This window comes from Arthrobacter sp. 9E16, assembly GCF_002929435.1.
In the GTDB taxonomy this organism is placed as follows: Bacteria; Actinomycetota; Actinomycetes; order Actinomycetales; family Micrococcaceae; genus Arthrobacter_B; species Arthrobacter_B sunyaminii.
Genome location: NZ_PJIU01000003.1, coordinates 341,168 through 397,400, shown reverse-complemented (window position 1 = coordinate 397,400; position 56,233 = coordinate 341,168). Strand labels below are relative to the sequence as shown.

The window sequence follows — 56,233 nt, the reverse complement described above, 5'->3', positions numbered from 1 at the left end:
CCATGACCAACCGGATCATGCTGGTGAACCTTGTCACCAACGGCTGGACGTCTTTTGCCCTGATGGTGGTCCTGGGCCTGCTGGCCGTGGGCTGGGCCCTGCTGTTCCTGAACACGCTGCGCATCATCCGCCCGCCCCTGCTGGAGAGGCGGATGCGTCCCGTGATTGCCGGGCTGCTGGCCCTCCTGGTGGTCGGCACCAGCGGCGGGCTGGCTTACAGTGCCTACATGCTCAACGTCGGCCGCCACGCTGTGGGCAGCATCTTCGCCTCCGGCCCGTCGCTGGATCCGGTGGACGGCCGCTACAACTTCATGCTGATGGGCGGCGACGCCGGTGAGGACCGGACAGGCCTGCGCCCGGACAGCATGTCCGTGATCAGCGTGGATGCCAAGACCGGCAAGTCCATCACTTTCAGTCTTCCCCGCAACTTCCAGAACGCGCCGTTCCCGGCTGATTCGCCGCTGGCCGAGGTGTATCCGGACGGCTACAACTGCGGTGACGAGTGCATCCTCAACAGCCTCTACCAGACGGTCATGGAAAACTATCCGGACCTCTATCCGGGCTCTGCCGACCCGGGTGCCGAAGCCATGATGGATGCAGCTTCCGGCATCCTGGACCTGGAGGTCCAGGCCTACGTCATCGTGGATATGGAAGGCTTCTCCAAGCTCATTGACGCCATGGGCGGCATCACCATCGACGTCGGAGGCTGGGTTCCGATCACCGCCGGGGAAATCCCCGGCACCAACCGGCACTATCCCCCCGACGGCTGGATTGCTCCGGGCACGCAGAAAATGGACGGCTACACGGCGCTTTGGTACGCCCGATCGCGGGAATTTGTCACCGACTACCACCGGATTGCCCGGCAGCAGTGCGTACAGCAGGCCATGGTGGCCCAACTGGACCCCGCCACGCTTCTGACCCGCTTCCAGGCCATCGCCTCCGCCGGAGAGCAGATCGTCAAGACGGACCTTCCGCAGGATCAGCTCGGCAGTTTCCTTGACCTGGCCCTCAAGGCCAAGGGCCAGCCGATGGAGCGTCTCACCATCGGCCCGCCCGACTTCGGCACCGCTGCGGACAATTTTGTCACCTACCCGGACTTTGACCAGATCCATGCCCGTGTGGCCGGGATGATCTCCGGCCAGGCTGCGGAACCGGAACCGGCTGCACCCGCCGAGGCTCCTGCGGAGGAAGCACCTGCTGAGGAAGCACCCGCCGATGACAGCGGTGCCCCCGCACCGGAGGCCGGCACGGACACCGGCGCCGATATTGGCACGGAAACCGGTGAGCTGGCGGATCCGGGGGCCGGTGCAGCCGAGCAGCCCGAAATCACCCAGGAGTATCTGCAGTACCTGGCTGAAATCCAGGATGATGCCACTCTGGGAACCCTGCTCAGCAACAATGGGAACTGCAGCCCGGGATAGCACTGCCACACCTGATGACCGCCGAAAAGAGAGCCATGTATCTGCTGAACAACACCCTCCGGCCCTACGCCTGGGGATCGGTAACCGCCATGGCGGAACTTTTTGGCCGGGAGCCCTCCGGTGATCCGGAAGCTGAGCTGTGGATCGGCGCCCACCCGGGTGCGCCGTCGGCCCTGGTGCCGCCGGTGCCGGACGCGCAGACCCTGGACGAGCTGATCGCGGCGGATCCGCAGCAGATGCTCGGCCGGGAGACGGCGGCCGCCTTCGGCGGAGTCCTGCCCTTCCTTGCCAAGGTCCTGGCCGCGGGATCCCCGCTGTCCCTGCAGGTCCACCCCACCCGGGAGCAGGCGCAGGCCGGTTTTGCCGCCGAGGAGGCCGCGGGTCTGGACCGCGGTGCCTCGGACCGCAACTATAAGGACGAGAACCACAAGCCGGAAATGATCTTCGCGCTGACGCCGTTCGAAGCACTCTGCGGCTTCCGCGAACCGGATGAGGCGGCGGAGATCTTCCGGACCGTGGTCCGCGCAGTTTCCACGCAGAACAGCGGGGTTCCGGAGTTGCTGACCTGGGCGGTAAATGAGCTCTCCAGCGGCCATCCCGCACCGGACCGTCTGCAGCGTGTCTTCCGTGCCCTGATCGACGGCGGCGAAGAGGTGCGCGAAGCTGTCCGTTTGGCCGCCGCCGCCCTCGATGCCGCCGGCACCGGTGACAGTTCAGCCGCCTCCGCCGCCCCCGCCGACGGAGAGCCCGCGCCGTACGCGAAGGAACTGGCCACAGCCGTGGAGCTGAACGCCTACTACCCCGGCGACCCCGGGGTGCTGCTGTCCCTGCTGCTGAACCGCGCGTCCCTGCAGCCCGGCGAGGCGGTCTATCTGCCAGCGGGCAACGTCCACGCCTACCTCAGCGGCCTGGGCATTGAGGTGATGGCATCCTCGGACAATGTGCTGCGCGGCGGACTGACCCCCAAGCACGTGGACGTCCCGGAACTGCTCAAAACGGTGGATTTCCGGCCTCTGGGCATCCCCGCGCTGAAACCGGTGTTCACCCAGATGGGACAGGAGCTCTACCGTCCCCCGTTCGCGGAGTTCATGCTGCAGCGGATCGAACTGGAACAACGGGCACAGGACACCGGCGAGGGCTATTCCTCCGCTGCGTCCATGTCCGGATCCGATGTGTCGGTGCTGCAAAACGGGCCAACCGTGGTGATCGTGGTGCGGGGCACCGTGGTCCTGGATTCCCCCAAGGGCGACCTCGTGCTGGAGACCGGCCAAAGCGCGTTCATCCCGGCCGCCGAAGCGCCGGTCATCGCCAAGCTGTCAGCACATTCGGCCCAGCATGACGACGGCGCCCTCGCTTTCGCCGTGACTGTGGGCTCCACGGACGCGGACCTGCCCGACCCCGCGGCCCCGCGCCTGGACATCTAGCTCGGCTCCGTCCCGCGCAAAGAGCACCTGCTGGACACCCGACGGGCGAGGAAACCCTACCGGCGGATCTTCGCCTTGGCTGCTCCGGCCAGTCCGCGCAGCTTCCGCAGGCCGTTCTTGGCCAGCGGCAGGGCCGTGGTGAAGACCGGGTACAGCGGAGAGAGCGGCTTGTCCCAGGTCCCGGCCAGCTGGTTCTCGTGCTTGGCCCAGCCCATCTTGAACTTGGACACGCCGTCATTGAGCAGTCCGTTGAAGTCGTAGCGGGTGATTCCGCGTTCCTTCATCTCCTGAATGGCGTGCCACTTCAGCGCATAGTTGGCGCGCAGGTGCTCGCCCTGTTCGGTCATGCCGCCGTAGAGCTCAAAGGAGGTGTATGCGCTGGTGGACAGCCACAGGAAGGCGACGACGTCGTTCCCGCTGAACGCCGCGTACACGGGCGAGTCCTCGCCCAGGTTGTCGAAGATGTCCAGGTAGTAGCCGTCTTCGTGGATGCCGAACCCGGCGCGCTCGGCGGTCTGCTTGTACACCGCCAGGCACTGGGGAATCTCGTCCCGCGTCACGCGGCGGTACTCCAGCGCCTCGCGGCCGGACTTGCGGATGTACTGGCGGTGTTTCTTGGACATGTCCGCGAGCAGTTCGTCCTCGGTCCGGGAAAGATCCAGGATCAGGGTGCGGCCAATCAGGATGGTATTGGGGGAAGCCTTGAACCCGGCGCCGGGCAGACCGGCGGCGATCTCGCCGTCGGCGTCCCAATCCGGTTCAATGCTCAGGGCCACGGGGCCATGGGCCCCCTTGACGTAATCGCTAACGGCCCCAAGGATTTCCAGCTCACGTCCGGGAACAGACTGCGGGCCGCGCGGGATGTAGGCGAGTGCCTTGAACGGGAACGGCAGCCGGCGCAGCAGCACCTGCGCGGCGCCCACCACCTTGCCGCCGTCGTCCTCGATCAGCAGCCGGTCCACGCTCCAGTTGTGTTCAGCCTTGGTCTTGCCCCAGCCCCACAACTGCTGCGGATGTCCGTTGAAGCTGTTGACGGCTTCGTTCCAGCGGGCGGAATCGGAACAGGGTGTAACGCGCAGTGTCATGCTTTCCAGCCTACCGGGGGTTGCCGAAGCTCCCGGCGCGCCTCCCCTGTGGTCCCGGCCACTTGTTACGCTCGACTATGACTACTTCAACCCCAGGCACCCGTTCCCCGGCCTCGCGAGGAAATGATCTTGCCCGGCAGCTAACGGTCACGGTCTGCTACGTCATCTGCATAGTCGGTTCCGTCATCGGGGTGGGCGTGTTTGGCGGCACGCCCATCGCCGAGGCGGCCGGCGGCGCACTGAACGCTGACGCCACCTATCTGGCCCCTGCCAGCGGTGCCTTCTCCATCTGGTCCGTGATTTACACCGGCCTGGGCTTGTACACCATCTGGCAGTGGCTGCCGTCCCAGCGGTCCTCCGAACGCCAGCGGTCCCTGGGCTGGCTGGTCGCCGCTTCGCTGGTCCTGAACGCCGCGTGGATCCTGACGGTCCAGGCCGGCTGGGTGGCCGTGAGCGTGCTGGTCATCGTGGCCCTGCTCGCGGTCCTCGCGGTCTGCTTCGCCCGCTACTCCCGGACGCCGGCGGCCAACTGGATTGAGGCCATTGCCGTGGACGGAACCCTGGGCCTGTATCTGGGCTGGGTGGCGGTGGCCACCTGCGCCAACACTGCCGCAGCCCTAACCGACGCCGGTTTCGACGGCTTTGATCTCGCCCCGGAAGTCTGGTCCGTCGGTATCTTGGCCGTCGTCGCGGCCATTGGCGTGGCCCTGGCAGCCTTCGGCCGCGGACGGCTGGCCCCTGCAGCCGCGCTGTCCTGGGGCCTGTCATGGATTGCCGTGTCCCGCCTCAACGGCGAACTGCTCTCCACCGGAACAGCCATTGCCGCGATTGCCGCGGCCGCCGTCGTCGCCCTTGCCGCTATTGTGTACCGGGTCATTGGCCGCAACCGGATTCCCGCCGCCGCGGCGGCATCCGGCGCATACCGGTAACCAGCCGCCGGGCAGCAAAAAGCCCCGGAATAGGTTCCGGGGCTTCGTCTCGCTGGTGGGCTGCTGCCTACTTCAGGCGGGCGTAGGACTCCCACTTGTGTGACTGGTGCTCGCCGTCCACCACACGGATGGTTCCGGACTTGGAACGCATCACGATGGACTGCGTAAGCACACGGTCCTTGCTGTAGCGCACGCCGCGGACCAGATCGCCGTCGGTGATGCCGGTGGCCGCGAAGTAGCAGTTGTCGCTGGTGACCAGGTCATTGGTGGTCATGACGCGGTCCAGGTCGTGGCCGGCGTCGATCGCCTTCTGCTTCTCCTCATCCGAGGTGGGCCACAGCCGGCCCTGGATGACGCCGCCGAGGGTCTTGATGGCGCAGGCCGTGATGATGCCTTCGGGGGTGCCGCCGATACCCATCAGGGCGTCGACGTCGGTGCCCTCGCGGGCCGCTGCGATGCCGCCGGCAACGTCGCCGTCCATCAGCATCCGGGTGCGGGCACCGGCGTCGCGGATTTCCTGCACCAGGGGCTTGTGGCGGTCCCGGTCCAGGATCATCACGTTCAACTGGTTGATCTTCTTGCCCTTGGCCTTGGCGATCAGGTGCAGGTTCTGCTTGACCGGCAGGCGCAGGTCCACCATGTCGGCGGCTTCGGGGCCGGTGATCAGTTTTTCCATGTAGAACACGGCGGAGGGGTCAAACATGGTGCCGCGCTCGGCCACGGCCAGTACGGCCACGGCGTTGTTGAGGCCCAGTGCCGTCAGGCGGGTGCCGTCGATCGGGTCCACTGCGACGTCGCAGAGGGCGCCGGTGCCGTCACCGACGTGCTCGCCGTTGTACAGCATGGGGGCTTCGTCTTTTTCGCCTTCACCAATGACCACGACGCCGTTGAAGTGCACCGTGGAGATCAGGGAACGCATGGCGTCGACGGCGGCGCCGTCGGCCGCGTTCTTGTCGCCGAAGCCCACCCAGTGGCCGCCGGCAATGGCGGCCGCCTCGGTGACCCGGACCAGTTCCAGGGCCAGGTTCCGGTCCGGCTCGTCGTCGCCTACTGCCAGGGCGGGGGAAAGTGTGGAGTACTGAGCGCCTTTGGACACGTCTAACCTCATCTTCGAAATTTCGATGCGAACCGCTTGGCGATTAACCAAAAACGGATGATCCTTGCTCCGATCATAGTCGGTGTGGCCTGCACCACCGCCAACCGCGCCACATTTGGCCTGTTGCGTTGACCGGCCCGACTAGGAGTTGCAGGCCCGGATAAGCGATCATGGAAAGGTGAGTGAGCAGCAGCAGGACCAAGAGACGCCCGTAACCCCGGTACTGACCCAGAAGCAGGCCAAGCGTGCCAATGCCACGGTGATCGGCATGTTGATCGCGACCGGCATTACGGTGCTGCTGGTCCTGATTCCGGTGCTGCTGAACCCCGCCCCCAAGATGCAGGTCCGCAGTGTCGACGTAAAGGCAACCGCGTCGCAGGCGGCCGGAGATGCCGGGTACGCCCCCCTTGCGCCGGATCTGCCCGAGGGCTGGAGCGCCAATTACGCCCGCTGGGAAGCGACCGGCAGCGCCGGCGTTCCCGTTTGGGAAGTGGGTTACGTCACCCCGGGCATGGAATTTATCCGCCTTTCCGAGACCGGTGCCGGCAACCCCACCTGGATTGCCCAGACCTCCGGCGATGCGAAGGTTGCCGGAGAGCGCACTGCCGGCGGACAGACCTGGGAGCTGCGGGACTCAGCGGACGGCAAGGCCAGCATGGTGCTGGAGCTGAACGGCTTGACCGTGGTCCTCACGGGCGAAGCAGATCTTGCCGAGTTTGATGTCCTCGCAGAAGCGGTAGTCAGCGACCTTAGTAATGATTAACTGCCCGGTGCGGTGCCGGGGTTACGCTAAGACCTGTGAATGAACCCAGCGCATCAGCAATAACCCCGGCCCAGGCATGGCAGACGCTGCATGAAGGCAATGCCCGCTTCGTCGCCGGACAGTCCTCGCATCCCAACCAAGACGCCAGCAGGCGCAGCTCCCTCGTCCACGAGCAGAACCCTTTTGCCGTCATCTTCGGCTGTTCCGATTCCCGGCTCGCGGCTGAAATCATCTTCGATCTCGGTCTCGGCGACGCCTTTGTGATCCGCACGGCCGGCCAGGTGATCGACGACGCCGTCCTCGGCTCCCTGGAGTACAGCGTCGCCAAGCTCGGCGTGCCGCTCATTGTGGTGCTGGGCCATGACAGCTGCGGGGCGGTGACCGAGGCCAAGCGCACGGTGGACACGGGCGAGATGCCCGGCGGGCACCTGCGCAACCTCGTGGAACGGATCACACCCTCCGTCCTCGCTGCCCAGCGCAACGGACTCACCGAGGTCAACGACATGGTGGTGGAGCACACCAAGCAGACCGCCGCACGCCTGGTCGAAAGTTCCTCCATCATTTCCGCAGCCGTCGAGGAAGGCCGCACCGCAGTCATCGGTGTCTCCTACCGGCTGGCCGAAGGCGCAGCAGACCTGGTCTCCGGGTACGGCGCCCTCACCCACCCCGCCGTCGTGCGTTCCCCCGCTTCCTGACCCGAGCAACCCCCGACCGTGGCGCCGGGGACGGAACGAGAGCGGCGTCACCGGACGACCGCGCGTTTCTGCCCCGGTGCCCTCGGATACTAGGCTTGGGACCATGACTTCTGACACTCCTGAATACCGCATCGAACATGACACCATGGGCGAGGTCCGGGTCCCGGTCAACGCCCTGTACCGCGCACAGACCCAGCGCGCCGTCGAGAACTTCCCCATCTCGGGCAAGCCGCTGGACGACGCACACATCGAGGCACTGGCCCGCATCAAGAAGGCGGCCGCCATCGCCAACGCCGAACTGGGAGTGCTCGACGACGAGCGCGCCAAGGCAATTGCTGCTGCTGCCGATGAGGTTGCCGCAGGCCGGCACTATGCCCAGTTCCCGATCGACGTGTTCCAGACCGGTTCCGGCACGTCCTCGAACATGAACACCAACGAGGTCCTCGCCGAACTCGCCAGCCGCGCGCTCAAGGCCGCCGGCAGCGAGACCACGGTTCACCCGAACGACCACGTCAACGCCTCGCAGTCCTCCAACGACGTCTTCCCTACCTCCGTACACGTGGCCGCCACCTCGGCCCTGATCAACAACCTGATCCCGGCCCTGGAACACCTGGCCGCTTCCCTGGAGCGCAAGGCTGAGGAGTTCAAGGACGTCGTCAAGTCCGGCCGCACCCACCTCATGGACGCCACCCCGGTGACCCTGGGCCAGGAATTCGGCGGTTACGCTGCTCAGGTCCGCTACGGCATCGAGCGCGTTCAGGCCTCCCTCCCCCGCGTTGCCGAAGTTCCGCTGGGCGGCACCGCCGTCGGCACCGGCATCAACACCCCGGCCGGTTTCCCGCAGCGCGTGATCGAACTGCTGGCCGCCGACACCGGCCTGCCGCTGACCGAAGCCCGGGACCACTTTGAGTCCCAGGCCAACCGCGACGCCCTCGTTGAGGTCTCCGGCATGCTGCGCACCATCGCAGTGTCCTTCTCCAAGATCGCCAACGACCTGCGCTGGATGGGCTCCGGCCCCAACACCGGCCTGGGCGAAATCGCCATTCCCGACCTGCAGCCGGGCTCCTCGATCATGCCGGGCAAGGTCAACCCCGTCATTTCCGAGGCCGTCATGCAGGTGGCCGCACAGGTTGTGGGCAACGACGCCGCCATCGCCTGGGCAGGCACCTTCGGCTACTTCGAGCTCAACGTCGGCATCCCCGTCATCGCCTCGAACCTGCTGGAATCCATCCGCCTGCTGGCCAACTCCTCTGTCATCATGGCGGACAAGATGATCGACGGCATCGAAGCCAACGTGGAGCGCGCCCGCTACCTGGCCGAGGCGTCCCCGTCCATCGTGACGCCGCTGAACAAGTACATCGGCTACGAGAACGCTGCCAAGATCGCCAAGTTCGCGGTCAAGGAAGGCAAGACCATCCGCCAGTCCGTCGTCGAACTCGGTTTCGTCGAGCGCGGCGAGGTCACCGAGGAACAGCTTGACGCCGCCCTTGACGTCCTCTCCATGACGAAGCCGCCGCAGGCTTAGTCCCGCAGCTTTCCCCAGTAACACCGCGGGTCCGCCGCCCTAAGGCGGCAACCGCGGGGCAGCAGGGCATCCGGCCGAGGGGCCGGGTGCCCTGCTGCATGATGTGACACAGAACCAACGGAATTGCACTCTGGTTCACACGGTGCAAAACTTTACTTTGTGACCGATAGTGCATTAACAGACGGCGTCGGCCTGCGTGAGCGCAAGCGCACCGCCACCAAGCTCGCCATCATTACCGCTGCCCGCATACTGACCGCCGAACGCGGCTTTTCGGGTTACACCGTGGAGGAACTCTGCGAGAAGGTCGGCATCTCCCGGCGGACGTTCTTCAACTACTTTCCCGCCAAGGAAGACGCCGTCCTCGGTTCACCGGCGGATGAAATCCCCGCTGATCTTGCCGAGGAATTCATTGCGCGCGGCGCCTCGTCGGGCCGGGACACCATCTCGCCCTCCCTCCTGTCCGACTTCGTGGATTTTGCCGCTGCGATGATGGACCGGATGGTCATGTCCCGTGACCAAATGGTGCAGTTAAAACTGGCCGTCGCCGCCGAGCCCCGCCTCCTGGAAAAGGTACTTCACGGGTCACAGGAAGCCGAGGAGGCGTTCGCCGCCCTCCTGTCGGCGCGGGAAGGGCTTCCACCCGCCGACCCGAGGATCCAGGCCGCCCTGGCACTGTTCACCGCACTGGCCCAACGTGCCGGGCCTGCGTTCTTCGACCCGGGAAACACCCGCCCCTACCGCGAAATACTCTCCGAAGCCGTCAACGCCATGCACGAAGTGATTTCCGCCGTTTCTCCCCTGCCCCACCCCTCATCCAAGGACCTTTCATGACCGCGACCGACACGCAGAGCTCCGCGCCGCTGCTGTTGACCCAGAAACGCATCTGGATCATTTTCTCCGCGCTGATCGCAGGCATGCTGCTTTCCAGCCTCGACCAGACCATCGTCTCCACCGCCATGCCCACCATCGTGGGCGAACTGGGCGGCGTCGAGCACCAGACCTGGATCACCACCGCTTATCTGCTGGCCACCACCATCGTGATGCCGATCTACGGCAAATTCGGCGACGTGCTGGGCCGGCGCAATCTATTCCTCTTCGCGATTGCCCTGTTTACGCTGGCGTCCGTCGGCTGCGCCTTTGCCACTGACTTCTGGGGCTTCGTCATCTTCCGCGCCATCCAGGGCCTGGGCGGCGGCGGTCTGATGATTCTGTCCCAGGCCATCATCGCGGACATTGTGCCGGCCAACGAGCGCGGCAAGTACCTCGGCCCGCTCGGCGGCATCTTTGGCCTCTCCGCCGTCGCCGGCCCCCTCCTCGGCGGGTTCTTCGTGGACCACATGACCTGGCAGTGGGCGTTCTACATCAACATTCCGATTGGCATCATTGCTTTCCTGGTCGCGTTCTTCACCCTGACCCTGCCGACCAAGAAGGCGACCAAGCGCATTGACATCGGCGGCGTGGTGCTCCTATCGATCGCCACGACCTGCCTGATCTTCTTCACCGATTTCGGCGGCCGCGCCGACCACGGCTGGACGGACCCGCTGACCCAGTCCTTCGGCGCCGGCACGCTGGTTGCCGCCGTCCTGTTCGTGATGGTCGAAAACCGGGTGGCGGACCCGATCATTCCGATGAGCCTGTTCAAGAACCCGATCTTCATCAACAGCACCGCCATCGGTTTCACCCTCGGTATGGGCATGTTCGCAGCACTGGCGTTCGTGCCGACCTTCCTGCAGATGTCCACCGGCACCTCGGCAGCCGTGTCCGGCCTCCTGATGCTGCCGATGATGGTGGGCATGATGGGCACCTCGATCTACTCGGGGCTGGCCATCACCAAAACCGGCAAGTACAAGAAATACCCGATCATGGGCGCCTCCCTGGTGATTGTCGCAATGCTGTGGATGACCACGCTGTCCGCCGACACCCCGGTCTGGATGATCTGCGCCCAGCTGTTCGTGTTCGGCGCCGGCCTCGGGTACATCATGCAGGTGGTGGTGCTCGTGGTGCAGAACTCCGTGCCCGTGGATCAAATCGGTACGGCCACTTCCAGCAACAACTACTTCAGGGAGGTCGGCGCCTCCCTGGGCGTGGCCATTTTCGGTGCCATGTTCACCTCGCGCCTGTCCGAGAACCTGATGGAGGTGTTCACCAAGGCAGGGTTCGATCCCTCCGCTGCGGGCGAGGCCACCGCCACCCTGCAGCCGGCCGTGATGAACGACCTGCCTGAACCGGTCCGGGACGGGATCGTCACCGCCTACGCCGATTCCCTGGCCCCGGTGTTCTGGTACCTCATTCCGTTCCTGGTGATCGCCCTGGTCCTGGCACTGTTCCTGAAGCAGATTCCGCTCTCCGACGTGGCCGGCATGGTGGCCCGCGGTGAAGCCGTGGGCGGTGCCGACGCAGACCGCCTCGAAGCCGAGCGTCTGGCCGCCCTGCAGGGCGGAAAGCCCGGAACCGGGAAGGCATCCGCTGCTACGGACACAGGTTCGGGGTTCCCGTCCGATTCCGGCGCCGGTTCCAGTTCCGGCTCCACCCCAGGCTCCGGTCGCCCTGACGCGGACTAGCGCCGCCTCCGGGCGTTTCGGGGCCGCAGTCCGCCCCGGACAAAAGCGACCGGTTTGGGCGAAAGTAACCGGTTTGGGAATGTGCTGCCGCGGCGCACCGGCAGCACATTCCCAAAACGGTCGCGGAATCCCAGAGTGGGTATGAAAATCCCGGCACCGACGGCGTCTAAGCGCCCGTTTAGTCCCTTTGAAGCGGCGCTCAGCGCTCAAACGCGGGGACGCCGTCGGCCTCCAACGCCAGGTCCAGCAGCATCAGGTGCCGCTCACTGAGCTCGGGCAGGTTATCCAGGTCAAACCAGCCGACGTCGGTGGATTCGTCGTCGTTCACTCTCGCCTGGCCGCTCACATAGCGGCAGCGGAACCCCACGTTCAGGAAGGTGCACTGATCTCCGTTGGGAAACGTGATGGGTCCGTGGGAGCCAACGTGGATCATGTGCTCGATTTCCGCTGTGACGCCTGTTTCCTCGTGGACTTCCCGCAGGGTGCCGGCCGCAGGTTCCTCCCCCGGCTCCAGCATTCCGGTGACCAGGGTCCAGCGGCCGTTGTCGGTCCGGCGGACCAGCAGCACCTGGCGGTCCTCATTCAGGACAACACCGGTGATCCCGGGCAGCCACAGGAGTTCGTGGCCGATTTTTTCGCGCAGGGACAGGACAAAATCTGGCGTAGGCATTGTTCTACTGTAGGCCAGGCAGTGCCATGGCGAGCGCGGCGCCGGCCAGCATGAACGGCCCGAAAGCGATGGAGGTTTTCGCCGTTCCCCGCTTGGACAGGATCAGCCACATCCCCCACAGCCCGCCCAGGAGGAAGGCGGCGAAGGTGCCCGCCAGCACGTGCCCCCAGCTGAAAAAGCCCAGCCAGAGCCCCAGGACACCGGCCAGCTTCACATCCCCGAAGCCCAGCCCGGAGGGACTGGCGAACCGCAGCAGGAAGTAGGCGCTCCACAGCACGGCGCCGGCAAGCACCATCCCGGGGATGCGGGATGCTTCGCCGGCGGCCAGGGCAGCTGCACCCAGCAGGACCGCTGACACGGGATAGGCCGGCAGCACGATCCGGTTGGGCAGCCGGTGGGTGGCTGCATCAACCGCGGCAAGCCGCACCGCCAGCACCACAAAGTACACGGCCGCTGCGCACAGCACCCAGAAGGCAGCTCCACCCATGGACCGGTATTCCCCCATAATCCCCACCATGGGCTCACGGTACGCCATAGCAGCGCCAACCCGGCCGGGACCTGCGGGGCTTGTGGAAAACCGAACGCCGCTCCGCGGGGCCGAGCCGGAATACACTGGCGGAATGAGCATTGGCTGGCGCAACGCCAAACGTGGAACCGCCCATCCCGCCGCTGCTCCGGCGCCCCAGGACCCGCCGGCGGCCGAGGATACCGCTGACGGCACGGCGCAGACCCTGGAACGGGCATCCAACAGCGAAGGCCTCAACGTGCTCGCCCGGGCCGGCTTTGCCGTGATGGCACTGCTCCACATCCTGATCGGATTCATTGCTCTGCGCCTCGTGCTGGGCGGCTACGGCGATGCTGACACCGGCGGTGCCCTGAGCCCGCTGGCTGCTTCAGCTGCCGGGCCGTTCCTGATGTGGGGAGGCTGCACGGCGTGCGCCTCCCTCGCCCTGTGGCAGCTGGGTGAGGCAACGGTGAGGGTCCGCCGCAAATCCGTGGGCCAGCGATGGTCCAAAGCGGTCTCTTCGGGGTCGCTGGTCCTCATCTACGGCAGTGTGGCCCTGACGTTCGCCTCCTTTGCCCGCGGCCGCGGCAGGGACTCGGGCGATTCGGTGGCATCGTTCAGCACCGTCGTCCTGGCCTCCCCTGCCGGCATGCCGGCGCTGGTAGCCGTCGGCCTGCTGATCCTGGGCATCGGAGTCTATTTCATCTACAAGGGCGCCCGGCGCAAGTTCCGCGCCGAACTGCGGCACTTCGCAGGCACCAGGCGCGGGCAGGTCATCGATCTGCTGGGGCTGACCGGGCACATCGCCAAAGGCATCTCCCTGATCCTTGCCGGCGGGCTGTTCATCCTGGCGGCAATCCACAACAGCCCCGGAGAATCCACTGGCCTGGACGGCAGCCTCAAACGCCTCCTGGAGACGCCTGCGGGCCCGCCCGTTGTTGCAGTCATAGCTGTGGGTCTGATCTTCTACGGAATCTTCGCGGTGGTCAGGTCCCGCTACGGCCGGATGTAGCGGGACCTGGCCAGAGATTTCAGCCGATTTGCCCCTCCTCCAGCAGTTCCGTCACCAGCGCGGCAATCGGCGAGCGCTCGGAGCGCGTCAGAGTGATGTGCCCAAACAGCGGATGGCCCTTCAGCGTCTCAACGACGGCGGCCACCCCGTCGTGGCGCCCCACCCGCAGGTTGTCGCGCTGCGCGACGTCGTGGGTGAGGACCACGCGGGAGTTCTGGCCGATCCGGGACAGCACGGTCAGGAGCACATTCTTTTCCAGTGACTGTGCCTCATCCACGATGACAAAGGAATCGTGGAGGGACCGGCCCCGGATATGGGTCAGTGGAAGGACCTCCAGCATGTCCCGGTCCAGGACCTCCTCCAGCACCTCCTTGGACACCAGCGCCTCGAGTGTGTCGAACACAGCCTGTCCCCACGGCCCCATTTTGTCGGCCTCCGTGCCGGGCAGGTAGCCCAGCTCCTGCCCGCCGACGGCGTACAGCGGGCGGAAGACCACCACCTTGCGGTGTTCCCGGCGCTCCAGCACGGCTTCCAGCCCGGCGCACAGGGCGAGGGCGGACTTGCCGGTGCCTGCGCGGCCGCCGAGGGACACAATTCCCACCTCCGAGTCCATCAGCAGGTCGATCGCCAGCCGCTGCTCCGCCGAACGGCCGTGCAGGCCAAACACATCGCGGTCCCCGCGGACCAGCCGCACCTGCTTGTCAGCGCCCACCCGTCCCAGTGCGGAGCCCCGGCCGGAGAGCAGGACCACCCCGGTGTTCACCGGCAGTTCGGCCGCTGCCGGAATGAACACGGGGCGGTGTTCATACAGGCCGTCCACGTCGGCTTCGGCCACATCCAGTTCAACGACGCCGGTCCAGCCCGTGTCACGGACAAGCTCGCTGCGGTACTCGTCGGTTTTCAGTCCCACGGCGGAGGCCTTGACCCGCATGGGCAGGTCCTTGGAGACGACTGTGATGTTGCGTCCCTCGTCGGCCAGGTTCCGGGCCACGGCGAGGATGCGGCTGTCATTGTCGGTTCCGCGGATGCCTGCCGGAAGGACGTCCACCGACACATGGTTCAGTTCCACGCGCAGGGTGCCCCCGGAATCGCCCAGCGGGATGGGCTCGCTCAGCCCGCCGTGCTCAATCCGCAGGTCATCCAGCAGGCGCAGGGCAGCCCGGGCAAAATAGCCCAGTTCGGGATCATGGCGCTTTTTCTCCAATTCAGTAATGACGACCAGCGGAACAATCACTTCATGTTCGGCGAAACGCAGGATGGCCCTGGGGTCCGAGAGCAGGACCGAGGTGTCCAGCACATAGCCGGCCTGGTCGACGTCGGGAGCGGTTCGCGGGGAAGAAGAAAGGGCCACGGAGACTCCAGTCAGGGGCAGCGCCCCGGATAGCTGGGCGGGGAGGTCCGCAGACCGGGAAAGGCCGGGCGGCGGCCTTTCTGCAACACTCTGTTGAGCATCCGGCCTCCGGTTCCATCAGCGGGTCGCTGATCAATAGCACCAAGGTACGCCGCTTAGGTCCCGGGCCGCAGCAGGACACGGCCCGGTTTTTATCTGCCTGCCGGAGTTAATCTGCTGTTCACACGGCGGCGGTCCGGCGGGTCCGCAACCGGGAAAGGGTCCTTAGGAACCGAAGCGGCGCTGCCGGTTGGCGTAGTCACGCAGGGCCCGGAGGAAGTCCACCCGGCGGAAGTCCGGCCAGAGTGCTTCGCAAAAATAGAACTCGCTGTACGCGCTTTGCCACATCAGGAACCCGGAGAGCCGCTGTTCGCCCGAGGTGCGGATGACCAGTTCCGGGTCCGGCTGGCCGCGTGTGTAGAGATACTCCGAAATCTGCGTATCGCACAGTTCCCCGGTGATCTCCTCGATCGACTTACCGTGGGCGGCGGCGTCATGCAGCAGTTCTTTGACCGCGTCCACAATCTCCCGGCGGCCGCCGTAGCCAATGGCGACGTTGACGTGCAGCCCGTCGGCGCCGCTGGTGCTGGCGCCCAGTGCGTTGAGCTTTTCGGCGAGGTTGGCGGGCAGGATGTCCAGGGCTCCGACGGCGTTGACCCGCAGGTCGCCCTTCTCCCCCAGCCGGTCCAGGGTGTTGCCAATGATGTCCAGGAGCGGATCGAGTTCATCCGGGTTCCGGTTCAGGTTATCGGTGGAGAGCATATACAGCGTCACCCGGCGCACACCGAGTTCCTGACACCAGCCCAGGAACTCCAGGATCTTGTCCGCGCCGGCCTGATGGCCGTCCGCCGTGGGGGCACCTGCCAGTTTCGCCCAGCGCCGGTTGCCGTCCACCATGACGCCAATATGCTCGGGAATGCGGTCCGGGCTGAGGCTTCGGCGCAGCTTGCGTTCATAGAAGGCATACACAACGCCCGGGAACCTCATGCGGAGCTGCACCTGCCTGTCCTGTCCTGCGGGAAGAAAAACGTCTCCGCGGATGTGGGAGGCGCACTAAAAAGTGTATTCCTAAAAAACCGCGAACAGTTTCGGCGGCTCGTCCGGACCGGCGGATTCCCCGCTCCCCACCGGTCCGGCGAGCGGCCCGCGCTCCTCCCGGGAGGTGCCCGATGAACCTCCCGCCGACCCGTAACCTACCGGATCGTAGGCTAGGATTTTCTCCATGACATCTTCATCGTCGTCCGCTCCGCCGGAGCACAATCCCAGCTCGCGAAAGGCTCCCGGTCCGGTTGAATCCGCCGTGGAACGAGCCGCGGACATCTTGGAGATCAAACCAAAGCTCCGGGGCTGGCTTCATGCCGGAGCCACACCATTTGTCCTGGCCGCCGGCATCATCCTGATCTGCCTGGCACCCACCACCGGAACCCGGATCGCCTCCGCGGTGTACGCGCTGACCGGGGTGCTGCTGTTTGGCGTTTCCGCCGTGTACCACCGCGGCAACTGGTCGCCCAGGGTCAAAATCATTCTCAAGCGGCTGGACCACACCAACATCATGCTGGTCATCGCGGGGTCCTACACGCCCCTTGCCTGGTCCCTGCTGCCGCCGGAAAAGGCCAAGGTCCTGCTGTGGTTCATCTGGTGCGGAGCGTTGGCGGGGGTATTGTTCCGGCTGCTCTGGCTGCACGCGCCGCGCTGGGTTTACACCCCGGCCTACATTGTCCTGGGTCTGGCGGCACTGATCTACATTCCGGATTTCTTCAGGATCAATCCCGCAGCGGCCGTGCTCGTGCTGGTGGGCGGGGCCATGTACATTGCCGGCGCCGTCATTTACGCCCTGAAGAAACCCAACCCCTCACTGGACTGGTTCGGTTTCCACGAAATTTTCCATGCCTTCACACTGGTGGGGTTCGCGTGCCACTACGCCGCCATTCTGATGGCAGTGCTCTCAGTCGGCGCTTCGGGCTGATCCGCCTTAGTCCCCGGTTATTCCCCCGTGATCAGTGCCTGCAGTTCGGCGGCTGAGCTGACCGGCCGGCGGCAGACCATCCCCCGGCACAGGTAAGCCACCGCAGGCGCGCCGCCCGGGTCCCGTTCCTCAAGCAGCGGCACCCGGGTTTCAAACACAGCACCCGCAGACCCGGGCGCCGCAATCCGTGAGGCGATTACCAGACCCGGCCCGCCGGCGTCGCGCGCTGCCCGCAGCAGTTCCGCAACGGCTGCAGCATCCGTACCGGCGACCGCCAGTTCCCGGGGCCCGTCCAGCAGGAACTGCAGCACCGACATGGCCCAGCCGGCAGCCTGCGGCGCCTGGGCACCCACCACTTCAACGTGCTTCAGGAGCGACTGCGCGAGCGCCCGGTGACGCAGCGATCCCGAGTACGCGGAGTACGTGAGCAGGACGCCCGCGAAGAGCGCAGCACCGCTGGGCGTGGGCCCGTCCAGTGGATCGGCGGCGGCCTGCGTTCCCTGGGCATTGACCAGCTCGTTGGGCCGGACGGCGGTGTCCTGCAGCCCGCCCGCCGTGAGGAAACGGTTTTCCGCGGCCAGCACCAGGGACTCCGCCTCGGTGTACCAGTGCTCATCGCCGGTGGCGGCGTAGAGCGTGAACAACCCCTCGGCCACTCCGGCGTAGTCCTCCAGCAGCCCCTCAATGCCCTGTGCGCGCCCGTCGTGGGAGACCCTCCGCAGGGTGGGGCCGGTTCGGTGCACGCGCAGCAGGTAGGACGCGGCGTCCCCGGCAGCACGGAGGATACGCCCGGCTTCCCCGGCCTCCCCTGCATCAGAAAGGACGACGGCGGCGGAGGCCAGCGCTGCAACGGCCAGCCCGTTCCACCCGGCCACCACTTTGTCATCGCGTTCCGGCTGCGGGCGGAGGTTCCGGGCGGCCGCCAGGGACGGCCGGTGCCGAAGCCACAGCTCCTCTTCGGCAGCGCTCAGCACCCGGCCGAAATGCAGAGTGCTGCCGGTGCCGCCATGGGCTGCCATGTTCCCGGATTCCAGGTCCAGCAGGCCCAACACGGCGTCCGCATGCTCCGGATCCAGGAGCTCCCTCATCTGCTCCGGCGTCCATACGTAGGTGCCGCCCTCTACCCGGTGTCCCTGGATAAGGGTGTCCGCGTCCAGGGAGGAAGCAAAGCCGCCTTCCTCCACACGCAGCCGGCGGATCATCCAGTCAGCAGTTTCGCGTGTCACGCGCAGTGCCAGCCGGCGGTCCCCTTCACCGAGGGCTGTCCGGGCCCACTGCGCATACAGCGAAAGCAGCTGCACATTGTCGTAGAGCATTTTTTCGAAGTGCGGCACCGCCCAGCGGCGATCCACCGTGTAGCGGGCGAATCCGCCCTCCAGCTGGTCATACAGTGCGCTCCGGGCCATCGCTCCCAGAGTCCGGTCCGCGAGTGCACCGGCTTCGGCTGCCGTGGAGCCTCCGGCGGCGGCGTGAGCCAGCAGGAAGCGCAAAACGGTGGAGGGCGGAAATTTGGGTGCTCCGCCAAAGCCGCCGGACTGCCGGTCCTCAAGACCTGCCAGCGTCTCTACGGCGGCGGACAGAACGTGCTGCGCCGCCGTCGCGTCCGCTGCAGCGTCTCCTGGGTCCAGATCCGCGTCCAGGCCGGTATCCAGGACCGGGCCGAGCAGCCGCCGGTTCCCCTGCTGGGCCGAGGCCAGGTGTGCCGCCAGCTGGGCAGCGCTTTCCCGGACCTCGCCGGGACGGTCCTTCCACGCGGAGGCTACGGCTTCCAGGACGTCCCGGAAGGACGGCATTCCCTGGACGGGCCGGGGCGGGAAGTAGGTTCCGGCATAAAAGGTCCGGCCGTCGGGAAGGGTGAAGACGCTCATGGGCCATCCGCCCTGGCCGGTCATGGCCTGGGTGGCTGCCATGTACACGGCGTCCACATCGGGGCGCTCCTCGCGGTCCACCTTGATGGAAACGAAGTTCTCATTCAGGTAGGCGGCGGTAACGGGATCCTCGAAGGATTCATGTGCCATCACATGGCACCAGTGGCAGGCGGCGTACCCCACCGAGATGAAGACAGGGACATTCCGACGCCGTGCCTCGGAAAAAGCCTCATCCCCGAACGGCCACCAATCCACGGGGTTGCCGGCATGCTGGCGCAAATAGGCCGAAGCCTCTCCCTGCAGTCTGCCGGCCATGGTTTGCTCCTAGCCGCGCTTGTAGTAACCCGGGGTGGTGTCTGACCCGTCGGCTGCGGTGGTTGAAGCGGACACTCCGCCGGATTCGGCGGCCTTGCCGGCCTCGGCAGCCTTCACATCTTCGGTGCTGGGAATGAAAACGTCGGTGCCAACACCGGTAAGGGCCTGCTCGCGGTAGCGGACCCGGCGGATGCGCTTCACCATGTCACGGATGAGGAACACCACTGCCAGCACCAGGAAGAGGGTCGCCAGGAAGCCGAGCAGGCCCGGGGTAACATCGGCAATGCTCAGTCCGGTTTTCAGCTCGCCGTCCTCGGGGCCGGGGGGAACGGTCAGGGGCAGGCTGTACAGGAAGTTCACGGTGATTCTCTCTCTTGGCAGCGGACGGCTGTGCGCCGTCCCTGCCCTCTATCGTAGGCCAGCGAACAGATCCGTTTCAGGAAGCTTGGTGTCCACCCTGGACATGATCAGCGAATAATCTTCCCAGGGCCAGATCTTGCGCTGGGTTTCGGCGTCAACGGCGAAAAAGAATCCGTTGGGGTCCACCTGGGTGCGGTGGCTCTTGAGTGCCCGGTCCCGGGTTTCAAAATAATCTCCGCAGGGGATCTGCGTGGTGGTCGGGTGGGTTGGAGCCGGCAGCCGGTGGCCCTCGGCGTCGGCTTCCTGCCAGGCGGCAATGCGCTCGGCGTAGGGAGAGTCCACGCCTGCTTCCACGAGGGCATTATGCAGAGCGGTGAAACGCTCCGGATTGAAGGCGCGGTCATAGTACAGCTTCAGCGGCTCCCAGGGCTCGCCCGTGCCCGGGTACCGGTTCGGATCCCCGGCAGCGTTGAACGCCTCCACAGCCACCTTGTGCGCCATGATGTGGTCCGGGTGCGGGTAGCCGCCGTTCTCGTCGTAGCTGATGATGACGTGCGGGCGGAACTCCCGCACCAGCTTGACCAGGGGTGCCGCGGCCCGCTCGAGCGGCTCCAGCGCGAAGCATCCAAAGGGCAGGTCAGGCAGCGGATCCCCTTCCGGAAGGCCGGAGTCCATGAATCCCAGCCAGCGGTGCTGCACGTTCAGCTCACGCTGTGCATTGGCCATTTCGGTTCGGCGAAGACCGGCAAGGTCCCGCTTCGCGGCAGCGTTGTCCTCGAGTGCGGGATTCAGCACACTGCCGCGCTCACCGCCGGTGCAGGTGGCGACCATAACGTCCACGCCCCGGGCGGCGTAGAAAGCCATCATGGCCGCGCCTTTGCTGGCTTCGTCGTCGGGATGAGCATGCACAGCCAGCAGCCGCAGCGGTTCCTGGCGGCTGGAATTATCAAGCGGGGCGGTCGGCACGAAGCAGCTCCTGAGAAGGTTGGCGAAAATCGGACGGGCAAACTCGGATAAAATGAAGCAGTGAGCACTGAGGAAGGTCCTGTTAAGCAGCCCGCCCCCGAGCAGACCCCGGATGATTTTCCGTCCGCATCAAGATTAGCCAATCGTTACGGCGCACCCAAGCCGGGCTGGTCCCGGCGGGCCAAGACCATTGCCGGCAGCGCTGCCGTCCTGCTGGCCTGCGGAGCGGCCGCTCTCATGGCGATGCCGTCCCCGCGCGGCGAAGTGAGTTTCAAGGATGTGGGTTTCAGCATTGCCGATGCCACACATGCCAGCGTGGACTTCCAAGTCACCAAAGACCCTGAAGACAGCGCGTCCTGCGCCGTTCAGGTCCTCAGCTCGAGCTACGCCGTGGTGGGGTGGAAGCAGGTCACCATCGGCCCGTCTGAGGAAGCAACCACCGGGCACCGGCTGGACATCCGTACCGATTCCCTGGGCGTTACCGGCGGAGTGAACGCCTGCTGGCTCCTTGACGACTAGCACTGAAAACACGCTCTGGGCTTAACTTCACGGGCGCATTCTTCCGGTTTAGCTGCGCCGCGTTTCCCGCGGCCGGGGTGCAGGATTGGCCCGTTCCGTCAAATCCGGCGGGTTCTTGGGTAATTCGCTTTGGCTGACTAGTATGGAGCCTACGTTATGCCCCGCCAGGTGATCATCCCAGTGAACGGTCACCGCCCGGCGGGGTCTTTGCTTGTCAGGCCGTTCCGGCCCCGAAGCAATTTCAGCCTGCCGAACCAGATTCAGTGGTTTGGTCGTCACTTAAAAGGAGAGACCCGTGTCTACCAACAGCGCACCTGCCGCTTGGCTCACTCAGGAGTCTTATGACCGCCTGAAGGCGGAGCTGGATCACCTGTCCGGCCCCGGCCGCACGGAAATCGTTGCCCGCATTGAGCAGGCACGTTCCGAGGGCGATTTGAAGGAAAACGGCGGGTACCACGCAGCTAAGGAAGAGCAGGGCAAGGCTGAGGCCCGCATCCGCCAGCTGACGCAGCTCCTGGAAACCGCCCACGTGGGCGAAGCTCCGGCAGATGACGGCGTCGTTGAACCCGGCATGCTGGTGGAAGCCAAGGTTGCCGGCGACGTGGAGACCTTCCTGCTGGGAAGCCGTGAAATCGCCGGCGACTCGGACATCGACGTGTACAGCGAAAAGTCTCCTCTGGGCGCCGCAATCCAGGGCATGAAGGCAGGAGACAGCGTCACTTACAAGGCACCGAACGGCAAGGAGATCTCGGTGGAGATCATCTCGGCCAAGCCTTACGCCGGCTAGTTTTCCGCACTGCCTGATTTTGTGCGCTAGAGCGGGTCTTCCCAACGGGAGGGCCCGCTTTTGCTTGTGCGCCTGTTCTGCCGGTTGCGGCTCAGCAGCACCGCCGCCAGCACACCGCCGGCGGCACCGAAGAGGTGCGCCTGCCAGGACACGCCGATGTTCACCGGCAGCACGCCCCACAGCAGTGACCCGTAGATGAGGAAAAGCACTCCGGCCAGAAGCAGCTGCAGGATGTCCCGGTTGTAGATTCCGCGGACCATCAGGTACGCAAACAATCCGAAGACAACCCCTGATATCCCCACGGTCAGCCCGCCGCCGAAGAGCCAGACACCCAGCCCGGACGCCAGCCAGGACGAAGCGATCACCACGGCATACCGCCGCACCCCTTCCAGCAATGTCAGGAAGGAAAAGACCACCAGCGGCAGGGTGTTTCCGAGCAGGTGGTTGATGCCGGCGTGCAGCAGCGGGCCAAACAGGATCCCGTCCAGCCCTTCGAGCCGCCGGGGCAGAACTCCGAACTCCCGCAGGGATGACGGGCCTATGAGCAGGGCAACGAAATAGCACGCCCAAATGAGTGCGGCCAGGCCGAGGGATATGTACAGGGCCGTCCTGGCCCGCTTGGCGAGCATCGCCTACCCGTGCAGCACTATGGGTTGGAAGCCGGAGGCGCGGAGGTTGTTCAACACCAGTTCGCAGTGCTCGTGCCCCTTGGTTTCCATGTTGATGGTGATGGCCACATCCCCCATGCTGATGGAGCCGCCCACCCGGGTGTGGTCGACGCCGGTGACGTTGGCATCGGATTCGGCAATGATCCGGGAAATGGTGGCCAGCGAACCGGGACGGTCATCGAGCAGGATCCGCACCACCAGGTACCGGCCTGCGGCGGCCAGACCGCGCTGGATCACTTTGAGCATCAGCATCGGGTCAATGTTGCCGCCGGAGAGAATCACTGCGGTGTTCCCCGGGTTTTCAATCTTGCCGTCCATGAGCGCAGCCACGCCCACAGCTCCGGCCGGTTCCACCACCATCTTGGCGCGTTCCAGCAGGAAGATCAGTGCCCGTGCCAGCGAGTCCTCGCTGACGGTCACCACATCATCCACCAGTTCCCTGATGATGGAGAAGGGCAGCTGGCCCGGGCGCCCGACGGCGATGCCGTCGGCGATCGTGGACACCTTGGTCAGCGGGACGAGGGCATCGGCGGCAAGTGAGGGCGGATAAGCAGCAGCGTTCTCGGCCTGGACACCGATGATGCGCACCTCCCGGCCCAGTTCCTTTGCCCTCGCCTTGATGGCCACCGCGACGCCCGCCAGCAGCCCGCCGCCGCCCACACCCATCAAGACGGTGTCCAGGTCAGGGATCTGGTCGAGCAGCTCCAGACCGATGGTCCCCTGCCCGGCCACTACGTCCACGTTGTCGAACGGGTGCACAAACACGGCACCGGTCTCGTCCGAATACCGCTTGGCTTCCGCCAGCGCTTCATCCACGTTGTGGCCGTGCAGCACTACCTCGGCGCCGTGGCTCTGCGTGGCTGCCAGCTTCGGCAGTGCCACGCCCAGCGGCATGAAGATCCGGGCTTTGATGCCCAGCCGCGCAGCCGCAACCGCCACGCCCTGCGCGTGGTTGCCGGCGGAGGCCGCCACCACGCCCCGGTCCCGGTCGGACGGTGAAAGCTTGGCCATCCGGACATAGGCGCCGCGGACCTTGAAGGACCCGGCCCGCTGCAGGTTTTCACACTTGAAGTAGACATTGGAACCGGTTTGGCGGCCCAGTGCCCGGGAAACCTCAATGGGGGTACGGGCAACCACACCGTCCAGCAGTTTCGCGGCTGCCTCGATGTCGTCCAGTGTCACGGGCAGGTCGGACAGATCGGTCACGGTTGTTTCTCTTCTTCTGCGTTGTCATCCAACGCCTCAATGGATTCATTTGTCCTCGGCACCGGTCCGCCCGCAGCCCCAAAGACGGGGTCTGCGTCCAGCGCCGGGTCCTGTTCCCATCCCCGGGAGGCGATGTAACGCACCACGGTATTCAGGATGGCCAGCAGCGGTACGGAGAACAGGGCTCCGGGGATTCCGGCGGCCAGGGTGCCGCCGGTGACGGCAAGGATTACGGCCAGGGGATGCAGGGCGACGGCGCGGCCCATGATCAGCGGTTGCAGGATGTGGGACTCGAGCTGCTGGACGAGCAGCACAATGCCCAGCATGATCAGCGCATTGACCCAGCCGTTGGCGACGAGGGCAAGCAGCACAGCTACGAATCCGGTGACGAAGGCGCCCAGCAGCGGCACGAAGGAGCCCAGGAACACCAGGACCGAAAGCGGCAGCGCCAGCGGCACTCCGATGATGGCGGCGCCGGCTCCAATTCCGACGGCGTCGATGAATGCTACGAGCAGCTGCACCCGGACGTAGTTGACCATGGATTCCCAGCCGTGGAGTCCGGCTCCGTAACCAGCCGGGCGGGCGCGCCGCGGCAGGAGCCCTGTCACGAAGCGCCAGATGCGCCGGCCGTCCAGCAGGAAGAAAACCAGGGCGAAAAGTGTCAGCAGCACGCCCGCGGCGAAGTGCCCGGCTCCGGTGCCCACCGACAACGCCCCGGAAACGATGTTTGCAGAGTTCGACTGGATCGCGTTGGTGGCTCCGCCCAGCAGGGAATCCATCTGGGTTGTGGTGATCTTCAGCGGCCCGTCTGCAAGCCATTCCTGAACCTGGTCCACACCGGCAAGGGTCTCATCCCAGAGGTCACGGAACCCCAGCGCCAACTGCCGGCCCACCAGAGTCAGGGCGGCCACGATCAAGCCCAGGAAGGTGACAATGGTGACGGCCACGGCCAGACCGCCGGGCACCTTGTTGCGCCGCAGCCACTCGGTCACCGGAGAGAGCAGGCCGGCCAGCAGTCCGGCGATCATCAGGGGAATGAGCAGCAGGGAGAAATCACGCAGGACCCAGATGAGCCCGGCCGCGACAATCAGCACCACACCCAGGCGCCAGGCCCAGGCTGCGCTGACGCGCAGAGCGTACGGGACGTCGTCGTTGCCCCGGCTGGAGCGGACAGCCGCAGCCTGCACCGCTTTGGGCGCGGCAATGCTGCGTGCGTGAGGTCTCATGGGGTCATCTTTCCACACTCGATGGCTGTTGTTCCCACCTTTACGTCCGCCTCTCAGCCGTCCAGGCCGGGCCGGATCCCCCACTCTGCTGCGAAGGAGTTTCCCGGGTCCAGCCAGCGCAGTCCCTCACCGGAATTCAGGGCATTGGCCGGAGCAGTCATGGGTTCCAGGGCAACGGCCCGGCTCCGTCCGGGAAGCTGGTCTGTGAGGAAAACATGGACGTAACCAAACTCGGGAGCGCTCCACAGCGTGACGCTTCTGCCGTCCGGTGCGGCCAGGCGGTGCCGGTGCTGTCCTTCCGCCAGCTCCAGTCCGGTGAAGGCGCTGTCCAGCGCCTGGTCTCCGATCCGGCGGCCGGCCCGGAAGTCATAGTCCCCGGCAACCGGCTCCCGCCCTACGGGGATCAGACGCTCGTCAGCCGTTATCCGGGTTTCCGCGGCCACGGTAAGCGTCAGGTCTTCCACCGGTACCGAACCGATCCGCAGGAACGGATGTGCGCCGAGGGCAAACGGCGCCCGGTCCTCCCCCACATTGGTGAGGCTTTGGCGCACCCGCAAGCCGGCGTCGTCGTCCAGGCTGTAAGTGACCTGGTGGATGAGGTGGAACGGATAGCCGTGCTGGGGGAAGATTTCGGCCTGCAGGGTCAGGCTGTCCTGCCCGGCCGTGTCGCCGGCAGGCCGGTAGCCGGTGTTGCGAAGGAGCCCGTGGCTGGCGTTCCCCCGGGAAGGTTCGGTGATATCCAGCTGCTGGACCTTGCCGTCCAGGGTCCATTGGCCGCCGGCCACGCGGTTTGGCCAGGGCGCCAGCAGGATGCCGCAGGCCGACGGCGGCAGCGAAGTGTCCGGGTAGGTCTCGACGTACCCGGTGCCGGCCACGCTGTAGCTGCGCAGCCCTCCCGCAAGCGCCGCAATGCGGGCTTCGGCCCGGCCGCCGGGAGTCTGGCGTGTGATCTGGTACTGGGTGCCGGTGGCAGGACTTGGAACTGCGCCCGTGGCTGGGAAGCTCATCGTTCCAGCCTACCAACCGCTTACTCTTCGAAGTGGGTGCTCACCCGGTCTGAAACCACCGCGACGACACCGGCCGCGATGTCCCGGACCTTGACGTTGCGGCTGTTGGACACGCTGCGCAGAATGTCCACGGCGCTCTGCTGGCTGCAGTTGTTCTGGGCCATGATGATACCGGCGGCGAGATCCACCACCGTCCTGGACTCCAGCGCCGCCTGCAGGTTCTCCGCGCGGTGTGTCTGGGCGTCCAGGCGCAGAGCCAGCGCCACTGCGGTTGCCGTCTCCGCGGCGGCACGCTCGACTGCCTGCACGGCCTCCGGCCCGAAGGCCCCCGGATGCTCCGAATACACGGTGAGCACCGCTCCCCCGGCCCCGGCGAGGGGAACCGGCAATCCTATCGTTAGGACGCCGGACGCGGGATCTGCAGCGGACTGTCCATGGGCCGAAACTCCGGGACCGCTTCCCGCGTGGACCGTCTGCCGCCGGGGCCGCACAACGGTGATGGCGGCGTCGGAGACGTCCCATTCCGCCAGATGGCCGGCAAGGTCACAGGCCAGCGCGGTCAGGAAACCGTCGAGTGCAGGATGCTCCAGCAGCAGTTCCTGAAGACGCACCGGAGACAGTTCGGTTGTGGCGGGCTCTGGCACGGCGGCCCCTCCCCTCAGCACCTGGATCTCGAGACGTGCCAGAGCCTACGGTCCCGGGAGAGTGGTGCACAGGGTGATGGCCGACTTTTCTCCGGGAACGGCGGATTCACTACTCCCGGGATTAAACGACAGAGGCCGGCAGGTCAATGCCTGCCGGCCTCTGTCGTCTACCCGCATGCCTCCGGACCAGCCGGAGAGCAGCGTTAGTCGTCGCCGCGGAGAATGGCGAGGATACGGATGATTTCCACGTACAGCCAGACCAGAGTGACGGTCAGGCCAAACGCTGCGGTCCAGGAATAACGCACCGGAGCGCCGGCCTGCACACCCTGCTCGATGGAGGTGAAGTCCATGATGAGGGAGAACGCGGCCAGGCCAACGGCGAACAGGCCGATGATGATGCCCAGCGGGATGCCGGCGATAGTGAAACCGCGCACGCCCCACGGGTCATCCACGGCACCGAAGATCATCAGGCCAACATTGACGAGGGAGAAGACGGCGTAACCGATCATCGCGATCATGAAGAAGCGCATGGCCTTGGGGGTGGCGCGGACCTTGCCGCTCTTGAACAGCACCAGGGTCACGGCGAAGACGGAGAGCGTACCGAGGACGGCCTGCAGGCCGATGCCCGGGAACATGTTGTCCAGCACCAGGGTCAGGCCACCAAGGAACAGACCCTCAAGCGCTGCATACGCCAGGATCAGCGCCGGAGCGGGTTCCCGCTTGAAGGAGTTCACCAGACCCAGGACGAAGCCGCCCAGGGCGCCTACGATCATGAGCGGTGCAGCCGCACCGGGGATCACCAGCATCGGAATGGCAGCGCCCACCAGCACCACGGCCAGGCAGGCGAGAGTCTTCATGATCACGTCGTCGTAGGTCATCCGGCCCGTCTGGGCGGGACCTGCGGAGGGAGCAGTGTAGAGCTCCTGCAACTGCTGCGGTGTCATCTGTCCATGGGGCTGGGTGGCCAGGGAACCCTGGTTCATCCTGCCGCCGCGAACCTGTGAATTGAAATTCTTTCCGTTAAAAACCGGATTACCGCCAAGTGCCATGAAATGTCCTCCATCTGGGGGGCTGTTTACCTAGAGCCTACCAATGTCAACGGCCGCCGGGCACTGAAGATTCCCTGCGACGGAGTGAGCCGGGATAACAGTTCCGCATACCCGGCCACTTCCGAAGCCCCGGCACTGGCGTTCCGCGGCTTCACGATAAGTCGTTACCCGATCGCGACATTCGAGCCGGGCCAAACGTCACTGCCTGAAACATTTCGTGGGTAGCATGTTCCCCAGTCCGTGACAGACGTCACAAACAGATCCGCCTAAGTGCCGATTTCCTCGGTGCGCACGGCCTTGGCGTGGAGGTTTTCGAATTTGCTAAGAACATCGGCGCTGACCAGGTATCTGGGGATGCTGGCGGCGGTGGCGGCGATGTTCGCCGCCCTGCTGTTCTCCGCTCCTGCCGTCCACGCAACAACAGCCACCCCGGCGCCGTCGCCGTCGGAGAGCACATCCGCAACTGCTGAAGGCCAAGATCCTGATGCTCCAACGGACGGTTCTGAATACAGCGACCGAATCAGCGGAGTGCTCCGCAACGCGGGCGTTCCCCTCGAGGGAGTAAAGATCACCGCCACCGGCAACGGCTATGAAGGCGAAACACTGACCGCAGCGAACGGTTCCTGGTCCATCGGCGTTCCCGAACAGGGTGCGTTTGAAGTGGAACTGGACGAATCAACGCTTCCGGAGGATGTGGCGCTGGCGGAGAACCAGCAGAACCCGCGCACCGTCACCTTTGCCGGCACCTCCAACATCACCACGCTGTTTCTGCTCGGCGAGGGCATTGTCCTGCAGCAGGACAGCTTCCTTTCCACTCTGACTGAGCGTGCCGTGGCCGGTTTGAGCTTCGGAATGCTGCTGGCGCTGAGCGCAGTGGGTCTCTCCCTGATCTTCGGCACCACCGGCCTGACCAACTTTTCGCACGGCGAGATGGTCACCCTGGGCGCAGTCCTGGCCTTCGGGTTCTCAGCTCTGGGCCTTTCCGCCTGGTTGGCACTGCCGCTCGCCGTCCTCGGCGGGGCGGCGTTCGGGTATCTGCAGGACGGGGTGCTGTGGAAACCGCTGCGGCGGCGCGGCACCGGCCTGGTGCCGATGATGATCGTCAGCATTGGTTTGGCGGTGGCCGTCCGCTACACCGTCCTCTTCTTCTTCGGCGGTGCCATGCAGCAGCTGCCCGGAGCGCAGAGCCCCACCCTCGAACTCGGGCCCGTATCCATACCCCGGAACACCCTGATTTCCCTGTTTGTCTCGCTCGCGGTCATCCTGGTCATCGCCGTTCTCCTGCTGCGCACCCGGATCGGCAAGGCCACCCGGGCGGTCGCGGACAACCCGTCCCTGGCCGCGGCCTCCGGCATCGACGTGGACCGCGTGATCCGTCTGGTCTGGGTAACCGGCGGCGCCCTGGCAGCCATGGGCGGCATCCTGTGGGCCTATTACCGGCCCGGAGTTTCCTTCAACATGGGCCAGCAGATTTTGCTGCTGATTTTTGCCGGCGTGACGCTCGGCGGACTCGGCACGGTCTTCGGAGCGCTGATCGGCTCCATCATTGTTGGGCTCTTCGTGGAGATCTCCACAATCTGGCTGGACGCGGACCTCAAATATGTGGGTGCCCTGGTCATCATGATTCTTGTCCTCCTCGTCCGGCCGCAGGGAATCCTCGGCCGCCGCGAGCGCATAGGTTAGGGGCTTAGCAGCGATGGACTTTGCAAATATTTTTCTGGGGGCTCTCAACGAGATCATCAGCCCCACTACGGCCGCCTACGCACTGGCAGCCCTCGGCCTCGCGGTGCATTTCGGTTACACGGGGCTGCTGAACTTCGGGCAGGCCGGGTTCATGGCCGTCGGGGCCTACGGTTTCGCCGTTCCTATCCTGTCTTTCAACGCCCCGCTGCCCGTTGCGGTGCTGATCGCGCTGGCGGCCTCCGCCGTCTTTGCCGTCATCCTGGGCATACCCACCCTGCGCCTGCGGGCCGATTATCTGGCCATCGTGACGATCGCCGCCGCGGAAATCATCCGTTACATCGTCACCACCAACAGCATGACGGCGGTCACCGGGTCAGCCAACGGACTGTCCGCCTTCACCGGAGACTTCTATGCGCTGAACCCCATTCCCCCGGGAAGCTACAACCTGGGACCCTTCGGCATGAATGAACGCGATGTGTGGGTTCGCATCGTCGCCTGGACCCTGGTCATCATTGCCTGCCTGCTGGTGTGGATGCTGATCCGCAGCCCGTGGGGCCGGGTGGTGAAAGGCATCCGCGAGGATGAGAACGCCGTCCGGGCCCTGGGCAAGAACGTCTATGCCTACAAGATGCAGGCCCTGATCCTCGGCGGCCTGCTGGGCTCCATCGCTGGCATCGTCTTCACCCTCCCCCGCGATGCGGTACAACCGGCAAACTACGGCACCGAGCTGACCTTCTACCTCTATACCGCTCTGTTGCTGGGCGGCATGTCCACAGTGCTGGGCCCCGTGATCGGCGCCATGCTCTTCTGGGTCCTGCTGTCGCTGACCCAGGGTCTCCTCTACGGAGCCATTGAAGCCGGCTACATCACGTTCATTGACACTTCCCAGGCAGGGCAGGTTCGCTACATCCTTGTGGGTGTGGCACTGATGCTGCTGATGATCTTCAGGCCCCAGGGCATCCTGGGCAATAAGAAGGAGCTGGCGTTCGCATGAGTTCCCAGGCAAACGAACCGCAGCGCGCAGGGCGTCCCCGCGGCGCGCACGCTGCTGAACCGGCAGAGGTTTCCCGCGTCGGGGTCAGTGATGCCGGCGCCCCTGAGGCGCCAGCAGACCCGCTGGCGGACAACGAGTACATGGCGGACAGCCGTCCCATCGCCGAGGGCGCCGTGGAACCGGGGTGCCGCAAGCGCGATCCCATCCTGGTGGCACGCAACGTCACGCGGACCTACGGCGGAATCAATGCCGTGGACGTGGCGCATGTGGAGATTCCGCGGCACAAGATCACCGCCCTGATCGGTCCCAATGGTGCCGGAAAGACGACGCTGTTCAACCTGCTCACCGGGTTCGATACTCCGCAGTCCGGCGACTGGCAGTTCGAGGGCCGGGACCTGGCCGGAGTCTCCGCCTATAAGGTGGCACGGCTGGGGATGGTCCGCACCTTCCAGCTGACCAAGGTCATGGGCAAGCTCACCGTTATTGAGAACATGCGCCTGGGCGCCGCATCCCAGCCGGGCGAGTCGCTGTGGCGGGCGTTCCTGCCGCCGTTGTGGCGCGGCCGTGAACGGGAGATCACCCAGCAGGCCGATGTCCTGCTGGCCAAGTTCAAGCTGGACGCCAAGCGCAGCGACTATGCCGCCTCCCTCTCCGGCGGCCAGCGGAAGCTGCTGGAAATGGCCCGGGCCCTGATGGTCAAACCAAAACTGGTCATGCTGGACGAGCCCATGGCCGGCGTGAACCCCGCGCTCACGCAGTCTCTGCTGGACCACATCAAGAACCTCAAGGCCGAGGGCATGACCGTTCTCTTCGTGGAACATGACATGCATATGGTGCGCCATATTGCCGACTGGGTCATCGTCATGGCTGAAGGAAAGGTGGTTGCCGAGGGTCCGCCGGATGTGGTCATGAAGGACCAGGCCGTTATCGACGCTTATCTGGGGGCACACCATGACGTGGACCTGGGTGATTCCGAGGGCTTTGAAAAGCTGGAAGCCGAACTGGAGCATGACCCCGAATCTTCAGTGGGAACCGAGCCTGACGGCGTTGTCGGCAGGCGTATTGATGAACGGAAGGGACAGGCATGAGCGCCGAGGAATTCGACGGCGATTCCGTCGTCAAGGTAACCGATCTGGTGGCCGGCTACATCCCGGGCGTGAATATCCTGAACGGATGCAGCATCGAGGCCCGCCGCGGCGAGCTGATCGGGATCATCGGGCCCAACGGTGCCGGCAAGTCAACCCTGCTCAAGGCCATGTTCGGCCTGGTCAAGGTGCACTCGGGAACGGTTGTGGTCCGCGGTCAGGACATCACCGGGCTGAAGGCCAACAAGCTGGTCAGCCGCGGCGTGGGATTCGTGCCGCAGAACAACAACGTCTTCCCGTCCCTGACCATTGAAGAGAATCTGCAGATGGGCCTGTACCAGGCACCGAAACGCTTCGCAGAGCGGTTTGATTTTGTCTCGACGCTGTTCCCGGAACTGCGTCAGCGGCGGGCGCAGCGCGCGGGCTCGCTCTCCGGCGGTGAACGCCAGATGGTGGCCATGGGCCGGGCGCTGATGATGGAGCCGGCCGTGCTGCTGCTGGACGAACCGTCCGCGGGTTTGTCCCCCGTCAAGCAGGACGAAGCGTTTTTGCGGGTTCATGAAATCAACCGCGCCGGCGTTTCGGTGATCATGGTGGAACAGAACGCACGCCGGTGCCTGCAGATCTGCGACCGGGCCTACGTCCTGGACCAGGGCAAGGACGCCTACACGGGGACCGGCCGGGAGCTCATGAAGGATCCCAAGGTCATCCAGCTTTACCTCGGAACCCTCGCCGACACCGCCTGAGCTCCGCCCGCCCCGGCGCCACCCCGGCGCCTCCCCGGCGCTTCCCCCGCCAAACAAAAGCAACCCCCGCCGGTACCGACCGGCGGGGGTTGCTTTGTGCGGTGCTGAAGAGGTTCTTAGAGCTTGCCCTCTTCTGAACGGCTCGGCACCGGCTTGTTGTCGGCGTCGAACTGGTAAATACCGATGAACGCTTCGGTCGGGTCACCGTTCTCATCGAAGGTCACCGGTCCGGAGTAGCCGTCGTAGTCGATGTCGCCGCCGCCCCGCAGGATGGTGACGCAACCGGCGTAGTCGAAGCACTTCTCGCCTTCGGCGGAGACGCCCTGCAGCTCGGCTGCAATGGCGGCGCCGTCGGTGCTGCCCGCAGCTTCTGCGGCCAGTGCCGTCATGGTGACGGCGTCGTAGCTCTCGCCGGCGTAGGACCAGTCCTTCAGGCTCGGATCAATCGCCAGCAGGGATTCCTTGAAGTTGTCCGAGGCGAACGGCCCCGGAATGGTTCCCTGGGCGCCTTCGAGGGTTCCCGCATCGAGGTCGTCGCTGAAGTCCGAGGTGTTGCCGTCCACGAAAAACAGCTGCGTGGGGTCAACGCCCTTGGCCGTCAGGAGGGGAACGATGCTCGTTGCCTGCTGGAAGCTGATGACCACGATGGCGTCCGGATCAGAGGCAGCGACGGCGTCAACCTGGCTGCTGAACTGAGAGTCACCTTCGTTGAACATCTCTTCGGCGATGATCTGGCCACCCGCGGACTCCACCGAGCTGCGGATGTTGCTGGCCAGCCCGGTGCCGTACGCATCATTGAGGACAATCATGCCCACCGTCTGCGCGCCGCAGCTCATGATGTAGTTGCCGAGGGTGCGCCCCTGCAGGACGTCCGAGGGCGCGGTGCGCCAGTACAGTCCGTTGTCATCCCAGGTCGTGAAATCAGGGGACGTATTGGCCGGCGAGAACTGAATGACGCCGGCGCCGGTGATCTGGCCGATGACGGTCTTGGACACCCCGGAGGACGCAGCACCGATGATCGCGCTGACGCCCTGGCTGAGCAGGTTGGTCACGGACTGGGTGGCAATGTCGGTCTGGGTGTCGCCGGAGTCGCGGTGAATGATTTCCACCGGCTTGCCGAGGACGCCTCCTGCCGCATTGATCTCCTCGACGGCAAGGTTGGTGCCCGCTATCTCGGGCGGACCGAGGAACGCGAGCTCGCCGGTGGTGGGCAGCAGGGTGCCGATTTTCAGCGGGACGTCGGTGGTGCCGGTGCTGGCCGGAACCGCGGTGGGATCGCCCTTCTCCCCCGGATCCGTGCCCTTGCCGCCTTCGTTTTCCGGGCAGGTCACGGCTCCTGCCGCAGCGGCGTCAGCGGAGGAGGACGACGGCGCGGCCGATTCATTCGACTCGGTTCCCGAGTCTCCCCCGCTGCAGCCGGAGGCGAACAGCGCAAAACCGAGCCCCAGCGCCGCGATCTTGGCCGCCCGGCTGTAACCTTCCAGGCCGGGGCGGCCCGTGGTGCGTAGTGCAGTCATAGATAATCTCCCAGATCGAAAGGCGGAGGCCTTTGATGCCCTTGTCAGGTGTTCCTGATCTAGGAGAAAAGCTAGTTGAATAATGAGTCAAAAATAAGAGTTTAGGGTTACGTCCTTGTAACACTCGTCACAGGGAGCGCTCCAACCACTTGCTTCACGGGGGTCACCCGGCTAGAACGTGACCCCGCTGCGCAGCATGACGTCGGCGAAGCCAGGACCGCCACCACCAGGATCCCGGTTTTTTCATGGAACGAATCAGCCGCGTTCCCGGTGTTCACGGTGACGACCGGAACCCATCCCTACACCGGGCGGCTCCGAATAACCTGCATGATCGAGCAGCGCGGCAGCAGCCACAGGGATCCCCCGCTCCGGGAATGGTCCGGCACCTACGGCGGGTTCTACCTGCTTCCCGACGATGCGTGGGGCGTCTCGGTGGCAGAGGACGGCTCCCCGCACGCGCGGTGCTGTTCCTGCAGCTGGGAATATGACGTGGACACGGAGGAAGAGGCAGTCCGCATGATCACGGCACACCTGCGGGTGGCACATCCGGACGAGACGGGGGTGGTGGATCCGGGCGGCCGCACGGGGCCGACGTCGTAGGCCCTGCGGTACCCCAGGTCGGACTCGAACCGACAACACGCAGATTTTAAGTCTGTTGCCTCTGCCATTGGGCTACTGGGGCTGAAGCAAAAGCTTCTGCTCAAGCCTACTGGATGGACGCTGCACCCCGGAAACAACGACGGCGGCCCCTCCGCCAAGGAGGAACCGCCGTCGTACGCGTTGCTGGAGGCTCAGGCCTACTTGCCGGCCATTTCCTTCTTCTTCGGCGGCGTAGCAGCAGCCTTGAAGGTGGAACGCGGGTTCTTCAGATTGCGCAGATCGGTGAGGTCGCGGCGGAACGCTACATTCAGCACCCAACCGGAGATGACGCGGAACTTGCGCTCGAACATGGGCATGGCCATGCCGTGGTAGCCGCGGTGTGCCAGCCAGGCCGGGAAGCCCTTCATGCCGAAGCCCATGATGTTGGCGACGCCCTTGTACTGGCCCAGGCCTGCAACGGCGCCGAGGCTCTTGTGGTTGTACTCTTCGATGCTGCCCTCGCCGTAGCGTGCGGCCACGATGTTCTTGGCAAGCAGCTTGGCCTGACGCACGGCGTGCTGCGCGTTCGGAACGCAGAAGCCGCCCACGCCGCCGCCGGAGAGGTCCGGAACAGCGGAGACGTCGCCGGCAGCCCATGCACCTTCAAGGGGGCCGTCGTCGCCGGTGATGCGCAGTTCAGCGTTGGCACGGACGCGGCCGCGCTCGTCGATCGGGAAGTCGGTGGCGCGGACCATCGGGTTGGCCTGCACGCCGGCGGTCCAGATCAGGGTGTCGGTAGCGAATTCACCGGCCGGGGACTTGTCCGCCATGTTGATGAGCTTCAGGACGCCGTCCTCGGCGGAGGCCAGCGAGGTGTTCAGCAGCACCTCGATGCCGCGCTCGCGCATGCTGGAGACAACCCACTCAGCCTGGTCGGGCTTGACCTCGGGCATGACGCGGCCCATGGCTTCGATCAGCACAAAGCGGAGGTCTTCACGCTTCAGCCGGTCATTGAGCCGTGCGGCGTCGCGGGCCATGTCCTCAAGTTCGGTGAGGGTTTCGATGCCGGCAAAGCCGCCGCCGACGACGACGAAAGTAAGGGCGCGCTCGCGCTCCGGTCCGGCGGGCATCAGGGAAGCGGTTTCGATCCGCTCCAGCACGTGGTTGCGGGTGGCGACGGCTTCTTCAATGCTCTTCATGCCGATGCCGGCCTCGGCGAGGCCCGGAATCGGGAAGGTGCGGGTGATCGAGCCTGCGGCCAGGACAACGTCCTGGTAGGGAAGCTCGAACGGCTCTCCGCCGTCAGCCGGCTCAACCATGGCCGTGCGGGCGGCGTGGTTGATGGAAATAACCTTGCCGGTGATCAGTTCGGTGTTCTTCAGGTGCATGCGGTGGGATACAACAGCGTCGCGGGCCTCAATGGTGCCAGCTGCAACCTCGGGGAGGAACGGCTGGTACGTCATGTACGGCAGCGGGTCCACAACGGTGACGATGCCGCCCTCAGCCTTGACCTTATTCTGGAGGTTCTTGGCTACATAGAGACCTACGTAGCCACCGCCTACCACCAGGACGCGCGGACGGTCTGAAAACTGTGTTGTAGATGCCATATCCTCATGGTACCCGAGTTTGTGAAAACCTTCACGAGAGTTTGGAAGACTCCAGCTCCCCGGTGTCCGTGTCCTCCGAAGCGGGGCATTCCGCCTCCCGGCGACGTGCCCGGACAACGGCCACCGTGCCCGCCGCCGCCACGGCCAGCGTTAGTCCAGTGAAGCCCAGGACAAGGGTTCCGGGCAGTAAATCGGTCTTCGTTCCGGGCGCCAGAGCTTCCGGCACGGTGGGTTCGGGCAGGTTCGGTGCAGTCGGTTCCACGGCAACCGGAGCGTCCACTGCCGGAGCCGTGGAAGCGTCCCGGCGATGAATGCGGATCCAGTCAGCGATGTTGCCCAGCGGGTTCGCGGTGACGGACGGAACATCGGAGGTCAGCGCCGCCCCTGCATCCAGGATGCCGTAGCCGTACAGGGTGTCCTGTCCCGGAGCCCCGGCGTCACGTGCAGTGCTGATGATGCGGTTAATGACCTCTGCGGCACTCAGTTCGGGGTACGCGGAACGGATCAGCGCCGCGGTGCCCGCCACCAGAGGCGCCGCACCGGAGGTTCCGCTCCAGCCCGCATACCGGGCAGGACCGCCCGGCAGGCCGCCCACCAGATTCTCCGCCGGAGCCGCAACCCCGATGCTGATCCCCTCGGAGGACGAATCCCAGCTTGCCTCACCGTTGCGGTCCACCCCGGCCACTGTCAGCACACCGGGGATGGTGGCGGGAGCGCCCACCTGGACTATGCCCACACCGCGGTTGCCGGCGGCGACAACCACCACCACGTCCTGCTGCTCGGCGTAGAGGAAGGCGTCATCCCAGCTTTCCGGCCAGGAGGTGGAGCTGCTGCCCAGGGACATGTTGATGACTTTTGCGCCGTTGTCCACGGACCACCGGATGGCGGCCGGAATCTGGTCCTCAATAGGAATTCCGGCCGGATTGTCCGGTCCGATCCAGGCCGATACCGCCAGCAGCTCAGCCTTGGGCGCCACGCCGATGATGCCTTCGGAGTTCTTCTTCTCCTTGGCGGGCGCCGGCTCCTTCTTCTCGTCCTTGTCCCCGTCCTTCTTCGGTGCGGAGGTTGCCGGCGGCTCGTCGGGAGCATGGCCCCGTCCGGCCAGCAGTGTTGCCACCAGCGTCCCGTGCGAGGGATTGTCGCCCAGCCCGCTGCTTCCGGACGGATCTCCGGCACCGGAAACGTCGGTTCCCCCGGTAACTGCACCAATAAGGTCCGGGTGGGTGGGATCAATTCCGGTGTCGATGACCGCCACCTTCACGCCCTCGCCCTGGCTCACGGCCCAGGCGTCGTCGAAGCCATAGTCCGCCAGCCAGTACTGTTTGTCCCGCCATTCGTCAGCAGAGGCCGGGGCAGCCGGAACGAGGGTAAGCGCCAGCAGCGCCGCCACCAGGATTCCACCCCGCCCCTTCCGCTGCCGCAGTCCCAAAACCGCCGACGCTGTGGTCACCGCGCGGCGCTCAGGGCTATGCCGTCCAGGATGTCGTGCTCGCTGGTGATCGCCGAGGAGACCTTTCCGTCCGTCAGTTCCGACACGCGGTCCACAATGGTCTGCCAGATCAGTGCACCGGCACCGATCACGTCCACCCGGCCCGGGTGCATGTACGGCAGCGCCGCCCGTGCTTCCCGGTCCATGTGCAGCAGCTCCCGGGCAGCCTGGTCGATGCGGGAAATGTCCAGTTCGGTGCCGTGAATCGCCTCGGCGGAGTATTCCGGCAGGCGGAGGGCGTGCGCTGTCACCGTGGTGATGGTGCCGGCAACACCCACCAGCCGGTCGGCCTCGGCCAGCGGAACAGTGGAGAGCACCTGGGCAATCATGTCCAGGACGTCTCCGCGCGCCAGCGCAATCTGGGCGTCGGTGGGCGGATTGGAGGTGAGATGGCGTTCGGTGAACCGCACGCATCCCATGTCGGTGCTCTTAGCCGCCAGCACACGGTCCGAGGTGCCGAGGACAAATTCGGTGCTGCCGCCGCCGAGGTCCACCACCAGCGTTTTGGCACCATTGCCGGCGCCCAGGACACTGGTGGCCCCGGCGAAGGAAAGTGCGGCCTCTTCGTCTCCGCTGATGACCTCGGGCTCCACACCCAGCCGTTCGCGGATTCCCGCCACGAATTCCCCGCGGTTCTCTGCGTCGCGGCTGGCGGAGGTGGCCACGAACCTGACCCGTTCGGCACCGTGCTCGCGGATGAGGGCAGCGTATTCATCCGCTGCCTCGAAGGTGCGCTGCAGTGCCTCAGGCGCCAGCCGTCCGGTGGCGTCCACGCCCTGTCCCAGGCGGTTGACCCGCATCAGGCGGACGACGTCGGTCAGCTTGGTTGCGCCTTCGTCCTGAGTCACGTCGGCGATCAGCAGGCGGATGGAATTTGTTCCGCAGTCAACGGCGGCAACCCTCACGGCCGGCCGCACGGTGTCCGCTGCGCCGGCTTCGGTGTCCGGCTGCTGTGGTGCGCTGCTTTGTTCCTGCACGGCATCCCCCTGATGTTCGGCGTTGGCTGCGGCCTCGACGGCCTCGCGTCGGGCGGCACGTTTGGCATCCAGCTCCTGAGGGGACAGCCCCTGGGTTTTGGTGTGCCGGCTCAGGTCACGGCTGGGCGCCGCACCCGTGGTGTCCCACGCGCCCTCACAATAGCAGCGATCCGCGGTCCACCATTCAGAGATGCGCTCCAGCGCTTCGTCGCCCAGCGGGTTCACCCCGGGGCCTGCGGCCAGCGAGTGGCCCACCAGCACATGCAGGCATTTAACCCGGGTGGGCATGCCGCCGGCGGAGACGCCGTCGATCTCGGGAACGGGACCAACGCCGGTGCGGGCACCAATTTCATTGCGCACCTGAAGATACGCCTCATGCGCCTTCCGGTAGCGGGCGGCGAGCTCCGGATCCTGCTCCAGCCGCTCGGTCATTTCGGTCATGAGACCGGAGGCTTCAAGCCGGGAAACGGCTGCCGTGATGACCGGGTGTGCCAAGTAGTAGGTAGTGGGGAAAGGAATGCCGTTGCTCAGGCGCGGAGCCGTGGTGGCAACGAGGGGATTCCCGCAGACACAGCGGGCACCGATTTCGACGACGTCGCGTGCCGGCCTGCCGAGCTGCCGGCTCAGGGTCTCCAAGTCTTCGGAGGTGGGGGTGAGCTGCTCCTGGGTCATGCCGGAGGTTCCTTCCTGAGGGCCTGGACGAGGCCCGGGCTATTGATAACTGCGCTTCTAAGATTACTGTGCGCAGAAAGCCGCGGCAGCCGCGGCGTCCGGACCGCCGGAGCGGCGGCAGGCTTAGGGTGCGTTGGCTGCTCTCTTGACGGAGTCCCACAGTGCATCAACCCACCGCAGGTCCTCACCCTGTTCCTGGGCTTCCTGCTCCACGTCCTCCACGCCCTGCTCGCCCTTGACCAGATACCGGGTCTCCCCCGGCATGACCAGGAAAATCCGTTCCCGGGCCTGCTGCTTGATGTAGCTGGGGTCCTCCCAGCGCTGGAGCTGGGCTTGAAGAGCGCCGGAGGTTTCCTTCTGCTCGGCGATCTCGGCTTCCAGCGCAGCGATGTCCGAGCGCTGGTGCAGGTACGTGTTCACCGACGGCGCCAGCAGGACCGTCACCACCAGCGTGACCATAGCCAGAACCAGCAGCCGGCCGGAGAAGGCCTTCGCCGGAACCGGACGCAGCTCATCCGAGGACTCCGCCGGGGCTCCTGTGGTGCCGCTGTCTTCGGACAGGATCCGGGAACGCCGCCGCAGCCTGCCGGCAGCGGCAGCCGCTTTGCCGGGCGCCGCTGCATCGTCGACGGAACGCGCAGTTCCCGGACCGGTTGGCTGCTTGGCGGTTCCAGCCCGGGATTTGGAGTTTTTCGGAGCTGAGGTTTTAGCGGACGGGGCTTTGGCGGACGCTTTGGATGACGGCGCTGATTCCGCCCGAGACCGGGACACCCCTATGCCGGCGTCCGAGGCGCCCTCCACCGGTTTTGTGGCGCTGATGATGTCCGGATCCGCAGCGGCGTTCCGCTTACGGGCTGGCTTTTGGGCACTTCGGCTGGTGCGCCCCCCGGTGCTGGAGCCGTCCCCGCCGGATGCCTTGGGGACTTTCGGACGTCGGGTGGGCATGGAACTCCTTGATAATGCGGACTGGCCTGAAGCGCAGCTATTTCGATAACACAGGGCTTAAACACAACTGGCGGGCACCCTCGTTAACGAGGGTACCCACCAGCAGCAGGCTTACTCTGCCGTGAAACGCGGGAACGCGCTGCGTCCTGCGTAACGGGCGGCGTCGTCGAGCTCTTCTTCGATGCGCAGCAGCTGGTTGTACTTGGCTACGCGCTCGGAACGGGCGGGGGCGCCCGTCTTGATCTGGCCTGCGTTGGTGGCCACGCAGATGTCAGCGATGGTGGTGTCCTCGGTTTCGCCGGAGCGGTGCGAGGTGATGGTGGTGTAACCGGCACGCTGGGCCATGGTGATGGCGTCCAGGGTTTCGGTGAGGGTACCGATCTGGTTGACCTTGACCAGCAGGGAGTTGGCGGCGTTCATCTTGATGCCGGTCTCCAGGCGGGTGGGGTTGGTGACGAAGAGGTCGTCGCCAACGAGCTGCACCTTGTCGCCCAGGCGCGCGGTCAGGGCAACCCAGCCATCCCAGTCGTTTTCGTCCAGCGGATCTTCGATGGAAACCAGCGGGTAGTCGCGGACCAGTTCCTCGTAGTACGCGGACATTTCCTCGGCGCTGCGGTTCTGTCCTTCGAAGAGGTACGCGCCGTCCTTGAAGAACTCCGAGGAGGCAACGTCCAGGGCCAGGGCGATGTCCGTGCCCGGCGTGTAGCCGGCGCGGGTGATGGCCTCGAGGATCAGGTCCAGGGCTGCACGGTTGGAGGGCAGGTTCGGAGCGAAGCCGCCTTCGTCACCCAGACCGGTGGAAAGGTTCTTTTCCTTCAGCACGGACTTGAGGTTGTGGTAGACCTCAACACCCCAGCGCAGGCCCTCGGAGTAGGTCTGGGCGCCCAGGGGAACAATCATGAATTCCTGGATGTCGACGTCGGAGTCCGCGTGCGAGCCGCCGTTGAGGATGTTCATCAGCGGCACGGGCAGGATGTGCGCGTTGGGTCCGCCGAGGTAGCGGTACAGGGGCAGGGCGGCGGATTCGGCTGCGGCACGGGCCACGGCCAGGGAAACGCCGAGGATGGCATTGGCGCCCAGGCCGGACTTGTTCTCGGTGCCGTCCAGGTCAATCATGGCCTGGTCGATGGCGCGCTGGTCGGCGGCGTCGAAGCCCAGCAGTGCGGGCTGGATCTGCTCGATGACCGCTTCAACGGCCTGCAGGACACCCTTGCCCTGGTAACGGGTCTTTTCGCCGTCGCGGCGCTCATTGGCTTCGAAGGCTCCGGTGGAAGCTCCGGAGGGAACCGCTGCGCGGCCAAACGTGTCATCATCCAGCAGAACCTCTACCTCAACGGTGGGGTTTCCGCGGGAATCCAGGATTTCGCGGGCGTGAATGGCATCAATGATTGCCATGGGAATGCTCCTGTTCGTTGGAACCTAGGGGTAACTTGAGCCCGGCCTATGAAACGGGCCACGCTGTCTGCTTCCAGCCTAGTTGAAACCGGCGCCGTAGTAAGGCCCTTGGGCGCCAATCCGACTTATACCCGGTTGCACTCAAACGCTGAGTGCCCTATTGCCCGGCCGTAAAGCGGCGCACTGCGGCACGCAGAGCGGCTTCCGCGTCCAGGCCCTGCGCCTGTGCCTGGCGCACGACGTCGAACAGGTGGTCTCCCAGCTCCTCCGAATCCCGCCAGATACGGTCCGGGGCTGTGTCGGGGGCGGCAGGCGGAACCTCTCGCCCGGCACGCCGGGCCCGGTCCAGGGTTTTGGCGGCCAGCAGGAGTGCCGGGAGTCCTGCCGGAATGCCGTCGAACGGCGAGGTCCGGCCGGGTTTCTCCTGTTTTTTGACCTCGTCCCAGGCCCGTTCGATTTCCCCGGGATCGTCCGTGGTTTCCGTTCGGACGGAACCGTCGGGGGCAAACACGTGCGGATTGCGGCGGATCATTTTCGCGGTCAGCGAATCCACCACGTCCCCGATCCCAAAATGGCCGGATTCTTCCTGCAGGCGGGCGTGCAGCAGTACCTGGAACAGGACATCGCCCAGCTCTCCGGCAAGCTCACCGGCATCCTGCGGACCTGTGTGGCCTGCTTCCACTGCCTCGACAACCTCGTAGGCTTCTTCGACGAGGTACTCCAGCAGGGACTCGTGCGTCAGCGCGGCCGTCCACGGGCAGCGTTCCCGCAGGACAGCGATGATCCCGGCCAGGCGGGTGAACCGCCGGCCCAGGTCATCGCCGTCGCTGTTTGGCACTGAATCAGCCACGGGCCTGATTGAAGCCTTCCGTCACGTAGGCGGCCAGCGCGTCGCGTTCTTCCAGCGGAAGGAACGCGGCATCCACGGCGTTCATGGTGAGTTCCAGGATGTCGTCCAGGTCGTAGTCGAAGGCCTCAGCCAGCAGCTCGAACTCGCCGGTCAGCGTGACACCGCTCATCAGCCGGTTATCGGTGTTCACCGTGACCTGGAAACCCGTCTGGTACAGCAGGTCGATCGGGTGGGATTCGATGTCCTCACCGAAGGAGGCAATGGCACCGGTCTGCAGATTTGAGGAGGGGCAGATTTCCAGCGGAATGCCGCGGTCCCGCACCCAGCCGGCCACCTGTCCAATGGTCACCATGCCCACCGCAGTGTCGTCTCCAAGGCCGTCTGCCGCGCTGCCGGCGTCTTCGGCGTCGTCGTCGAAGTCAACCTCGATGTCCTCGGCTATCCGCACACCGTGCCCCAGGCGCAGCGCGCGCCCGTGCACCAGGGCGTCCTTGATGCTCTGCACCCCGGCAGCCTCGCCGGCATGAACGGTAACGGGGAACTGGTTCTCAGCGAGGTACGTGAAAGCATCCGCGAAGCGGGAGGCCGGAAATCCGTCCTCGGCTCCCGCGATATCAAAGCCCACGGTTCCGTTGTGGCGGTGCCGGACGGCCAGTTCGGCAATCTCCATGCCGCGGTCGCCATGGCGCATGGCGGTGAGGAGCTGGCCCACCTGGATCAGGCGGCCCTGCGCTTCCACTGCTTCCACTCCCGCGTCCAGCCCATCCTGGACCGCTTCCACAACCTCGTCCAGGCTCAGTCCGCCCTTGAGATGCTGCTCCGGTGCCCAGCGGATTTCGGCGTAGATCACGCCGTCGTCGGCGAGGTCCTCAACGAATTCACGGGCCACCCGCGCCAGGCCCTCTCGGGTCTGCATGACGGCAATCGTGTGGTCAAACGTTTCCAGATACCGGACCAGGGAGCCCGAGTCCGCAGACTCGCGGAACCACTCCCCCAGCGCCACCGGATCGGTGGAGGGCAGTTCGTGTCCGGCCTGTGCAGCCAGCTCGATGATCGTTGCGGGACGCAGCCCGCCGTCAAGATGGTCGTGCAGCGAAACCTTGGGCAGGTTGAGGATGTCGAGGGTCGGGTCAGAGGCGGGAAGAAGAATAGGCTCAGTCACGGTTCCAACTCTACGTGAGCTGCGGCACTGTTCCGGGCGGGCCGGTTCAGGGTGTTTCGGCCCGGTTTTCAATGTCCTGCCTGGTGTCATCGGTATGCCTGCCGCCGTCGGTGCCGCCGTCGGTCCGGCGGGCGCTGGAAGACTGGGATGCGCTTGCCGACTGGGCTGCCCGCGCCGCTTCGACACGCAACCGGGCCGCGTCCCGGGTGGTCTGCAGGGGTGTGGGGCCGCGGAGCTTGGTAATGACCCGGTCGATGATGAGGCCCAGGACCATGGCCACTGCAATGGCCACCACTACGCCCAGCAGGTGGTTGTCCTTGAACCAGGTGCCGGCCACTGCTCCAACGGCAACGCTGTATGCCGCCCACAACACTGCGGACATCGCGGTCAGGCCCACAAAGAGCCGCCGCGGGAAACCGGTCGCTCCGGCGGTGAGGTTGACGACCACACGACCGATGGGAATGAAGCGGGCCACCAGGATCAGGGAGACAGCACGCTTGTCCAGCTCCTTGCGGGCCCAGACGAATCCGCGCTGCATCCGGGGTCCGCGCATCCACCGGAACCGGTCAATGCCGATCCCCCGCCCCATCAGGTACGCCAGGTTGTCACCCAGGAATGCGCCGCCCGCCGCAGCGGCCATCAGCAGCCAGGGATTGGGGCCGGCACCGGTGGCCACCAGCGCGGCCAGCCCCACCACAATGGATTCGCTCGGCACGGGGGGAAAGAACCCGTCGATCAGACAGAAGGTAAACAGAACCAGGTAGACCCACCAAGCGTCAGCGGAGGTCAGGATGAAGTTGTTAATACTGTCCATTGCGGCGCTCAGCACGGGCAGGCTGCTCTCCTCGGAATCGGTCTCTGGTACCTACAACGATGCCATCAGTGCATTGGTGCCCGCCAACCCCGGAGCCCGGCGGACAGTGCGGGGATGGCGGGCGGATAGCCGGAGTCAGCTGATGCGGTCGATGATCAGCTTCTGCGCGGGGCGGGATCCTTCGGGACCAATGACAACGGCGTCGGCCAGGGCTTCTTTGGCACGCTCAAATTTCTCCGGCGTATCCGTCAGCAGCGTCATGAGCGGCTGGCCTGCCCGGATTTGGGCGCCGGGCTTGGCGTGCATGCGGACACCGGCACCAGCCTGGACTGCGTCTTCCTTCCGCGCCCGTCCTGCTCCGAGCCGCCATGCAGCGACACCAACGGACAGGGCATCCAGTTCCAGCAGCACACCGTCAGCAGGTGCGTAGATGATCTCCGATTCGCGTGCCTGCGGCAGCGCGGCGTCTGGGTCGCCGCCCTGCGCGGAGATCATGCGCTTCCACACATCCATGGCTCGGCCGTCCTTCAGGGCTGCTGCCGGGTCGGCGTCGGGCAGGCCGGCGGCGGCCAGCATTTCTTCGGCCAGCCGCACGGTCAGTTCCACCACGTCCTCGGGGCCGCCGCCGGCCAGGACGTCGACGGATTCCTGCACCTCAATGGCGTTTCCGGCGGTGAGGCCCAGCGGCGTGGCCATGTTGGTCAGCAGTGCCACTGTGTTGACGCCGGCGTCCTTGCCCAGCGCCACCATGGTTTCGGCCAGCTCGCGGGCGTTCGCTTCGTCCTTCATGAACGCTCCGGAGCCCACCTTCACGTCCAGGATAAGTGAGCCGGTGCCCTCGGCGATCTTCTTGCTCATGATCGAGGAGGCGATCAGCGGGATGGCTTCCACTGTTCCGGTGACGTCGCGCAGGGCGTAGAGCTTCTTATCCGCCGGAGCCAGGCCTGCGCCGGCGGCGCAGATGACGGCGCCGACGTCGGCCAGCTGCTTCATCAAGTCCTCATTGGACAGATCGGCACGCCAGCCGGGAATGGCTTCGAGCTTGTCCAGGGTTCCGCCGGTGTGCCCCAGGCCGCGGCCGGAGAGCTGCGGAACGGCGACGCCGAACACGGCGACCAGGGGTGCCAGCGGCAGGGTGATCTTGTCCCCCACGCCGCCGGTGGAATGCTTGTCGGTGGTCGGCTTGCCCAGGGAGGAGAAGTCCATCCGCTCCCCGGAGGCAATCATGGCTGCGGTCCACCGGGAGATCTCGGAGCGGGTCATGCCGTTGAGCAGGATGGCCATGTTCAGTGCGGCCATCTGTTCATCGGCGATGGCCCCGCGGGTGTAGGCATCGATGGTCCAGTCAATTTGTTCCGGTGACAAAACGCCCCGGTCCCGCTTGATTCCAATAATGTCCACGGCGTCAAACTTCTCAGCACTCATGGTGGTTATCCTTCCAGATGTTGGGGGCCGAAGGCGTCAGGCAGGACCTGGTCCATGGTCTTGATGCCGCTGACGGTCAGCAGCTGCATGCCCGGTGCCCGGAATTCGTACAGCAGCTGCCGGCACCGGCCGCAGGGCATCAGGATTTCCCCGGCCCCGTCCACGCAGACAAAGGCCGCCAGGCGACCTCCCCCGGTCATGTGCAGGGAGCTGACCAGCGCGCATTCGGCGCAGAGGGTCAGCCCGTAGGAGGCGTTTTCCACGTTGCAGCCGGAGATGATCCGGCCGTCATCCGTCAGGGCCGCTGCGCCTACCGGGTACTTCGAATACGGGACGTAGGCGTGTGCCAGCGCCGCACGGGCCGTTTCCGTGAGGGCGGCCCAGTCAACGGGTGCGGGAGTTTCGGTGTTCTCAGTCATTGTTTCCTCGCTTCAAGCAGTTTTGCCGGTTCAGGCCGGCGGCCTGTGGTTGTGCGGATTAACCGAAGGCGCCCCTCCCGGCAGCAATAGCCGGAAAGGGCGCCTTCGCGCCGCTAGCCCTTGATGTACGGTATGCCGCCCGCGGCGGGGCCGCGCGACTTCCCCACCACGCCGGCGACGGCGAAGATGGTCACCACATAAGGCAGCATGGCCAGGAACTGGTTCGGAACCGGGGTGCCGAGCAGGCTCAGCACCGACTGCAGGTTGGAGGCAAAGCCGAAGAGCAGCGCTGCGAACAGCGCCCCGATCGGGTTCCACCGCCCGAGGATGAGCGCCGCCAGGGCAATGTACCCCTGGCCGGAGGTCATGTCCCGGTTGAAGGAGGAGACAGCCACCAGGGTGAAGAACGCGCCTCCCACGCCGGCGACGGCACCGGCGAGCAGAACGTTCATGAACCGGGTGCGGTTGACGTTCACGCCGAGGGTGTCAGCTGCCTTGGGGTGCTCGCCGACGGCGCGCGTGCGCAGGCCCCATTTGGTGTGGAACAGGCCAAAGTAGATGGCCGCCACGGCAATGTACATCAGGTACCCGATCACGGACTGGTTGAACAGGATCGGGCCGATGATGGGGATATCCGCCAGCAGCGGGATCCGGATGGAGGGTAGGCGCGGCGGGGAATTCCACTTGGCCGCGTCCGTAGCCAGGACCGTGGAGAACAGGAAGCCCGTGAGGCCGGAGACCAGCACGTTCAGGACGACGCCGACAATCACCTGGTTCACGATGTACTTGATGCTGAAGACGGCCAGCACCAGGGACACCAGCACACCGGCAACGGCCGCGGCGAAGAGTCCCACAAAGGCATTGCCGGACAGCGAACCTGCCACGGCGGCAGCAAAAGCTCCGAAGAGCAACTGTCCCTCAATGGCAATGTTCACCACGCCGGAGCGTTCGCAGAGCACCCCGGAGAGTGAACCGAAGATCAGCGGGAAGGCCAGGGTGAAGGACCCCGCCAGCAACCCGTAAAGGGCCACGCTGGGGCTGCGGGCGCTGCCAATGGACCAGGTCAGGAAGGCTGCGATGAAGAACACCGCAAACACGGCAATGAGCCAGGCGGGAATGCGCTGGTACCGGCTGACCAAAATGGCTGCGTAAGCCGCCGAGGCCAGCAGAACCACCGAGGCGATCCAGCCCAGGACGGGCGCCGAGACCACGATGTTGGGCAGCTGGATGGCTGCGTTGTCCTCGGTAAGCCGGAAAGTGACGTCGGAAGACGGCGCTTCCAGCCCGAAGAGGATGAAGCCGAGGATTGCCAGGACGCCCAGAATAATGGGTGTCTTCCAGCTGCGGATCGCCTCGGATGCGGCCGGACGGCCGGTGGAGGCGGGTGCGGTTGCGGTGCTCATGCTGCTCCTCCGGCTGCGTTGGCTTTCTTGGTGCTGCGTTTGCCGGCCGTCTTGAAGGCACCGGGCGGCGGAATCCGGAAGATGGAACGGACCAGCGGCGGTGCAGCAATGAACAGGACGATCAGCGACTGGACCACCAGCACAATGTCGATGTTGGTGCCGGTGCTGGTCTGCATGGTGACACCGCCGGCGCGGAAGGCGCCGAACAGCAGGCCTGCGGCGAACGTTCCCCACGGGGAGGAGCGGCCGAGCAGCGCCACGGTGATGGCATCGAAGCCGAAGCTTGCGGCCACCCCGGAGGTCAGCACCTTTTCGGTGCCGGAGACCTGCGCGACGCCAGCGAGACCGGCCAGTGCACCGGCAATGAGCATGACGATGACGTAGCCCTTGGTGGTGCTGATGCCGGCGTTCCGCGCAGCCGCAGGGTTGGCGCCCACTGCGCGCAGTTCAAAGCCAACGGTTGAGCGGTTCAACAGCCACCAGATGAAGACGGTGGCTGCGATAGCCATGATGAAACCCCAGTGCAGGCGGAAGCCGCTGCCCAGCAGCGGCGGGAACATGGCGGTGTCGTCAAGCTGCGGGCTGATCGGGTTGGTGGATCCCGGGCGCTGGAAACCCGGAGTGGTCAGCAGGAAGAGCACCAGCTGGATCGCGATGTAGTTGAGCATGATGGTCACGATGACCTCGTGCGCGCCGGTGCGTGCCTTGAGCAGGCCGGCAATGCCGCCCCAGACTGCCCCGCCGATGGCTCCGGCGAGGATGACCACTATCAGGTGCAGGCCAACCGGCAGGTGCCAGCTGAAGCCAACCCATGCTGCCAGAGTGGCGCCAATGATGATCTGGCCCTGCGCACCGATGTTGAACAGACCGGCCCGGAAGGCCAGGGCCACGCCGAGTCCGGCACAGATCAGCGGTGTTGCAACCGTCAGCGTCTGGGTCAGCGGATAGATCATCCGGGAGAAGGAATCGGCTTTAAAGTTGAAGATTGATCCCTGGAACAGGGCGGCATAGGCGCCGGAGGCAGCCGACCAGGCAGCACCCAGCAGGTCCCCGGGCCGTGAGAAGAAGTACCCCGCTGATTCGGCAACGTCCTCGTCAGTGAGCGCGATGAGCAGCCCGCCGACGATCAGCGCCATCACCACTGCCAGCACTGAAACCAGTGCGTCGCCCGTGACGATGCGGTGCAGGACCGATGCCTGCTTCTCTTCCGGATGCAACTCTGTTTCGGGGACCGGAACGGGCGGCGGCGGCAGCGCCCCGCCCGCGGTTTCGGCAGCGGTCAGCAGCCGCATTTCTTCTGCCTCTGCTTCCTCTTTCCGGTGGGCTGGTTCGCCCGGCTGCCTGTTTTTCTCCTCCGGGCTCACTGCGCCCCTCCCTTAGTCTCGCGTTCGTGCGAAAGTGCTTCGTCAGCGCGCATCCCGGCCATCATGAGGCCCAGGACATCGCGTGAAGTGTTGCCCGGGACAATTCCCATGACTTTGCCGCCGTACAGCACGGCGATGCGGTCGGCCAGTTCCAGAACCTCGTCAAGCTCGGTGGACACGATCAGAACCGGGGTCCCGCCGTCGCGCTCCGCCACGATCCGCTTGTGCAGGAACTCGATGGACCCGACGTCGACGCCGCGGGTCGGCTGGGAGGCAATGAACAGCGACAGCGGACGCGAGAGCTCACGCGCCATGACCACCTTCTGCTGGTTGCCGCCCGAAAGTGTTCCCGCCGCAGCCTCGGCGGACTGGGTCCGGATATCGAACTCCTCGATCTTTTCGCCGGCGTTGGCTGCCACAACCGCCGGCCGCATGGACAGCCCGCGTGCAAACGGGGCCTTGTTGTAGCGGTTGAGGATCAGGTTCTCAGCGACGGTGAAGGTGCCAACGAGGCCGTCAACGCTGCGGTCTTCGGGCACAAAGCCCACGCCGGCGTCGATAACCTGCTCAACCCTGCGTCCCACCAGTTCATTGCCGTCCAGCAGAATGGAGCCGGTGACGTGGTTCTGCAGGCCCATAATGGCCTCGGTCAGTTCAGTCTGCCCGTTGCCCTGGACACCGGCGACGGCGAGGATCTCGCCCTTGGCAATGTCAAAGCTCACGTGGTCGACGACGGCCTGCCCGGTGTCGGAGCGCACCACCAGATCACGGATGGAGAAGGTATTGGCGCCGGGATCCGCAGGGGCCTTATTGAGGTTCAGGCTGACGGAGCGGCCCACCATCATCGAGGCCAGCTCGGTGGTCGAAGCGCTGGGCGGCGCATCACCCACCACCTTGCCGCGCCGGATCACGGTAATGACGTCGGAAACCGCCTTGACCTCACGCAGCTTGTGCGAGATGAAGACCACCGATTTTCCGTCGTCGCACAGCTGCCGCATGATGGCCAGCAGTTCATCGGTTTCACGCGGAGTGAGCACTGCAGTGGGCTCGTCGAGGATCAGGACTTCGGCGTCACGAATCAGCGCCTTGATGATCTCCACGCGCTGCTGCACGCCCACCGGCAGGTCCTCCACCACGGCATCGGGATCGACGTCGAACCCGTACTGGTCAGAAATCTGCCGGATACGTGTGCGGGTGGCTTCAAGATTCAGCGTGCCGGCAAACTTGGTGCTTTCATGTCCCAGCGCCACGTTTTCCGCGACGGTGAAGACCGGCACCAGCATGAAGTGCTGATGGACCATGCCGATTCCGGCCGCCATGGCGTCCCCGGGACCGGAGAAGACAACGGGTTTGCCGTTGATCAGGATCTGGCCTTCGGTGGGTTCGTAAAGGCCGTAGAGGACATTCATGAGCGTGGATTTGCCCGCGCCGTTCTCCCCGAGGAGGCTGTGGACCTGACCCGGTTCGATGACCAGGTCTATGTGGTCGTTGGCAACCAGGGTGCCGAAGCGCTTGGTGATGCCCTTGAGTTCGAGTTTCACAACCCCAACCAATCTGTTTGTGTCTGAGTGTGTGGGCTTCTCTCTATGGAGAGTACCCGGAACAGAATGAACCGCCGTCCCCCCGCTGCAACGCAGCCGGACGAACGGCGGTTCAGGTGCCGCTTACCCCTGCTTACTGGGGGCTGGCGGCAGATTCCACGGTGATCTCACCGGAGATGATCTTGGCCTTGATGTCGTCCACAGCTGACTTGACGTCTGCCGGGACGGCATCTTCCTGGTCATGGTACGGGGCCAGGGCCACGCCGCCGTTTTCCAGGGTGCCGATGTACGGAGCGGCGTCGAAGCTGCCCTCGACGTCGGTGGAGATGACCTCTTCAACGGCTTCGCCCATGAGCTTCATGACCGAGGTCAGGATGTACTCGGTGCCCTTGTCATTGGTCAGGAAACCGTCGGAGTCGACCCAGATAACCTTGTTGCTGCCGCCATTTGCGTTGGCTTCGACAACGGCGTCCAGTGTGCCGTCGCCAACCGGGCCGGCAACCGGCATGATGATGTCGGCGCCTTCGTTGAGGAAGCTCTGAGTGGTGGTCTTGCCGGCCACGGTGTCCGTGAAGTTACCCACGAAGGATCCGGTCTGGTCGGCCTTGTTCCATCCGAGCAGCGCAACATCGGCGTCATTCTGTTCGTTGTAGTACTCCACGCCGTCCGCAAAACCGTCCATGAAGATGGTCACGGTGGGGATGTTGATGCCGCCGTAGGTGGCCACCTTGCCGGTTTCGGAGGTGCCTGCCGCTACGTAGCCGGCCAGGAAGGCTGCCTCGGCCGTGTCGTAGATAATCGGCTTGACGTTGTCCAGATCGATGCTGTTGTCATCGACGATGGCGAAGTTGCGGTCCGGGTTGGCCTCTGCCACGGACTTGGTGGCGTCTGCCAGCAGGTAGCCGACCGTCACCGTGAGGTTGCAGCCTTCGCTGATCATGGAGTCCAGGTTCGGAAGGAAGTCAGTCTCGGACTGGGACTGGGCTTCGCGGACCGTGACGCCCAGATCCTTCTCTGCAGCCTTCAGACCCTCATAGCTGGACTGGTTGAACGAGCGGTCATCGAAGCCGCCCTCATCGGAAACGATGCAGGCGGTGAAGTCGCTGTTCGCGCTGCCCGCGGCCTCGGAGGAGCTGTCCTCTTCTTCGGGGGCGGCGCCGCAGCCGGAGAGCAGGAGCGCCGAAACGCCCAGCATGGCGGCGGAAACGCCGGCGTTGCGCTTGAAGCTGCGCGGGAAGTTCTTCAATGTTCCTCCAGGAAAGAAAATGGGGTCCACACGGCAGAGTCACTCTGTTCCTGCCCGCTCCGGAGAGAAGCGGGGCATCGCGTGGCGCAGCGCTCCGTCCATCGGTGGATCGCGGCAAGGCCATCCTATGTCCTGCAACACACACCGTGATGCAAATAACGCTCAGGGGATGAATTTGTTTACATGTTGTTATTATTTGCAAGCAAATGACGCGATACGTCTGCTGGTGAGGTGCAACAAGGGGGGCCAGGCCTTGGGGCTAGTGCCGCAATCTCCGCGCGGCCCGGACCGCTGCCGCTGCCATCACGCTGACGCCGGTGCTGATTGCCAGCTCATCAGGGTCATAGTCGCCGCGGTGCAGGTCATAGGTTTCGCCGCCGGGGGTGCGGGTCCCCAGCCGCATCAGAGCACCGGGCACGGCCTGCGTCATCCAGGCGAAGTCCTCGCCGCCCATGGACTGCGGCGCCAGGACGATGGAGTCCTCCCCCAGTTCCGCGCGTGCTGCGACCTCGATCAGGCTCGTCTCCGCGTCAGTATTAATGACCGGCGGCACTCCCCGGGTGTGTTCCAGCGTCACATCCACACCGAAGGGCGCAGCTATCTGGCGGACGACGTCGTCCAGCAGTTCCCCGGCTGCGTACCAGGCTTCAGCGTCCAGGCAGCGCATGGTTCCTGCCATAAAGCCGTGCGCGGGAATAGCGTTGGGTGCGGAACCGGCGTGCATTTGGCCCCAAACAACCGACACGCCGCTGCGCACGTCGATGCGGCGGGACAGCACGGCAGGGACGCTGACGGCGATCTCCGCCAGCGCAAAGACGAGGTCCTCGGTGAGATGCGGCCGGGAGGTGTGGCCGCCGCGGCCGGTCAGTTCAATGCGGATGGTGTCCGATGCCGAGGTAATGGCCCCAATCCGGGTGCCCACCTGCCCAACGTCGATCCGCGGATCGCAGTGCAGCGCGAGAATCCTCGGCATGCCTTCCAGGACACCCTGGTTGATGACGCCCAGCGCACCGCCGGGCATGACCTCTTCAGCGGGCTGAAAAACAATCCGGACCCGTCCGCCGAGGGCGCCGGCAGCATTGAGCTTGGCGAGGATCGATGCCACGCCCACCATGACCGTTGTATGAATGTCGTGGCCGCAGGCGTGGGTGATGCCGGTGTTCACGGAGGCATACGGCAGTTCGGTTTCCTCGAGCACCGGCAGCGCATCGATGTCGGCGCGCAGGCCAATCATCAGCGGACCATCCCCGATGTCAACGTAGGCGCCCGTGCCCTCCAGCCGGACCGGGTGCAGGCCTGCCGCTTCCAGAGCCTCAACGATGCGGTCCGTAGTGCGAAATTCCTTCGTCGACAGTTCCGGGTGCTGATGGAGGTCCCTGCGGAACGTGATTAGCTCACCCAGAATCGGTGCGACGCTCCCCCGCATAGACGGAACCGATGAACTGTGCAATGGAATGGTAGACACATTTTCTAGGGTAGTCACTGAGGCTCCCGTTACGGGAACCGTGTGACGATGTTCTGTGTTACGCGTCCAAATGAAGCCCGTTACAGGACGTCGGTGTCCCCGCTGGCCTTCAGGTGTTCCACCGCCTTTTTCACTTCCTGGGCGTGCTCCTTCGTGGTCACGAGCAGTGCATCCAGGGTGTCGACGATGACAACGTCCTCAATGCCGATCAGGGCGATCACCCGCTTGGTGTCGGAGACCACAATCCCGGAGGCGTTTTCCGAGTACACGCGCGCACCCTCACCCATCACCTTGAGGTCACTGTTCTCTGCAGCGGGATTGAGCCGTCCGATGGCAGCGAAGTCCCCGACGTCGTCCCAGTTGAAGATGCCCGGGATCATGGCTACGTCCCCGGCCGCCGCTGCCGGTTCCGCCACGGCATAGTCAATTGCTGTCTTGGGCAGGGTGGGCCACACACGGCGCACCACTTCACGCCGCTTCGGTGTATCCCAGGCCTCGGCGATCTCCGTCAGCCCGGCATAAAGTTCCGGCTCGTTCGCTTCCAGATGCTTGAGCATGAGGTCCACCGGAGCCACGAACATTCCGGCGTTCCAGCTGTAATGCCCGTTTTTCAGGTAGGTGCGGGCCACCTCTTCCGAGGGCTTTTCCACGAATTCAACGACGGCGTGCGCGCTCGGGGCACCGGCAATCTCCAGCGGATCTCCCGCACGGATGTACCCGAAACCGGTGGCGGCATGGGTGGGGTGGATTCCGATGGTGACGATGTATCCCTGTGCTGCCGTGTGGATGGCTTCCCGCACCGCGTCCTGGAAGACGTCCACCGGGGCGATAACCTGGTCCGCTGCAAAGGAACCCATGATGATGTGCGGATCCCTTTTAAAGAGGATCGCTGCAGCGAGTCCGATGGCCGCCGCGGAATCCTTGGGTTCCAGCTCCAGCACCAGGTTCTCACTGGAGATTTCAGGCAGCTGCTTGCGCACGGCCTGGCGGTGCAGCGTACCGGTCACCACCATGACGCGGTCACCGCTGAGCGGACGCAGCCGGTCATACGTGGCCCGGATCAGCGTGGAGCCTGATCCGGTCAGGTCATGGAGGAACTTGGGGGCTGCGGCCCGGGACAGCGGCCACAGGCGCGTACCTACGCCGCCGGCGGGAATCACGCCGTAAAAGCGGTCGAAGTCCGCGGCGGAAGTATCAGGGTCAATCGATTCTGTATTCATCAGAGCCAAGATTAGCCGACGGCGGCCGCCGCAGCCCGGAGGAACACTGGATTGATCAGCCACGCGTTGCACAGCCGCGTCACGCAGTGTAACGAGGGTCACATGATAGGGCCACCTAAATTGAAAGCGCTCAGCAGGGGACCTAGATTATGCTTGAGCTTATATTGCTGTCGCACCGGCGTCATCACTGCGTGGAAGACACGCCAGCGCCGCTGCGTTGCAGGGAGGAAAATTCAGTGTCGAAGTTACCAGCAGGCACTCTCTACCGCGGCCGTGAAGGCCAGTGGTCGTGGGTTGCCCACCGCATTACCGGCGTGGTGATTTTCTTCTTCCTGTTGGTCCACGTTTTGGATACCTCACTGGTGCGCGTTTCACCTGAGGCCTACAACGTCGTGATCGGCGCGTACAAGAACCCCGTCATGGGCCTCGGCGAGCTCGGGCTCGTCGGCGCCATTGTGTTCCACGCCTTCAACGGCGTGCGCGTGATCCTGATCGATTTTTGGAAGAAGGGCCCCAAGTACCAGCGCCAGATGCTGTGGAGCGTCGTCGGCCTTTGGGTGATTACCATGATCGGTTTCTCCATTCGCCACCTTCCCATCGTTTTCGGGGGTCACTAAGCCATGAGTACATCAACCAACGAGGCCGTCTCCGTCGAGGCTCCGCGCTCCGGCCGCATCTCCCCCAAGTACGCCCGCACCGCAGGCGGCAAAGGCAACTTCGAGATGCTCGCGTGGCTGTTCATGCGCGTCTCCGGTGCCATCCTGATCGTGCTGATCTTCACCCACCTGTTCGTCAACCTCATGGTGGGCGACGGAATCCATGCCGTTGACTTCGGTTTTGTGGCAGGCAAGTGGGCCAGCCCCCTGTGGCAGGTCTGGGACCTGGTCATGCTCTGGCTGGCTATGCTGCACGGCACCAACGGTGTCCGCGTCATCATCAACGACTACGCCGACAAGAACACCACCCGGATGACGCTGAAGAGCATTCTCTACATTGCCTCCGTGGTCATCATCGTTCTCGGCACCCTGGTGATCTTCACCTTTGATCCGTGCCCGGCCGGTGCCCCCGCAGACATGATCGCGGACTTCTGCAAGGCATAGCCGCAGGGTCCGCGCCCTGCGGGCCACCCCACAGTTTTTCAAGTTTCAACAGAAAGAGCATCTGGTATGCAGGTCCATAAGTACGACGTCGTAATTGTCGGCGCCGGCGGCGCCGGTATGCGTGCCGCCATCGAATCCGGCCAGCGCGCACGTACGGCGGTACTGACCAAGCTGTACCCCACGCGTTCGCACACCGGTGCGGCACAGGGCGGCATGTGCGCAGCACTGGCCAACGTCGAAGAAGACAACTGGGAATGGCACACCTTTGACACCGTCAAGGGCGGCGACTACCTGGTGGACCAGGACGCAGCGGAGGTCATGGCCAAGGAAGCCATCGACGCCGTGCTCGACCTGGAAAAGATGGGCCTGCCGTTCAACCGCACGCCCGAAGGCCGTATTGACCAGCGCCGTTTCGGCGGTCACACCCGCGACCACGGTAAGGCCCCGGTCCGCCGTGCCTGCTATGCCGCTGACCGCACCGGCCACATGATCCTCCAGACGCTCTACCAAAACTGCGTCAAGCACAATGTGGAGTTCTACAACGAGTACTACGTCCTGGACCTGCTGACGGTCGAGGACAGCTTCGGCCAGAAGCGCGTTGCCGGCGTCGTGTCCTACGACCTGGCCAGCGGCGAACTGCACGTCTTCCAGGCCAAGTCCGTGGTGTTCGCCTCCGGCGGCGCGGGCAAGGTCTTCAAGACCACCTCCAACGCACACACCCTCACCGGTGACGGCATGGGCATCGCGTTCCGCCGCGGCATCCCCCTGGAAGACATGGAGTTCTTCCAGTTCCATCCGACAGGCCTCGCGGGCCTGGGCATCCTGCTTTCCGAAGCAGCACGCGGCGAAGGCGCCATCCTGCGCAACTCCGAGGGTGA

53 protein-coding genes, 1 tRNA gene and 2 pseudogenes (2 of these 56 cut by a window edge) are annotated in these 56,233 nt (G+C 65.1%); 20 read left to right on the top strand and 36 right to left on the bottom strand.

Annotation, left to right across the window (positions count from 1 at the left end; translation table 11 throughout):
* Both CXR00_RS14180 and manA read left to right on the top strand, forming a co-directional pair.
* Positions 1-1,421, top strand: the 3' portion of a protein-coding gene (locus tag CXR00_RS14180) for an LCP family protein (RefSeq protein ID WP_104055189.1). The gene continues 232 nt to the left of window position 1, outside the view; 1,421 of the gene's 1,653 nt are visible here — the last part of the coding sequence; its start codon lies beyond the left edge, outside the window; its stop codon occupies positions 1,419-1,421.
* A 35-nt stretch (positions 1,422-1,456) separates the two neighbouring features.
* Complete coding sequence (gene manA / locus CXR00_RS14175; RefSeq protein WP_104055526.1) at positions 1,457-2,845, top strand: mannose-6-phosphate isomerase, class I; 1,389 nt, start codon at positions 1,457-1,459, stop codon at positions 2,843-2,845.
* A 56-nt stretch (positions 2,846-2,901) separates the two neighbouring features.
* Here manA and CXR00_RS14170 read toward each other — a convergent pair whose 3' ends face one another.
* The gene (locus CXR00_RS14170) at positions 2,902-3,930 is read right to left on the bottom strand and encodes a peptidoglycan bridge formation glycyltransferase FemA/FemB family protein (RefSeq protein ID WP_104055188.1); all 1,029 of its coding nucleotides are present in this window, start codon (positions 3,928-3,930) and stop codon (positions 2,902-2,904) included.
* Between the two features lie 77 nt (positions 3,931-4,007).
* On the opposite strand from CXR00_RS14170, the gene CXR00_RS14165 reads away from it, so the two are divergent.
* Positions 4,008-4,859: a TspO/MBR family protein gene (locus tag CXR00_RS14165; RefSeq protein ID WP_104055187.1), complete on the top strand. Its 852-nt coding sequence runs from the start codon at positions 4,008-4,010 to the stop codon at positions 4,857-4,859.
* 67 nt (positions 4,860-4,926) lie between these two features.
* On the opposite strand, the gene glpX is transcribed toward CXR00_RS14165, so the two are convergent.
* On the bottom strand, positions 4,927-5,967 hold the full coding sequence (gene glpX, locus CXR00_RS14160; protein WP_104055186.1) for a class II fructose-bisphosphatase: 1,041 nt from the start codon (positions 5,965-5,967) through the stop codon (positions 4,927-4,929).
* 166 nt (positions 5,968-6,133) lie between these two features.
* Between glpX and CXR00_RS14155 the strand changes: the two genes are divergently transcribed.
* The 5 genes from CXR00_RS14155 to CXR00_RS14135 all read left to right on the top strand — a co-directional run bounded on the left by CXR00_RS14155 (position 6,134) and on the right by CXR00_RS14135 (position 11,499).
* Positions 6,134-6,718 (top strand): DUF4245 domain-containing protein, encoded by a 585-nt coding sequence (locus CXR00_RS14155; protein WP_258060103.1) that lies wholly within the window; start codon positions 6,134-6,136, stop codon positions 6,716-6,718.
* A 35-nt stretch (positions 6,719-6,753) separates the two neighbouring features.
* Positions 6,754-7,413, top strand: a complete 660-nt coding sequence (locus CXR00_RS14150; RefSeq protein ID WP_104055185.1) for a carbonic anhydrase — start codon at positions 6,754-6,756, stop codon at positions 7,411-7,413.
* A gap of 103 nt (positions 7,414-7,516) precedes the next feature.
* The gene (locus CXR00_RS14145) at positions 7,517-8,938 is read left to right on the top strand and encodes a class II fumarate hydratase (protein ID WP_104055184.1); all 1,422 of its coding nucleotides are present in this window, start codon (positions 7,517-7,519) and stop codon (positions 8,936-8,938) included.
* A 159-nt stretch (positions 8,939-9,097) separates the two neighbouring features.
* A complete protein-coding gene (locus CXR00_RS14140; RefSeq protein WP_181032569.1) occupies positions 9,098-9,769 on the top strand; it encodes a TetR/AcrR family transcriptional regulator in 672 nt (223 codons plus the stop codon).
* A complete protein-coding gene (locus CXR00_RS14135) occupies positions 9,766-11,499 on the top strand; it encodes an MDR family MFS transporter (RefSeq protein ID WP_104055182.1) in 1,734 nt (577 codons plus the stop codon). The genes CXR00_RS14140 and CXR00_RS14135 overlap by 4 nt, the downstream gene beginning before the upstream one ends.
* A gap of 199 nt (positions 11,500-11,698) precedes the next feature.
* On the opposite strand, the gene CXR00_RS14130 is transcribed toward CXR00_RS14135, so the two are convergent.
* Positions 11,699-12,169 carry an NUDIX domain-containing protein gene (locus CXR00_RS14130; RefSeq protein ID WP_104055181.1) on the bottom strand — a complete coding sequence of 157 codons (471 nt, stop codon included), beginning with the start codon at positions 12,167-12,169 and terminating at the stop codon, positions 11,699-11,701.
* Between the two features lie 4 nt (positions 12,170-12,173).
* Entirely contained in the window at positions 12,174-12,686 is a 513-nt protein-coding gene (locus CXR00_RS14125; RefSeq protein ID WP_104055522.1) for an A24 family peptidase, read from the bottom strand.
* 103 nt (positions 12,687-12,789) lie between these two features.
* Between CXR00_RS14125 and CXR00_RS14120 the strand changes: the two genes are divergently transcribed.
* Entirely contained in the window at positions 12,790-13,686 is an 897-nt protein-coding gene (locus CXR00_RS14120) for a DUF1206 domain-containing protein (protein WP_258060486.1), read from the top strand.
* Positions 13,687-13,705: 19 nt separating this feature from the next.
* Here the strand turns inward: CXR00_RS14120 and CXR00_RS14115 are convergent, their stop codons facing one another.
* The 3 genes from CXR00_RS14115 to CXR00_RS18300 all read right to left on the bottom strand — a co-directional run bounded on the left by CXR00_RS14115 (position 13,706) and on the right by CXR00_RS18300 (position 16,300).
* A complete protein-coding gene (locus CXR00_RS14115) occupies positions 13,706-15,037 on the bottom strand; it encodes a PhoH family protein (RefSeq protein WP_237688668.1) in 1,332 nt (443 codons plus the stop codon).
* Between the two features lie 264 nt (positions 15,038-15,301).
* Positions 15,302-16,063 carry an isoprenyl transferase gene (locus CXR00_RS14110; RefSeq protein WP_104055519.1) on the bottom strand — a complete coding sequence of 254 codons (762 nt, stop codon included), beginning with the start codon at positions 16,061-16,063 and terminating at the stop codon, positions 15,302-15,304.
* 81 nt (positions 16,064-16,144) lie between these two features.
* Positions 16,145-16,300 carry a hypothetical protein gene (locus tag CXR00_RS18300; protein ID WP_181032568.1) on the bottom strand — a complete coding sequence of 52 codons (156 nt, stop codon included), beginning with the start codon at positions 16,298-16,300 and terminating at the stop codon, positions 16,145-16,147.
* On the opposite strand from CXR00_RS18300, the gene CXR00_RS14105 reads away from it, so the two are divergent.
* On the top strand, positions 16,299-17,042 hold the full coding sequence (locus tag CXR00_RS14105) for a hemolysin III family protein (RefSeq protein ID WP_104055179.1): 744 nt from the start codon (positions 16,299-16,301) through the stop codon (positions 17,040-17,042). The two genes, CXR00_RS18300 and CXR00_RS14105, sit on opposite strands and share 2 nt — an antisense overlap.
* 17 nt (positions 17,043-17,059) lie before the next feature.
* Here CXR00_RS14105 and CXR00_RS14100 read toward each other — a convergent pair whose 3' ends face one another.
* The 3 genes from CXR00_RS14100 to mca are packed head-to-tail and all read right to left on the bottom strand — an operon-like array spanning position 17,060 to position 20,551.
* Positions 17,060-19,225: a thioredoxin domain-containing protein gene (locus CXR00_RS14100; RefSeq protein WP_104055178.1), complete on the bottom strand. Its 2,166-nt coding sequence runs from the start codon at positions 19,223-19,225 to the stop codon at positions 17,060-17,062.
* A gap of 9 nt (positions 19,226-19,234) precedes the next feature.
* The gene (locus CXR00_RS14095; protein ID WP_104055177.1) at positions 19,235-19,585 is read right to left on the bottom strand and encodes a hypothetical protein; all 351 of its coding nucleotides are present in this window, start codon (positions 19,583-19,585) and stop codon (positions 19,235-19,237) included.
* A gap of 48 nt (positions 19,586-19,633) precedes the next feature.
* Entirely contained in the window at positions 19,634-20,551 is a 918-nt protein-coding gene (gene mca / locus CXR00_RS14090; RefSeq protein WP_104055176.1) for a mycothiol conjugate amidase Mca, read from the bottom strand.
* Positions 20,552-20,611: 60 nt separating this feature from the next.
* Here mca and CXR00_RS14085 point away from each other — a divergent pair, with 60 nt between their 5' ends.
* Complete coding sequence (locus CXR00_RS14085; protein WP_237688667.1) at positions 20,612-21,070, top strand: DUF4307 domain-containing protein; 459 nt, start codon at positions 20,612-20,614, stop codon at positions 21,068-21,070.
* Positions 21,071-21,365: 295 nt separating this feature from the next.
* Positions 21,366-21,857, top strand: a complete 492-nt coding sequence (gene greA / locus CXR00_RS14080) for a transcription elongation factor GreA (protein ID WP_104055175.1) — start codon at positions 21,366-21,368, stop codon at positions 21,855-21,857.
* Positions 21,858-21,883: 26 nt separating this feature from the next.
* Here the strand turns inward: greA and CXR00_RS14075 are convergent, their stop codons facing one another.
* The 7 genes from CXR00_RS14075 to CXR00_RS18640 all read right to left on the bottom strand — a co-directional run bounded on the left by CXR00_RS14075 (position 21,884) and on the right by CXR00_RS18640 (position 28,112).
* A complete protein-coding gene (locus CXR00_RS14075; protein ID WP_104055174.1) occupies positions 21,884-22,486 on the bottom strand; it encodes a rhomboid family intramembrane serine protease in 603 nt (200 codons plus the stop codon).
* Between the two features lie 3 nt (positions 22,487-22,489).
* A complete protein-coding gene (gene ilvA, locus CXR00_RS14070) occupies positions 22,490-23,731 on the bottom strand; it encodes a threonine ammonia-lyase (RefSeq protein WP_104055173.1) in 1,242 nt (413 codons plus the stop codon).
* On the bottom strand, positions 23,728-24,957 hold the full coding sequence (locus CXR00_RS14065; protein WP_104055172.1) for an AI-2E family transporter: 1,230 nt from the start codon (positions 24,955-24,957) through the stop codon (positions 23,728-23,730). Before CXR00_RS14065 ends, ilvA begins: the two co-directional genes overlap by 4 nt.
* A gap of 53 nt (positions 24,958-25,010) precedes the next feature.
* Entirely contained in the window at positions 25,011-25,964 is a 954-nt protein-coding gene (locus CXR00_RS14060; protein WP_104055171.1) for an aldose 1-epimerase family protein, read from the bottom strand.
* A gap of 20 nt (positions 25,965-25,984) precedes the next feature.
* Positions 25,985-26,608, bottom strand: a complete 624-nt coding sequence (locus tag CXR00_RS14055) for an ANTAR domain-containing protein (protein WP_181032567.1) — start codon at positions 26,606-26,608, stop codon at positions 25,985-25,987.
* A gap of 203 nt (positions 26,609-26,811) precedes the next feature.
* Complete coding sequence (locus CXR00_RS14050) at positions 26,812-27,657, bottom strand: Bax inhibitor-1/YccA family protein (RefSeq protein WP_104055169.1); 846 nt, start codon at positions 27,655-27,657, stop codon at positions 26,812-26,814.
* A 266-nt stretch (positions 27,658-27,923) separates the two neighbouring features.
* Positions 27,924-28,112, bottom strand: a complete 189-nt coding sequence (locus tag CXR00_RS18640) for a hypothetical protein (protein WP_237688729.1) — start codon at positions 28,110-28,112, stop codon at positions 27,924-27,926.
* Between CXR00_RS18640 and CXR00_RS14045 the strand changes: the two genes are divergently transcribed.
* The 4 genes from CXR00_RS14045 to CXR00_RS14030 all read left to right on the top strand — a co-directional run bounded on the left by CXR00_RS14045 (position 28,033) and on the right by CXR00_RS14030 (position 32,165).
* Positions 28,033-29,340 carry a branched-chain amino acid ABC transporter permease gene (locus tag CXR00_RS14045; protein WP_237688706.1) on the top strand — a complete coding sequence of 436 codons (1,308 nt, stop codon included), beginning with the start codon at positions 28,033-28,035 and terminating at the stop codon, positions 29,338-29,340. The genes CXR00_RS18640 and CXR00_RS14045 overlap by 80 nt on opposite strands.
* A 13-nt stretch (positions 29,341-29,353) precedes the next feature.
* Entirely contained in the window at positions 29,354-30,334 is a 981-nt protein-coding gene (locus tag CXR00_RS14040) for a branched-chain amino acid ABC transporter permease (RefSeq protein ID WP_104055167.1), read from the top strand.
* Between the two features lie 140 nt (positions 30,335-30,474).
* Positions 30,475-31,422 (top strand): ABC transporter ATP-binding protein, encoded by a 948-nt coding sequence (locus CXR00_RS14035; RefSeq protein ID WP_104055514.1) that lies wholly within the window; start codon positions 30,475-30,477, stop codon positions 31,420-31,422.
* Positions 31,419-32,165 carry an ABC transporter ATP-binding protein gene (locus tag CXR00_RS14030; protein ID WP_104055166.1) on the top strand — a complete coding sequence of 249 codons (747 nt, stop codon included), beginning with the start codon at positions 31,419-31,421 and terminating at the stop codon, positions 32,163-32,165. Before CXR00_RS14035 ends, CXR00_RS14030 begins: the two co-directional genes overlap by 4 nt.
* Positions 32,166-32,281: 116 nt before the next feature.
* On the opposite strand, the gene CXR00_RS14025 is transcribed toward CXR00_RS14030, so the two are convergent.
* Positions 32,282-33,682 carry an ABC transporter substrate-binding protein gene (locus CXR00_RS14025; protein WP_104055165.1) on the bottom strand — a complete coding sequence of 467 codons (1,401 nt, stop codon included), beginning with the start codon at positions 33,680-33,682 and terminating at the stop codon, positions 32,282-32,284.
* 327 nt (positions 33,683-34,009) lie between these two features.
* Between CXR00_RS14025 and CXR00_RS14020 the strand changes: the two genes are divergently transcribed.
* Positions 34,010-34,282: a hypothetical protein gene (locus CXR00_RS14020; RefSeq protein ID WP_104055164.1), complete on the top strand. Its 273-nt coding sequence runs from the start codon at positions 34,010-34,012 to the stop codon at positions 34,280-34,282.
* Positions 34,283-34,291: 9 nt separating this feature from the next.
* On the opposite strand, the gene CXR00_RS14015 is transcribed toward CXR00_RS14020, so the two are convergent.
* From CXR00_RS14015 to CXR00_RS13935, 18 genes and pseudogenes are all read right to left on the bottom strand, one after another.
* Positions 34,292-34,364, bottom strand: a tRNA-Leu gene (locus CXR00_RS14015).
* 115 nt (positions 34,365-34,479) lie between these two features.
* Positions 34,480-35,868, bottom strand: a complete 1,389-nt coding sequence (locus CXR00_RS14010) for an NAD(P)/FAD-dependent oxidoreductase (RefSeq protein ID WP_104055163.1) — start codon at positions 35,866-35,868, stop codon at positions 34,480-34,482.
* 31 nt (positions 35,869-35,899) lie between these two features.
* Positions 35,900-37,258, bottom strand: a complete 1,359-nt coding sequence (locus tag CXR00_RS14005; RefSeq protein WP_104055512.1) for a S8 family serine peptidase — start codon at positions 37,256-37,258, stop codon at positions 35,900-35,902.
* A gap of 56 nt (positions 37,259-37,314) precedes the next feature.
* Positions 37,315-38,406, bottom strand: coding sequence for an exopolyphosphatase (locus tag CXR00_RS18635; RefSeq protein WP_368783719.1), 1,092 nt, complete (start codon positions 38,404-38,406; stop codon positions 37,315-37,317).
* Positions 38,407-38,436: 30 nt separating this feature from the next.
* A pseudogene (locus CXR00_RS18630) lies at positions 38,437-39,006 on the bottom strand (DUF501 domain-containing protein); the annotation flags it as partial.
* 123 nt (positions 39,007-39,129) lie between these two features.
* Entirely contained in the window at positions 39,130-39,951 is an 822-nt protein-coding gene (locus CXR00_RS18625) for a septum formation initiator family protein (protein WP_258060481.1), read from the bottom strand.
* Between the two features lie 111 nt (positions 39,952-40,062).
* Complete coding sequence (eno, locus tag CXR00_RS13990) at positions 40,063-41,346, bottom strand: phosphopyruvate hydratase (protein ID WP_104055161.1); 1,284 nt, start codon at positions 41,344-41,346, stop codon at positions 40,063-40,065.
* Positions 41,347-41,503: 157 nt separating this feature from the next.
* Complete coding sequence (locus CXR00_RS13985; protein ID WP_258060480.1) at positions 41,504-42,196, bottom strand: MazG nucleotide pyrophosphohydrolase domain-containing protein; 693 nt, start codon at positions 42,194-42,196, stop codon at positions 41,504-41,506.
* Complete coding sequence (locus CXR00_RS13980) at positions 42,189-43,358, bottom strand: adenosine deaminase (protein WP_258060479.1); 1,170 nt, start codon at positions 43,356-43,358, stop codon at positions 42,189-42,191. The genes CXR00_RS13985 and CXR00_RS13980 overlap by 8 nt, the downstream gene beginning before the upstream one ends.
* 214 nt (positions 43,359-43,572) lie before the next feature.
* Positions 43,573-44,172: pseudogene (locus CXR00_RS13975) on the bottom strand (DedA family protein); the annotation flags it as partial.
* Positions 44,173-44,307: 135 nt separating this feature from the next.
* Positions 44,308-45,597 (bottom strand): thymidine phosphorylase, encoded by a 1,290-nt coding sequence (locus tag CXR00_RS13970; protein ID WP_104055159.1) that lies wholly within the window; start codon positions 45,595-45,597, stop codon positions 44,308-44,310.
* Between the two features lie 5 nt (positions 45,598-45,602).
* Positions 45,603-46,016 carry a cytidine deaminase gene (locus CXR00_RS13965; RefSeq protein WP_104055158.1) on the bottom strand — a complete coding sequence of 138 codons (414 nt, stop codon included), beginning with the start codon at positions 46,014-46,016 and terminating at the stop codon, positions 45,603-45,605.
* Positions 46,017-46,129: 113 nt separating this feature from the next.
* Positions 46,130-47,419 carry an ABC transporter permease gene (locus CXR00_RS13960; protein WP_104055157.1) on the bottom strand — a complete coding sequence of 430 codons (1,290 nt, stop codon included), beginning with the start codon at positions 47,417-47,419 and terminating at the stop codon, positions 46,130-46,132.
* On the bottom strand, positions 47,416-48,711 hold the full coding sequence (locus CXR00_RS13955; RefSeq protein WP_104055502.1) for an ABC transporter permease: 1,296 nt from the start codon (positions 48,709-48,711) through the stop codon (positions 47,416-47,418). The genes CXR00_RS13960 and CXR00_RS13955 overlap by 4 nt, the downstream gene beginning before the upstream one ends.
* Positions 48,712-48,779: 68 nt before the next feature.
* Positions 48,780-50,324, bottom strand: a complete 1,545-nt coding sequence (locus tag CXR00_RS13950) for an ABC transporter ATP-binding protein (RefSeq protein WP_104055156.1) — start codon at positions 50,322-50,324, stop codon at positions 48,780-48,782.
* Positions 50,325-50,457: 133 nt separating this feature from the next.
* Positions 50,458-51,519 (bottom strand): BMP family protein, encoded by a 1,062-nt coding sequence (locus tag CXR00_RS13945; protein ID WP_104055499.1) that lies wholly within the window; start codon positions 51,517-51,519, stop codon positions 50,458-50,460.
* Between the two features lie 310 nt (positions 51,520-51,829).
* A complete protein-coding gene (locus tag CXR00_RS13940) occupies positions 51,830-52,996 on the bottom strand; it encodes an amidohydrolase (protein ID WP_181032566.1) in 1,167 nt (388 codons plus the stop codon).
* A gap of 119 nt (positions 52,997-53,115) precedes the next feature.
* Positions 53,116-54,255 (bottom strand): mannose-1-phosphate guanylyltransferase, encoded by a 1,140-nt coding sequence (locus CXR00_RS13935; RefSeq protein ID WP_104055154.1) that lies wholly within the window; start codon positions 54,253-54,255, stop codon positions 53,116-53,118.
* 236 nt (positions 54,256-54,491) lie between these two features.
* Here CXR00_RS13935 and sdhC point away from each other — a divergent pair, with 236 nt between their 5' ends.
* From sdhC to sdhA, 3 genes are all read left to right on the top strand, one after another.
* Positions 54,492-54,872, top strand: coding sequence for a succinate dehydrogenase, cytochrome b556 subunit (gene sdhC / locus CXR00_RS13930; protein ID WP_104055153.1), 381 nt, complete (start codon positions 54,492-54,494; stop codon positions 54,870-54,872).
* A 3-nt stretch (positions 54,873-54,875) separates the two neighbouring features.
* The gene (locus CXR00_RS13925; RefSeq protein ID WP_104055152.1) at positions 54,876-55,355 is read left to right on the top strand and encodes a succinate dehydrogenase hydrophobic membrane anchor subunit; all 480 of its coding nucleotides are present in this window, start codon (positions 54,876-54,878) and stop codon (positions 55,353-55,355) included.
* A gap of 66 nt (positions 55,356-55,421) precedes the next feature.
* On the top strand, positions 55,422-56,233 hold the 5' portion of the coding sequence (gene sdhA / locus CXR00_RS13920) for a succinate dehydrogenase flavoprotein subunit (RefSeq protein ID WP_104055151.1). Its footprint extends 955 nt past the window's final position; only the first 812 of its 1,767 coding nucleotides appear in the window; the start codon lies at positions 55,422-55,424; its stop codon lies beyond the right edge, outside the window.

Excerpts from the sequence above, each read along its gene's own strand:
- CXR00_RS14025 (WP_104055165.1), bottom strand. The coding sequence starts at position 33,682 with ATGACTGCACTACGCACCACGGGCCGCCCCGGCCTGGAAGGTTACAGC.
- CXR00_RS14050 (WP_104055169.1), bottom strand. The coding sequence starts at position 27,657 with ATGGCACTTGGCGGTAATCCGGTTTTTAACGGAAAGAATTTCAATTCA.
- CXR00_RS14030 (WP_104055166.1), top strand. The coding sequence starts at position 31,419 with ATGAGCGCCGAGGAATTCGACGGCGATTCCGTCGTCAAGGTAACCGAT.
- CXR00_RS13935 (WP_104055154.1), bottom strand. The coding sequence starts at position 54,255 with ATGAATACAGAATCGATTGACCCTGATACTTCCGCCGCGGACTTCGAC.
- glpX (WP_104055186.1), bottom strand. The coding sequence starts at position 5,967 with ATGAGGTTAGACGTGTCCAAAGGCGCTCAGTACTCCACACTTTCCCCC.
- CXR00_RS14020 (WP_104055164.1), top strand. The coding sequence starts at position 34,010 with ATGATCGAGCAGCGCGGCAGCAGCCACAGGGATCCCCCGCTCCGGGAA.
- CXR00_RS13960 (WP_104055157.1), bottom strand. The coding sequence starts at position 47,419 with ATGAGCACCGCAACCGCACCCGCCTCCACCGGCCGTCCGGCCGCATCC.
- CXR00_RS14120 (WP_258060486.1), top strand. The coding sequence starts at position 12,790 with ATGAGCATTGGCTGGCGCAACGCCAAACGTGGAACCGCCCATCCCGCC.
- CXR00_RS13945 (WP_104055499.1), bottom strand. The coding sequence starts at position 51,519 with ATGCTGGGCGTTTCGGCGCTCCTGCTCTCCGGCTGCGGCGCCGCCCCC.
- CXR00_RS14130 (WP_104055181.1), bottom strand. The coding sequence starts at position 12,169 with ATGCCTACGCCAGATTTTGTCCTGTCCCTGCGCGAAAAAATCGGCCAC.
- CXR00_RS14010 (WP_104055163.1), bottom strand. The coding sequence starts at position 35,868 with ATGGCATCTACAACACAGTTTTCAGACCGTCCGCGCGTCCTGGTGGTA.
- CXR00_RS13965 (WP_104055158.1), bottom strand. The coding sequence starts at position 46,016 with ATGACTGAGAACACCGAAACTCCCGCACCCGTTGACTGGGCCGCCCTC.
- CXR00_RS14100 (WP_104055178.1), bottom strand. The coding sequence starts at position 19,225 with ATGGCCGGCAGACTGCAGGGAGAGGCTTCGGCCTATTTGCGCCAGCAT.
- CXR00_RS14035 (WP_104055514.1), top strand. The coding sequence starts at position 30,475 with ATGGCGGACAGCCGTCCCATCGCCGAGGGCGCCGTGGAACCGGGGTGC.
- manA (WP_104055526.1), top strand. The coding sequence starts at position 1,457 with ATGTATCTGCTGAACAACACCCTCCGGCCCTACGCCTGGGGATCGGTA.
- CXR00_RS13955 (WP_104055502.1), bottom strand. The coding sequence starts at position 48,711 with ATGCGGCTGCTGACCGCTGCCGAAACCGCGGGCGGGGCGCTGCCGCCG.
- CXR00_RS14125 (WP_104055522.1), bottom strand. The coding sequence starts at position 12,686 with ATGGTGGGGATTATGGGGGAATACCGGTCCATGGGTGGAGCTGCCTTC.
- CXR00_RS13940 (WP_181032566.1), bottom strand. The coding sequence starts at position 52,996 with ATGCGGGGGAGCGTCGCACCGATTCTGGGTGAGCTAATCACGTTCCGC.
- CXR00_RS14065 (WP_104055172.1), bottom strand. The coding sequence starts at position 24,957 with ATGAGACCTCACGCACGCAGCATTGCCGCGCCCAAAGCGGTGCAGGCT.
- CXR00_RS13970 (WP_104055159.1), bottom strand. The coding sequence starts at position 45,597 with ATGAGTGCTGAGAAGTTTGACGCCGTGGACATTATTGGAATCAAGCGG.
- CXR00_RS13925 (WP_104055152.1), top strand. The coding sequence starts at position 54,876 with ATGAGTACATCAACCAACGAGGCCGTCTCCGTCGAGGCTCCGCGCTCC.
- CXR00_RS14045 (WP_237688706.1), top strand. The coding sequence starts at position 28,033 with ATGTTCGCCGCCCTGCTGTTCTCCGCTCCTGCCGTCCACGCAACAACA.
- CXR00_RS14145 (WP_104055184.1), top strand. The coding sequence starts at position 7,517 with ATGACTTCTGACACTCCTGAATACCGCATCGAACATGACACCATGGGC.
- CXR00_RS18300 (WP_181032568.1), bottom strand. The coding sequence starts at position 16,300 with ATGGAGAAAATCCTAGCCTACGATCCGGTAGGTTACGGGTCGGCGGGA.
- CXR00_RS14110 (WP_104055519.1), bottom strand. The coding sequence starts at position 16,063 with ATGAGGTTCCCGGGCGTTGTGTATGCCTTCTATGAACGCAAGCTGCGC.
- CXR00_RS14075 (WP_104055174.1), bottom strand. The coding sequence starts at position 22,486 with ATGCTCGCCAAGCGGGCCAGGACGGCCCTGTACATATCCCTCGGCCTG.
- CXR00_RS14060 (WP_104055171.1), bottom strand. The coding sequence starts at position 25,964 with ATGAGCTTCCCAGCCACGGGCGCAGTTCCAAGTCCTGCCACCGGCACC.
- eno (WP_104055161.1), bottom strand. The coding sequence starts at position 41,346 with ATGGCAATCATTGATGCCATTCACGCCCGCGAAATCCTGGATTCCCGC.
- CXR00_RS14040 (WP_104055167.1), top strand. The coding sequence starts at position 29,354 with ATGGACTTTGCAAATATTTTTCTGGGGGCTCTCAACGAGATCATCAGC.
- CXR00_RS14170 (WP_104055188.1), bottom strand. The coding sequence starts at position 3,930 with ATGACACTGCGCGTTACACCCTGTTCCGATTCCGCCCGCTGGAACGAA.
- CXR00_RS18625 (WP_258060481.1), bottom strand. The coding sequence starts at position 39,951 with ATGCCCACCCGACGTCCGAAAGTCCCCAAGGCATCCGGCGGGGACGGC.
- CXR00_RS14165 (WP_104055187.1), top strand. The coding sequence starts at position 4,008 with ATGACTACTTCAACCCCAGGCACCCGTTCCCCGGCCTCGCGAGGAAAT.
- CXR00_RS14135 (WP_104055182.1), top strand. The coding sequence starts at position 9,766 with ATGACCGCGACCGACACGCAGAGCTCCGCGCCGCTGCTGTTGACCCAG.
- CXR00_RS14105 (WP_104055179.1), top strand. The coding sequence starts at position 16,299 with ATGACATCTTCATCGTCGTCCGCTCCGCCGGAGCACAATCCCAGCTCG.